61 protein-coding genes (1 of these 61 running past the window's edge) are annotated in these 55065 nt (G+C 61.4%); 43 read left to right on the top strand and 18 right to left on the bottom strand.

Annotated features, from left to right (window positions below; all coding sequences use genetic code 11):
• Window positions 1-304 precede the first annotated feature (304 nt).
• The 3 genes from ABJO61_RS06140 to ABJO61_RS06130 all read left to right on the top strand — a co-directional run bounded on the left by ABJO61_RS06140 (window position 305) and on the right by ABJO61_RS06130 (window position 2892).
• Complete coding sequence (locus tag ABJO61_RS06140; protein ID WP_348326425.1) at window positions 305-1114, top strand: class I SAM-dependent methyltransferase; 810 nt, start codon at window positions 305-307, stop codon at window positions 1112-1114.
• Window positions 1104-1940 (top strand): class I SAM-dependent methyltransferase, encoded by an 837-nt coding sequence (locus ABJO61_RS06135; protein ID WP_348326423.1) that lies wholly within the window; start codon window positions 1104-1106, stop codon window positions 1938-1940. The genes ABJO61_RS06140 and ABJO61_RS06135 overlap by 11 nt, the downstream gene beginning before the upstream one ends.
• Window positions 1941-2181: 241 nt before the next feature.
• Window positions 2182-2892 carry a hypothetical protein gene (locus ABJO61_RS06130; RefSeq protein WP_348326421.1) on the top strand — a complete coding sequence of 237 codons (711 nt, stop codon included), beginning with the start codon at window positions 2182-2184 and terminating at the stop codon, window positions 2890-2892.
• On the opposite strand, the gene ABJO61_RS06125 is transcribed toward ABJO61_RS06130, so the two are convergent.
• Window positions 2889-3761 (bottom strand): alpha/beta hydrolase, encoded by an 873-nt coding sequence (locus ABJO61_RS06125; RefSeq protein WP_348326419.1) that lies wholly within the window; start codon window positions 3759-3761, stop codon window positions 2889-2891. The two genes, ABJO61_RS06130 and ABJO61_RS06125, sit on opposite strands and share 4 nt — an antisense overlap.
• A gap of 76 nt (window positions 3762-3837) precedes the next feature.
• Entirely contained in the window at window positions 3838-6084 is a 2247-nt protein-coding gene (locus ABJO61_RS06120; protein WP_348326417.1) for a lytic transglycosylase domain-containing protein, read from the bottom strand.
• Between the two features lie 312 nt (window positions 6085-6396).
• Here ABJO61_RS06120 and dapA point away from each other — a divergent pair, with 312 nt between their 5' ends.
• Genes dapA through ABJO61_RS06105 form a run of 3 tightly spaced genes read left to right on the top strand, consistent with a single transcriptional unit; the run spans window position 6397 to window position 8489 of the window.
• Complete coding sequence (gene dapA / locus ABJO61_RS06115) at window positions 6397-7272, top strand: 4-hydroxy-tetrahydrodipicolinate synthase (protein WP_348326416.1); 876 nt, start codon at window positions 6397-6399, stop codon at window positions 7270-7272.
• Between the two features lie 39 nt (window positions 7273-7311).
• On the top strand, window positions 7312-7809 hold the full coding sequence (gene smpB / locus ABJO61_RS06110) for an SsrA-binding protein SmpB (RefSeq protein ID WP_348326414.1): 498 nt from the start codon (window positions 7312-7314) through the stop codon (window positions 7807-7809).
• 5 nt (window positions 7810-7814) lie between these two features.
• Entirely contained in the window at window positions 7815-8489 is a 675-nt protein-coding gene (locus ABJO61_RS06105) for a sulfite oxidase-like oxidoreductase (RefSeq protein ID WP_348326413.1), read from the top strand.
• Between the two features lie 6 nt (window positions 8490-8495).
• Here ABJO61_RS06105 and ABJO61_RS06100 read toward each other — a convergent pair whose 3' ends face one another.
• Together ABJO61_RS06100 and ABJO61_RS06095 are read right to left on the bottom strand one after the other, a co-directional pair.
• The gene (locus tag ABJO61_RS06100; RefSeq protein ID WP_348326411.1) at window positions 8496-9194 is read right to left on the bottom strand and encodes a uracil-DNA glycosylase; all 699 of its coding nucleotides are present in this window, start codon (window positions 9192-9194) and stop codon (window positions 8496-8498) included.
• Entirely contained in the window at window positions 9151-9768 is a 618-nt protein-coding gene (locus ABJO61_RS06095; RefSeq protein WP_348326458.1) for an NYN domain-containing protein, read from the bottom strand. Before ABJO61_RS06095 ends, ABJO61_RS06100 begins: the two co-directional genes overlap by 44 nt.
• Window positions 9769-9941: 173 nt before the next feature.
• Between ABJO61_RS06095 and folK the strand changes: the two genes are divergently transcribed.
• The 10 genes from folK (at window position 9942) to era (ending at window position 18251) form a co-directional block, all read left to right on the top strand.
• Window positions 9942-10484: a 2-amino-4-hydroxy-6-hydroxymethyldihydropteridine diphosphokinase gene (gene folK, locus ABJO61_RS06090; protein ID WP_348326409.1), complete on the top strand. Its 543-nt coding sequence runs from the start codon at window positions 9942-9944 to the stop codon at window positions 10482-10484.
• Between the two features lie 102 nt (window positions 10485-10586).
• Complete coding sequence (rpoZ, locus tag ABJO61_RS06085; protein WP_348326407.1) at window positions 10587-11012, top strand: DNA-directed RNA polymerase subunit omega; 426 nt, start codon at window positions 10587-10589, stop codon at window positions 11010-11012.
• A gap of 163 nt (window positions 11013-11175) precedes the next feature.
• Window positions 11176-13320, top strand: a complete 2145-nt coding sequence (locus ABJO61_RS06080; RefSeq protein WP_348326405.1) for a bifunctional (p)ppGpp synthetase/guanosine-3',5'-bis(diphosphate) 3'-pyrophosphohydrolase — start codon at window positions 11176-11178, stop codon at window positions 13318-13320.
• A 44-nt stretch (window positions 13321-13364) separates the two neighbouring features.
• A complete protein-coding gene (pyrE, locus tag ABJO61_RS06075; protein ID WP_348326403.1) occupies window positions 13365-13949 on the top strand; it encodes an orotate phosphoribosyltransferase in 585 nt (194 codons plus the stop codon).
• A gap of 14 nt (window positions 13950-13963) precedes the next feature.
• Window positions 13964-14584 carry a DUF2062 domain-containing protein gene (locus ABJO61_RS06070; RefSeq protein ID WP_348326401.1) on the top strand — a complete coding sequence of 207 codons (621 nt, stop codon included), beginning with the start codon at window positions 13964-13966 and terminating at the stop codon, window positions 14582-14584.
• Window positions 14581-15369 (top strand): pyridoxine 5'-phosphate synthase, encoded by a 789-nt coding sequence (locus tag ABJO61_RS06065; protein WP_348326399.1) that lies wholly within the window; start codon window positions 14581-14583, stop codon window positions 15367-15369. Before ABJO61_RS06070 ends, ABJO61_RS06065 begins: the two co-directional genes overlap by 4 nt.
• Complete coding sequence (acpS, locus tag ABJO61_RS06060) at window positions 15366-15767, top strand: holo-ACP synthase (RefSeq protein ID WP_348326397.1); 402 nt, start codon at window positions 15366-15368, stop codon at window positions 15765-15767. The genes ABJO61_RS06065 and acpS overlap by 4 nt, the downstream gene beginning before the upstream one ends.
• A gap of 84 nt (window positions 15768-15851) precedes the next feature.
• On the top strand, window positions 15852-16610 hold the full coding sequence (gene lepB, locus ABJO61_RS06055) for a signal peptidase I (RefSeq protein WP_348326395.1): 759 nt from the start codon (window positions 15852-15854) through the stop codon (window positions 16608-16610).
• Window positions 16598-17278 (top strand): ribonuclease III, encoded by a 681-nt coding sequence (rnc, locus tag ABJO61_RS06050; protein ID WP_348326393.1) that lies wholly within the window; start codon window positions 16598-16600, stop codon window positions 17276-17278. Before lepB ends, rnc begins: the two co-directional genes overlap by 13 nt.
• 40 nt (window positions 17279-17318) lie before the next feature.
• Window positions 17319-18251, top strand: coding sequence for a GTPase Era (gene era / locus ABJO61_RS06045; RefSeq protein ID WP_348326391.1), 933 nt, complete (start codon window positions 17319-17321; stop codon window positions 18249-18251).
• 129 nt (window positions 18252-18380) lie between these two features.
• On the opposite strand, the gene arsH is transcribed toward era, so the two are convergent.
• On the bottom strand, window positions 18381-19073 hold the full coding sequence (arsH, locus tag ABJO61_RS06040) for an arsenical resistance protein ArsH (protein WP_348326456.1): 693 nt from the start codon (window positions 19071-19073) through the stop codon (window positions 18381-18383).
• Window positions 19074-19215: 142 nt separating this feature from the next.
• Window positions 19216-19512, bottom strand: a complete 297-nt coding sequence (locus ABJO61_RS06035; protein ID WP_348326389.1) for a metalloregulator ArsR/SmtB family transcription factor — start codon at window positions 19510-19512, stop codon at window positions 19216-19218.
• Between the two features lie 151 nt (window positions 19513-19663).
• On the opposite strand from ABJO61_RS06035, the gene ABJO61_RS06030 reads away from it, so the two are divergent.
• From ABJO61_RS06030 to parC, 3 genes are all read left to right on the top strand, one after another.
• On the top strand, window positions 19664-20011 hold the full coding sequence (locus tag ABJO61_RS06030) for a TraR/DksA C4-type zinc finger protein (RefSeq protein ID WP_348326387.1): 348 nt from the start codon (window positions 19664-19666) through the stop codon (window positions 20009-20011).
• 56 nt (window positions 20012-20067) lie between these two features.
• Window positions 20068-20796 carry a DNA repair protein RecO gene (gene recO, locus ABJO61_RS06025; RefSeq protein WP_348326385.1) on the top strand — a complete coding sequence of 243 codons (729 nt, stop codon included), beginning with the start codon at window positions 20068-20070 and terminating at the stop codon, window positions 20794-20796.
• A 149-nt stretch (window positions 20797-20945) separates the two neighbouring features.
• Complete coding sequence (parC, locus tag ABJO61_RS06020; RefSeq protein ID WP_348326383.1) at window positions 20946-23192, top strand: DNA topoisomerase IV subunit A; 2247 nt, start codon at window positions 20946-20948, stop codon at window positions 23190-23192.
• A gap of 9 nt (window positions 23193-23201) precedes the next feature.
• On the opposite strand, the gene ABJO61_RS06015 is transcribed toward parC, so the two are convergent.
• The 9 genes from ABJO61_RS06015 to motA all read right to left on the bottom strand — a co-directional run bounded on the left by ABJO61_RS06015 (window position 23202) and on the right by motA (window position 32121).
• Complete coding sequence (locus ABJO61_RS06015) at window positions 23202-23693, bottom strand: hypothetical protein (protein ID WP_348326381.1); 492 nt, start codon at window positions 23691-23693, stop codon at window positions 23202-23204.
• Entirely contained in the window at window positions 23690-25273 is a 1584-nt protein-coding gene (locus ABJO61_RS06010) for a TRAP transporter large permease subunit (protein ID WP_348326379.1), read from the bottom strand. Before ABJO61_RS06010 ends, ABJO61_RS06015 begins: the two co-directional genes overlap by 4 nt.
• A gap of 16 nt (window positions 25274-25289) precedes the next feature.
• Window positions 25290-25832 carry a TRAP transporter small permease subunit gene (locus ABJO61_RS06005; protein ID WP_348326377.1) on the bottom strand — a complete coding sequence of 181 codons (543 nt, stop codon included), beginning with the start codon at window positions 25830-25832 and terminating at the stop codon, window positions 25290-25292.
• 2 nt (window positions 25833-25834) lie between these two features.
• Window positions 25835-26908 carry a TRAP transporter substrate-binding protein gene (locus tag ABJO61_RS06000; protein ID WP_348326375.1) on the bottom strand — a complete coding sequence of 358 codons (1074 nt, stop codon included), beginning with the start codon at window positions 26906-26908 and terminating at the stop codon, window positions 25835-25837.
• 129 nt (window positions 26909-27037) lie between these two features.
• Complete coding sequence (locus tag ABJO61_RS05995) at window positions 27038-27784, bottom strand: arginyltransferase (RefSeq protein ID WP_348326373.1); 747 nt, start codon at window positions 27782-27784, stop codon at window positions 27038-27040.
• A gap of 30 nt (window positions 27785-27814) precedes the next feature.
• Window positions 27815-29677: an SLC13 family permease gene (locus ABJO61_RS05990; RefSeq protein WP_348326371.1), complete on the bottom strand. Its 1863-nt coding sequence runs from the start codon at window positions 29675-29677 to the stop codon at window positions 27815-27817.
• 88 nt (window positions 29678-29765) lie between these two features.
• Complete coding sequence (locus tag ABJO61_RS05985) at window positions 29766-30248, bottom strand: RDD family protein (protein WP_348326369.1); 483 nt, start codon at window positions 30246-30248, stop codon at window positions 29766-29768.
• 81 nt (window positions 30249-30329) lie between these two features.
• Complete coding sequence (locus tag ABJO61_RS05980) at window positions 30330-31226, bottom strand: flagellar motor protein MotB (RefSeq protein WP_348326367.1); 897 nt, start codon at window positions 31224-31226, stop codon at window positions 30330-30332.
• Window positions 31227-31257: 31 nt separating this feature from the next.
• Window positions 31258-32121: a flagellar motor stator protein MotA gene (motA, locus tag ABJO61_RS05975; RefSeq protein ID WP_348326365.1), complete on the bottom strand. Its 864-nt coding sequence runs from the start codon at window positions 32119-32121 to the stop codon at window positions 31258-31260.
• A 275-nt stretch (window positions 32122-32396) separates the two neighbouring features.
• Here motA and ABJO61_RS05970 point away from each other — a divergent pair, with 275 nt between their 5' ends.
• Window positions 32397-32912, top strand: coding sequence for a flavin reductase family protein (locus tag ABJO61_RS05970; RefSeq protein ID WP_348326363.1), 516 nt, complete (start codon window positions 32397-32399; stop codon window positions 32910-32912).
• Here ABJO61_RS05970 and ABJO61_RS05965 read toward each other — a convergent pair.
• A complete protein-coding gene (locus ABJO61_RS05965; RefSeq protein WP_348326361.1) occupies window positions 32909-33421 on the bottom strand; it encodes a MarR family winged helix-turn-helix transcriptional regulator in 513 nt (170 codons plus the stop codon). The two genes, ABJO61_RS05970 and ABJO61_RS05965, sit on opposite strands and share 4 nt — an antisense overlap.
• Before the next feature lie 272 nt (window positions 33422-33693).
• Between ABJO61_RS05965 and ABJO61_RS05960 the strand changes: the two genes are divergently transcribed.
• The 7 genes from ABJO61_RS05960 to ABJO61_RS05930 all read left to right on the top strand — a co-directional run bounded on the left by ABJO61_RS05960 (window position 33694) and on the right by ABJO61_RS05930 (window position 38932).
• Entirely contained in the window at window positions 33694-34482 is a 789-nt protein-coding gene (locus tag ABJO61_RS05960; protein ID WP_348326359.1) for a MotA/TolQ/ExbB proton channel family protein, read from the top strand.
• A gap of 52 nt (window positions 34483-34534) precedes the next feature.
• On the top strand, window positions 34535-34912 hold the full coding sequence (locus ABJO61_RS05955; RefSeq protein WP_348326357.1) for a biopolymer transporter ExbD: 378 nt from the start codon (window positions 34535-34537) through the stop codon (window positions 34910-34912).
• Window positions 34909-35313 carry a biopolymer transporter ExbD gene (locus tag ABJO61_RS05950; protein ID WP_348326355.1) on the top strand — a complete coding sequence of 135 codons (405 nt, stop codon included), beginning with the start codon at window positions 34909-34911 and terminating at the stop codon, window positions 35311-35313. Before ABJO61_RS05955 ends, ABJO61_RS05950 begins: the two co-directional genes overlap by 4 nt.
• Window positions 35310-36152: a hypothetical protein gene (locus tag ABJO61_RS05945; RefSeq protein WP_348326353.1), complete on the top strand. Its 843-nt coding sequence runs from the start codon at window positions 35310-35312 to the stop codon at window positions 36150-36152. The genes ABJO61_RS05950 and ABJO61_RS05945 overlap by 4 nt, the downstream gene beginning before the upstream one ends.
• A gap of 116 nt (window positions 36153-36268) precedes the next feature.
• Window positions 36269-37138: an NAD(P)-dependent oxidoreductase gene (locus ABJO61_RS05940; RefSeq protein ID WP_348326351.1), complete on the top strand. Its 870-nt coding sequence runs from the start codon at window positions 36269-36271 to the stop codon at window positions 37136-37138.
• Window positions 37135-38283, top strand: coding sequence for a type III PLP-dependent enzyme (locus ABJO61_RS05935; RefSeq protein ID WP_348326349.1), 1149 nt, complete (start codon window positions 37135-37137; stop codon window positions 38281-38283). Before ABJO61_RS05940 ends, ABJO61_RS05935 begins: the two co-directional genes overlap by 4 nt.
• A 202-nt stretch (window positions 38284-38485) precedes the next feature.
• On the top strand, window positions 38486-38932 hold the full coding sequence (locus ABJO61_RS05930) for a helix-turn-helix domain-containing protein (protein ID WP_348326347.1): 447 nt from the start codon (window positions 38486-38488) through the stop codon (window positions 38930-38932).
• A gap of 12 nt (window positions 38933-38944) precedes the next feature.
• On the opposite strand, the gene hemB is transcribed toward ABJO61_RS05930, so the two are convergent.
• Window positions 38945-39952 (bottom strand): porphobilinogen synthase, encoded by a 1008-nt coding sequence (hemB, locus tag ABJO61_RS05925; RefSeq protein ID WP_348326345.1) that lies wholly within the window; start codon window positions 39950-39952, stop codon window positions 38945-38947.
• A 188-nt stretch (window positions 39953-40140) separates the two neighbouring features.
• Between hemB and ABJO61_RS05920 the strand changes: the two genes are divergently transcribed.
• The 8 genes from ABJO61_RS05920 (at window position 40141) to ABJO61_RS05885 (ending at window position 47969) form a co-directional block, all read left to right on the top strand.
• Window positions 40141-41277 (top strand): acyl-CoA dehydrogenase family protein, encoded by a 1137-nt coding sequence (locus ABJO61_RS05920; protein ID WP_348326343.1) that lies wholly within the window; start codon window positions 40141-40143, stop codon window positions 41275-41277.
• 16 nt (window positions 41278-41293) lie between these two features.
• Entirely contained in the window at window positions 41294-42334 is a 1041-nt protein-coding gene (locus ABJO61_RS05915; protein WP_348326341.1) for an enoyl-CoA hydratase/isomerase family protein, read from the top strand.
• Between the two features lie 22 nt (window positions 42335-42356).
• Window positions 42357-43247 carry a 3-hydroxyisobutyrate dehydrogenase gene (mmsB, locus tag ABJO61_RS05910; protein WP_348326339.1) on the top strand — a complete coding sequence of 297 codons (891 nt, stop codon included), beginning with the start codon at window positions 42357-42359 and terminating at the stop codon, window positions 43245-43247.
• 137 nt (window positions 43248-43384) lie between these two features.
• A complete protein-coding gene (locus ABJO61_RS05905; RefSeq protein ID WP_348326337.1) occupies window positions 43385-43897 on the top strand; it encodes a MarR family winged helix-turn-helix transcriptional regulator in 513 nt (170 codons plus the stop codon).
• Window positions 43898-44335: 438 nt separating this feature from the next.
• A complete protein-coding gene (locus tag ABJO61_RS05900; RefSeq protein WP_348330678.1) occupies window positions 44336-45529 on the top strand; it encodes a L,D-transpeptidase family protein in 1194 nt (397 codons plus the stop codon).
• 27 nt (window positions 45530-45556) lie between these two features.
• The gene (locus ABJO61_RS05895; RefSeq protein ID WP_348326333.1) at window positions 45557-46333 is read left to right on the top strand and encodes a glycerophosphodiester phosphodiesterase; all 777 of its coding nucleotides are present in this window, start codon (window positions 45557-45559) and stop codon (window positions 46331-46333) included.
• A gap of 141 nt (window positions 46334-46474) precedes the next feature.
• A complete protein-coding gene (gene hemA, locus ABJO61_RS05890; RefSeq protein ID WP_348326331.1) occupies window positions 46475-47686 on the top strand; it encodes a 5-aminolevulinate synthase in 1212 nt (403 codons plus the stop codon).
• Window positions 47687-47783: 97 nt separating this feature from the next.
• Window positions 47784-47969, top strand: a complete 186-nt coding sequence (locus ABJO61_RS05885; RefSeq protein WP_348326329.1) for a hypothetical protein — start codon at window positions 47784-47786, stop codon at window positions 47967-47969.
• Between the two features lie 2 nt (window positions 47970-47971).
• On the opposite strand, the gene ABJO61_RS05880 is transcribed toward ABJO61_RS05885, so the two are convergent.
• Window positions 47972-48421 (bottom strand): MucR family transcriptional regulator, encoded by a 450-nt coding sequence (locus ABJO61_RS05880; protein ID WP_348326327.1) that lies wholly within the window; start codon window positions 48419-48421, stop codon window positions 47972-47974.
• A 485-nt stretch (window positions 48422-48906) separates the two neighbouring features.
• Between ABJO61_RS05880 and glyA the strand changes: the two genes are divergently transcribed.
• The 8 genes from glyA to thiL form a co-directional block, all read left to right on the top strand.
• Complete coding sequence (gene glyA / locus ABJO61_RS05875) at window positions 48907-50223, top strand: serine hydroxymethyltransferase (RefSeq protein ID WP_348326325.1); 1317 nt, start codon at window positions 48907-48909, stop codon at window positions 50221-50223.
• A 47-nt stretch (window positions 50224-50270) separates the two neighbouring features.
• Window positions 50271-50759, top strand: a complete 489-nt coding sequence (gene nrdR / locus ABJO61_RS05870) for a transcriptional regulator NrdR (protein ID WP_293331891.1) — start codon at window positions 50271-50273, stop codon at window positions 50757-50759.
• A 92-nt stretch (window positions 50760-50851) separates the two neighbouring features.
• Window positions 50852-51943 carry a bifunctional diaminohydroxyphosphoribosylaminopyrimidine deaminase/5-amino-6-(5-phosphoribosylamino)uracil reductase RibD gene (gene ribD, locus ABJO61_RS05865; RefSeq protein WP_348326322.1) on the top strand — a complete coding sequence of 364 codons (1092 nt, stop codon included), beginning with the start codon at window positions 50852-50854 and terminating at the stop codon, window positions 51941-51943.
• A 3-nt stretch (window positions 51944-51946) separates the two neighbouring features.
• Window positions 51947-52573, top strand: a complete 627-nt coding sequence (locus tag ABJO61_RS05860; protein ID WP_348326320.1) for a riboflavin synthase — start codon at window positions 51947-51949, stop codon at window positions 52571-52573.
• Window positions 52574-52578: 5 nt separating this feature from the next.
• Window positions 52579-53718 (top strand): 3,4-dihydroxy-2-butanone-4-phosphate synthase, encoded by a 1140-nt coding sequence (gene ribB, locus ABJO61_RS05855; RefSeq protein WP_348326318.1) that lies wholly within the window; start codon window positions 52579-52581, stop codon window positions 53716-53718.
• Complete coding sequence (ribH, locus tag ABJO61_RS05850; protein ID WP_348326316.1) at window positions 53715-54170, top strand: 6,7-dimethyl-8-ribityllumazine synthase; 456 nt, start codon at window positions 53715-53717, stop codon at window positions 54168-54170. The genes ribB and ribH overlap by 4 nt, the downstream gene beginning before the upstream one ends.
• 25 nt (window positions 54171-54195) lie before the next feature.
• Entirely contained in the window at window positions 54196-54708 is a 513-nt protein-coding gene (nusB, locus tag ABJO61_RS05845; RefSeq protein WP_348326314.1) for a transcription antitermination factor NusB, read from the top strand.
• Window positions 54686-55065, top strand: the beginning of a protein-coding gene (gene thiL, locus ABJO61_RS05840) for a thiamine-phosphate kinase (protein ID WP_348326312.1). The gene runs 628 nt beyond the window's last position; the window shows 380 of its 1008 coding nt (coding positions 1-380); it begins with the start codon at window positions 54686-54688; its stop codon lies beyond the right edge, outside the window. The genes nusB and thiL overlap by 23 nt, the downstream gene beginning before the upstream one ends.

The raw sequence follows: 55065 nt of genomic DNA, 5'->3' as shown, positions 1-55065 counted from the left end.
TTGCGCGGTTGCTACTGAAGGCGGGCTTTGTTAGCTTGCATGCGCTGAGAGGGCATTCACATACGTTGCACCATACGCGTGCGGCGCTGTCCCCAGTCGTATCCCGCAGCTTTGCTGCCTTGCCGCTTTTCTGCCGGCGTTTAGGGATGCGGCCCGTTTTCGTGCATCTGCGCGGCTTACCTTTTGCGGGCTCAGAAAACCGATCTCATAGGCTGCCGGCCGTTTTATGGCTGGTGCCGTTTATGCTTTTGGCGGCTGAGGAATCGCGCGTGCGGTCGCCGTCATATCCCGAAGGAACGTCATCATGGAACAGACCAAGAAAAAGCAGCAGGAATTCGGTGAAGATCCGCTAGCCATGCGTGAAACCGATCACTACCAGCACGAATACACCGAATCCTTTGTTGAAAAATGGGATGACCTGATCGATTGGGACAGCCGCGCGAAAAGTGAAGGGCAGTTTTTCATCGATATTCTCAAGAAGCGCGGGAAGCACAAGATTCTCGATGTCGCGACGGGAACGGGCTTCAATTCCGTGCAGCTTCTGAAGGCGGGGTTCGACGTAACGAGCGTCGACGGTGCTGCGGAAATGCTCTCCAAGGCTTTCGGAAATGCGCGCGATCACGGCTTCGTCATGCAGACGGTTCATGCGGACTGGCGCTGGCTCAACAAGGACGTTCACGGAAAATACGACGCGATTATCTGCCTCGGTAACTCGTTCACGCATCTTTTCGAGGAAAAGGACCGGCGCCGTGCGCTTGCCGAGTTCTATGCCGCGCTCAAGCATGACGGCATTCTTATCCTCGACCAGCGTAACTACGACGCCATTCTCGACCGCGGCTTCAGCACGAAGCACAAGTATTATTACTGCGGCGACCAGGTGACGGCCGAGCCGGAACATGTCGATGATTCACTGGCACGCTTCCGTTACACGTTCCCCGACGACAGTGTCTATCACCTGAACATGTTCCCGTTGCGCAAGGCCTATACGCGGCGGCTGATGCATGAGATCGGTTTCCAGAAGGTCGTCACCTACGGTGATTTCGAAGAAGAGTACAAAGACGAGGATGCCGACTTCTTCATTCACGTTGCGGAGAAAACCTACAATGACGAGTAAATCGAACGCTGTCGCTCAGGCAGAAGCCTATTACGACAGTCCGGATGCGGACTCGTTCTACTTCACTATCTGGGGCGGTGAGGACATCCATATAGGGATGTACAAGGACGATAACGAGCCGATTATCCCCGCGAGCCATCGCAATGACGAGACGCTGGCATCGATGCTCGATGGCATCGATGCGAACACCGTCGTTCTCGACATCGGCGCGGGATATGGTGGCGCCGCGCGACATCTCGCCAAGACCTATGGCTGCAAGGTCATCTGCGTGAACATCAGCGAGAAGCAGAACAGCCTCAATCGCGAGCTGAACAAGAAAGCCGGCCTCGAGGACAAGATCGAGGTTCTTTATGGCGACTTCGAAGCCATTCCGGCCGAGGACAACGCCATCGACGTTGTGTGGTCGCAGGATGCGATACTGCACAGCGGCAACCGCCCGCGTGTACTCGACGAAGTGAAGCGTGTGTTGAAGCCCGGCGGCCAGTTCATCTTCACCGATCCGATGCAGTCGGATGATTGCCCGGATGGTGTGCTTCAGCCGATCCTCGACCGCATTCATCTCGAAACGCTGGGCAGCTTCGGCTTCTACGACAAGGAGCTGACGGCGCGCGGTTTCGAGAAGGCGGACGTCAAGGAGATGACGCACCAGCTTCGCCGCCACTATTGGCGCGTTGGCGAGGAACTCAAGGCAAACTATGAGCGCCTGACAAAGGGCTCGAGCACGACCTATCTCGACAACATGATCAAGGGGCTCGGCCACTGGGTCGATGGCGCGGACAAGGGCTATCTTGCCTGGGGCGTCATGCATTACCGCTTGGCAAAGTAAGCCGGGAGACCTAGATTTCCCGTTGCCGGAGCTTTTTCCGGCACTCAAGGATCGAATGATGACGCAGCCGGCTTACATGCAGGGCAACTGGTGGACCACCCGGAGGGTGGCCCCGTAACGTCGTCTGTTTTCGATCGTACCGGACAAGGCCGCCCCCTCTGGAGGCGGCCTTTTCGTTTGAGACATTTATCGGAAAGCGCTTCCAGCGGTGCGGCCTGGCCGGCAGCCAAGGAGAAGCGAGATGAATGCCTGTGTCAGCGAATCCTCCAGGGAGTTCGAGCTCGACGGTGTCGTGCCCTGGGGCAGGCGGCTTTGGGAGTATCGCGCATTTTTCGGACTTGGCGATCTTGCGTCCTGCGTCCCGGTGCTGGATGCGGGGGGTGGCCCTTCCTCCTTTGCAGCAGAGGCGGCAGGGGCGGGCCTTTCCGTTATCGCCGCCGATCCGGTTTATGCGTTGGAGCCCGGGGATATAAGCCAGCGCTTCGGGGAAACGGCGGACGCCATGCGAGCGGGAATGCGGCGAGCGTCCTATCGCTTCAACTGGAGCCAGTACGGTTCGGAAGCAGCCGTTCACAAGCTTCGGCGGGAGGCGCTGGACCTTTTTCTGGCGGACTTTGAAACGGGGAAAGCGCAAGGGCGCTATGTGCCGGCTTCACTGCCATTTCTTCCATTCAATGATGGCTCTTTCCGTCTCGCGCTCGTCTCGCATCTGCTGTTTCTCTACGGAGACGATCTCGACTTCGGCTTTCATCTCGCCGCGCTCCGCGAGTTGTTGCGCGTTGCAGGAGAAGTGCGGGTTTTCCCGCTGGTCAATCTGGACGGATTACCATCGAGCCATCTGCCGGGCATCGTGAACGAACTAAGGCGGTATGGTGCCGAAGTTGACCTCGTTCCGGTGCCATTTGAATTTCAGAAGGGCGCGACGCGAATGCTCCGTGTGCGCCGTGCCTAGAGCTTTTCGGAGGAGAGGAAGTCATCGATGGCAGCAAGCACTTCCGGCTCGTCGAGGAACGGCGCGTGGCCCCGGTCCTTTGCGACCACGCTCTTCATGGCGGGGTTGGCTTCGGTCATGCGGGTCACGATGCCGGGGGTCAGGATGTCGGAGTTCTCTCCACGTATGGCGAGAAGCGGCATCTGGGAGAGCGACTTGAACTGAGGCCAGAGGGTGGGGATTTCGCCCTTCGACGCCTCCAGTCCCTTGCGCATGGCTGTGCCGATCTTCGGATCGTAATCCATCTTCGGTGCGGCATGTTCTTCCGCGAAGGTGCGGTGCGCGAATGTGCGCCAGGCTTCGGCGGACAGGTTCGGGAATTCACGCTCGTTCATCATGCGAAGCTTCACGGCGGCTTCGTCCCATGTTTTGGGTGTTTCCATGACGCCGACATAGCTGGCGATGCGCGCAATGCCTTTGGGCTCCACCTCGGGGCCGATATCGTTCAGTACTGCGGCCCTGATGACGTTTGGCCGGAAGGCGGCAAGCGCCATGATGATGAGGCCGCCGCGCGATGTGCCGACAAAGACGGCCTGACCGATGCCGGCGGCGCCCATCAGGTCGAGGGTGTCCATCATCTCATGAACTGGCGTGTAGTCCGACCAGTTGTCGCAATAACCGGAGCGGCCGCGGCCGCGCAGGTCCGGGCAGATGACGCGGCGGGCCGCCGACAGATGTTCGGCAAGCGGTTCGAAATCTTTCGAGTTTCGCGTCAGACCGGGAAGGCAGATGACCGGCGTACCGGGCGCCGTGCGCTCGCCGTAGTCTCGTGCGTAGAGCTTCAGTCCGTCCTGACTTGTGTAAAAAATGTCACGATGAGAGGGCGGCATGGAGAGGGCTCCGCGAATATGGGCGTGGATCATGGTGGAGAGGGGCAGCCCCCGCAAGCCCCGAAGATGATGCGCTCTAGTTGTCCCCCGCTTCGACAACGGGCGCCATCGCGCCTTCCGCGGGCGTGGCCATCGGCACAGGCGCATTCGACGCTGGCGTTACGACCGGTGAGGAGAGGGAAGGCGGCGCAAGCGGGACATTCGATGGGCTCGGCGAGGGAGCAGGCGTCGTGATCGGTGTCGCGCCGCCGTAGCGAATGAGGTCCGCTTCTATGCGCACAGGTTCCGGCTGGCCGCTCAAGCGCCCGCGATAGACTTCGAGATTTTCCATCACGCGCTGGACGTAGTTGCGTGTCTCGGAAAAGGGGATGCTCTCGATCCAGTCGATCGGATCGACGGCCGTCGATCGCGGATCGCCATACTCTCTTACCCATTGGCGGACGCGCGATGCGCCAGCGTTATAGGCGGCGATGCTCATGATGTAGGAGCCGGAAAATTCATTTTCCACGAGATCGCCGAGGTGGGCAGCGCCGAGCGTCGCGTTATAAACGGGATCGGTGAGCCTTGCGGAAGAATAGGGCAGGCCGACCTGCCCCGCGACCATGCGCGCCGTGCGCGGCATGAGCTGCATCAAACCGCGCGCACCTGCCGGGCTTAGTGCTTGCGGGTCAAATTCGCTCTCTTGCCGTGACAGGCCGTAGACCAGAGCCGTTTCGACGGGTGGTCCGCGGTGCGCCCATTTCGGCATGGCTTCCGTCGGATAGGCATAGTCGGTGAGCACTATGTTGCGGAGTGCGGCAGACTTTGCGATGCGCAGAGAGAGCTTGCGGTCACCGAAGGAGAGCGCGAGATCGGAAAGGACGGCGATCTCGGCGGGATCGTCGATGATGTCCGCAAGATGCAGCATGAATGTCCAGCGGGTTCTCTCCCGATCAATGTCCTGCAAAATGTGTGCGGCATGGACGAGCTCGCGGCTGTCGAAGCGTTTCTTTACGTCGCCGGTTCGCGCGGGCGTTCCCGGCAGATGGAGCTTGCCGTCGCTGCCGCTGGATGCGAGGGCGGCGGTCGCGAGCTGCCCGTAGAAAGTTGTCGGGTAGGTAGCGGCCTGCCGGTAATAGGTGGCGGCATTTTCCTTGTCGCCCGATGCGGAAGCCGCGCGGCCCGACCAGTATTCCGCGCGCGATTTGCTGATCGGCGTCGAGACGCCGCCACTGAGCTTGCGGAAATGCGCAAGAGCGGTTTCCGGCCTGTTCAGATATTGAAGGCCGATCCAGCCGGCCATGAATTCGGCTTCCGCGAAATCGACACCTTCGGTGAGGCCGTTGCCGGCCGCGATCTTGTAGGCCTGCTCATAGAGCCCCTCAGACATAGCCTTGCGGGCGAGAATCTTGCGTTCCACCCACCAACTGCCGGGCCGCACCATCTTGTGCGGTTCGGTGGGGGCCGTGAGAAGGAGTGGCAGGGCGGTATGCTCATTGCCACGACGGCGCTCATATCGCACCTGATCGTAAAGAAGTCCGGCATCTGTCCGCAGGGATGCGGGCACTTGCGAAAGGGCAGAGGGAGCCTTGCTCGACCCGGCGATGAACTGGATGCGGGCGTCGGCAAGGGCGCGTTCAGCCTGCCCAACCAGCGCAGCTGTGGTGCGGGCGTCGCCAGTGCGCTGTTCCCAGAGAAGGCGGGCAAGGCGCGCTTGCTGTGCTTCGGTATTCAGATAGCGGCCATAGGCGGCCAGGATTTCTCTTTGCCGGGAAGAACTGAAGTCGTTCTCGATCCATGCGCGACGGATCCATTCGGCGCCTTCGTCCTGACGGCCGGCCTCGAGGAGCGTCTTGCCATATCGGATACGGCCCTCGCCCGTCCTTGGCGGATGCTCGACAAACCAGGCGATGATGTCCTCGCCCGACATCGGGTAGGCGAGAAGAGCTTTTTCTGCCCGAATTTCCAGAATGTAGAGCCGCGGCCAGTCGGGATTCTGCTCCATGAAGGCGACGATTTCGGCAAAGGTCGCCGTACTGGAATCGGAGAGAAGCCGGGTCCAGACGATGAGCTTTGCAGCCGTCGGGTCGCTTATCTGGGAGCGGAAACGGCTGGCCGAAACCCAGTTGCCGCGGTCGACCTCGTCGAAGGCGGCGCGTGCGGCCATCATGTCCGCTGCGCTCAGACCGGAGAAGGTGCCCGCTGTGGCGGTCGGTGCCTTTGGAGCCGCAAGGGGCTCCGAGGCGCTTGCCGTCTGGAGCTGGGTGCCTCCGGGACGAGGCAGGGGCAGCGTGGCTGAAGCCTCCGCGGAAACCGCGCAAGCGGAAAAGGCCGCTGCCGCCATGGCAGCCGCGAGGCGAGGAAGTCTGAAGCTGGAATCAGTCCGCAAGGCGCAAACCCGATACAAAGTTTCCGAACCGCTCTCAGGCCAGCCCGGCGGGGGGCCTTGGGTTCGTCAATCGCGCAGTAAATCTGGCGTGAAACGCCGCAACGCTCAGATATTCCACCATTGAGTCTACTCATGTGCTAACACGCGCCGCAATAGGTCATATGCGCCGGAACCGGCGGTTTCTTGCCGGGTTTGTCGCTTATGGTTATCTTGCGCGCCTTCGGGAGCACCCCATCCGCACAAATCGGGGAAACGGAGCCTAAAGCCATGTTCAAGGGATCGTTCGTCGCACTCATTACACCGTTCAAGGGCGGCAAGGTGGATGAGGCTGCGTTCGTCAAACTGGTGGAATGGCAGATCGAGCAGGGCACCCACGGCCTTGTTCCCTGCGGGACGACGGGTGAATCGCCGACGCTTTCCCATGACGAGCACAAGCGCGTTGTGGAACTCTGCATCGAAACGGCGCGGGGCCGCGTGCCCGTGATCGCCGGGGCGGGGTCGAACAACACCGTTGAAGCTATTGAGCTGACGGCCTTTGCCAAGGAGGCGGGCGCGGATGCCGTGCTCAGCGTGACCGGCTATTACAACAAGCCGTCACAGGAAGGCATCTACCAGCATTTCAAGGCGGTGAACGACGCGGTCGATATTCCGATCATCCTCTACAATATCCCCGGGCGAACCATCGTGGATATTTCGCTTGAAACCATGACGCGGCTCTTTGCGTTGAAGAATATCGTGGGTGTGAAGGATGCGACGGCGAACCTTGTGCGGGTGAGCCAGCAACGCCAGATGATGGGAGCGGATTTCTGCCAGCTTTCGGGCGAGGATGCGACCGCGCTCGGGTTCAATGCGCATGGCGGCGTGGGCTGCATTTCCGTCACGGCGAATATAGCGCCAGCGCTTTGTGCGGAATTCCAGCAAGCAACGCTTGCAGGAGACTTTGCCAAGGCGCTTGAAATCCAGGATCGGCTGATGCCGCTTCACACGGCGCTGTTCCTCGATCCGAACCCGGCGCCCGCCAAGTATGCGGCAAAGCTGCTGGGCTTCTGCGAGAACGAGTTGCGGCTGCCGCTGGTGCCGGCCAGTTCCGGGACCGAGGAAAAAGTGCGCAGCGCCATGCAGCATGCTGGCCTGCTTAATTGACGCGCCAGAGATCGGCGGCGAGCTAGAAATCGGGGAGCAATGTCCTCCAAGAGCGGTGGCGCCAAACGGAAGGCCGTGGACGGCCAGAAGATCATTGCGGATAACCGCAAGGCGCGCTTCAACTACAGCATAGGCGAGACTTTCGAGGCTGGCATCGAGCTCAAGGGTAGCGAGGTGAAGTCGTTGCGCGTGGGACAAGGGAGCCTCAACGAGGCTTATGCCCAGGCGACGCGCGACGGCGAGATAATGCTCGTGAACGCCTATATCCCCGTCTATCTGCAGGCCAACCAGTTCAATCACGAGACGCGGCGGCCCCGCAAACTCCTCCTGAACAGGCGCGAGATCGACAAGCTGATTGCAGCCATTCAGCGGCAGGGCATGACCATCGTGCCCTTGCGGATGTATTTTACCGATCGGGGGCTCGTTAAGGTCGAGATCGGGCTCGCGCAGGGCAAGAAGCTCGCCGACAAGCGCGAGACGCTGAAGGAACGGAGCTGGGAGCGCGACAAGGCACGGCTGCTCAGGGAAAAAGGCTGAAAGCCATGAGCGAGGACGGAAGCGGCGAAGGCCCGGTCGGACGGATCAAGGAAAAGCTGATCCGTTCCAAGCAGAAGACGGCGGAGGAAGGCCGGCATCTGACCGGCACGCCAGACAAGGCCCATGTGCGCCGACTGCCGCCCGGACAGAACCTCGTCAAGAAATGGCCGGTGCTCGACCTCGGCATCCAACCCGATATTCCGAAGCAGGAATGGTCGCTTGAGGTCACGGGGCTTGTCGCCAATCCTGCCAACTGGAATTTCGAGGATTTTCTCAAGCTGCCGCAATCGCAATTCACGAGCGACATTCACTGCGTCACGACCTGGAGCCTTTACGACAATCGCTGGGATGGCGTGGCGGCGCGGACGATCCTCGAACTCGTGCAGCCCCATTCCGAGGCGCGTCATGTGATCTTTCACGCTCATGACGGCTACACCACCAATATCAGGCGGGAGGTCTTCGAAGAGCCGGACGTCATCATTGCGCATAGCTGGGAGGGAAAGCCGCTGAGCCGCGAGCATGGCGGGCCTGTGCGCGCCGTGGTGCCGAAGTGGTATTTCTGGAAGAGTGCGAAGTGGCTGCGGGCGATCGAATTCAGCGATGTCGACAAGCCTGGCTTCTGGGAACAGAACGGCTATCACAATGAAGCCGACCCCTGGAAGGAAGAGCGCTACAGCTAGCGTTCTTCAATCGCCGATATGCGCGCGCACCGCGCGGAAAACATCGTGAAACATCTCTGGCGTGAGGCGGCGCGTATTCGTGTTGTAGCGCGAGCAGTGATAGCTGTCGAAAAGACGGAGCCCTGAGCCCAGATCATGCTGCGCGCCATGACCGAAGACGGCGGTGCTTTTCTTCACACCCCGAGCCGAGAGGACCGCATCATGCGCGATGCGGCCAAGCGCGAGGATAACTTCCAGGTTCGGTAGCGCAGCGATACGCGCCTTGAAGAACCCGAGACAGGTTTTTGCTTCGGCGGGTGTTGGCTTGTTCTGGGGCGGCACACAGCGCACGGCGTTGGTGATCATCGTATCGACGAGTTCGAGCCCGTCATCGGGACGCGCATCATAAGTGCCGCGGGCAAAGCCGAATTCGAGAAGTGTTCCGTAAAGCAGATCGCCCGCGAAATCGCCCGTGAAGGGACGGCCCGTACGGTTCGCGCCCTGAACACCCGGCGCCAGACCGACAACCAGCAGGCGCGCCTTCTCGGTGCCGAAAGACGGGACGGGCGCGTTGAACCAATCGGGATGGGCGGCCTGGTTCGCCTCGCGATAGGCGACAAGCCGGGGACAGAGCGGACAGTCGAGCGGTGCTTCGGCTTCGAAAGAAATGAGGGAGGCGCGATCAGGCACGTGCCGGCCGTCCGAGGTCTTCATCCTCGTCGTCATAATAGCCGTCGCCGTCATTGCGGACCGGCGCGGTGGCGGGGCGGTCCGAATGGCTGCGGCCGACAATGTCGCGAAGTGTTTCAAGGTCGATGAACTGATCAGCCTGGCGGCGGAGTTCGTCGGCAATCATGGGCGGTTGGCTGCGCATGGTCGAGACGACTGTCACGCGTTTGCCGCGCCGCTGGACCGCATCCACGAGGCGACGGAAATCTCCATCGCCGGAGAACAGAACCAGATGGTCGAGCTTGTCGGCGATTTCGAGCGCGTCGATGGCGAGCTCTATGTCCATATTTCCCTTGATGCGGCGGCGGCCGTTTGCGTCGGTGAATTCCTTGGCCGGCTTGGTGACGACGGCATAGCCGTTGTAGTCGAGCCAGTCGATCAGGGGCCGCAGCGGCGAATATTCCTGATCCTCAAGAAGCGCGGTGTAGTAAAAGGCGCGGACAAGCGTACCTTTTTCTCGAAAATGGCTGAGGAGACGCCTGTAATCGATATCGAAGCCGAGACCGCGGGCCGCTGAATAAAGGTTTGCACCGTCAATGAACAGAGCGACACGCTCATGCGGATAAAAGATCATTCATTCACTCCCGGACCCAAGGGCCCTTACAACAATAAATACCGGCAACAAAAATACGGGCACAGGTCCGGCAAGCCGAACCGGCGAAAGAGGAATATGACCGAAGCTCATGATTCCGCAAGTTAACGGGCCATCCACGTTGTGCATTCGGGAAACCATGCGAGGCCGTCATGTCTGACCGGATCTTGGTGGCTCTTGGCGGCAACCAACCGAGTGTGCAGGGGCCGCCAGCAGCGACATTGCGCGCCGCGCTGGCGATGATGCCGGGCTTCGGTGTCAAAGTGGTGTCGGTCGCGCCATTTTACCGGACACCGGCGCTGGCAGGTTATATACAGCCTGATTACGTGAATTCGGTGGCTTTGATCGAGGCGGCCGATCCCCCCGACGCGCTGCTCGACAAGCTGCACCGTATAGAGGCCTTGTTCGGGCGTGTTCGCCGGGAGCGGTGGGCACCGCGACCGCTCGATCTCGATCTTCTCGATTTTCGGGGTGAAGTGGTGCTTGCCGAAGGCCCCCGAGGCGCCGATGCCGGGGCAGGGCCACTGCCGCTTGCGCTTCCTCATCCGGGCATCGCGGCGCGTGGCTTCGTTCTGCTTCCGCTTCGCGATGTGGCGCCTGACTGGCGCCACCCGGTAACGGGAAAGAGCGTCGGGGAACTGATTGCCGCGCTGCCCGAAGCCGAAGTACGGGCGATCCGGCCCCATAAAGGCTGAAATCGTCGCAGTTTGGGCCGTAAGAGCCTGTTCCGGCTTGCTTTATGCGGTCTCACCCCCTACATACAGGCCAAATCACTATCCTGCATACCGGAGTTCCAAATGGCCCGCGTGACCGTTGAAGATTGCGTCGACAAGGTGCCCAACCGATTTGAGCTGGTTCTGCTCTCGGCGCACCGCGCGCGCGCCATGTCGGCTGGCGCGGAATTGACCGTTGACCGCGACAACGACAAGAACCCTGTCGTGGCGCTCCGTGAAATAGCGGAAAAGACGGTTACCCCGGAAGATCTCCGCGAAGACCTTATCGGCAGCTTGCAGAGCCGCGTCGAGACGGAAGAGCCGGAAGTCGAGAACATGCAGCTTCTCATGTCCGGTGAGGCGGCGGCCGAGGTGCAGGATACGTTCGGTTCCGCAGAAGACGGTGGCGAGCGGATGAGCGAGGAAGACCTTCTTCGCGCGATCCAGACCCAGATCGACTCACCGCAGCAAAAATCGGCAGATGCGGACGAAATGGACGGGGAAGACTGAGCCAGGGCGAGCAAGGCCGGATTAGACGGCCTCAGGCCCAGACGTCATTCGGTTTAAGCGCCGCCCGGCCGTAAGGTGAGGGGCGGCGTTTTTCGTTTGAGCGAGGCGTTTCCCGTGAGCACGTTAGGAAGTTTGCAAGAGAGGACGACGGAGAATTTCAGGCATGTTGCGTCAGTATGAGCTCGTCGATCGCGTGCTCGGCTACGATCCGAAAGCGGACGAAGCCCTGATCAACCGTGCCTATGTCTATGCCATGAAGCAGCATGGCAGCCAGAAGCGCGCCAGCGGCGACCCCTATTTTTCCCATCCCATCGAAGTGGCCGGTATTCTGACCGACCTCAAGCTCGACACCGCGACTATTGTGACAGCGCTGCTGCACGATACGATCGAGGATACGGGCTCGACGATGGACGAACTGACGAAGCTTTTCGGCTCACAGGTCGCAGGGCTGGTCGATGGGGTGACCAAGCTCACCCGGATCGAGCTCACCTCGGAACGCTCCAAGCAAGCGGAGAACTTCCGCAAGTTCCTGCTCGCGATGTCGAACGATATCCGCGTATTGCTCGTGAAGCTTGCCGACCGGCTTCACAACATGCGGACGCTGCATTTCATTTCCTCGGCGGAAAAACGTCAGCGCATTGCGCTTGAGACGATGGAAATCTATGCGCCGCTGGCCGGCCGCATGGGTATCCAGGAAATTCGCGAAGAGCTGGAAGATCTGGCCTTCAAGGAGCTTAACCCCGAAGCGCGCGAAGCCCTGATAAAGCGGCTCAACGAGTTTCGTGAGGCAAGCGGCGACTCGGTCAAGAAAATCGCGAAGGAAATCCAGACGAAACTCGAAGAAGGCGGGCTTTCCTGCGAGGTGCTGGGTCGTGAGAAGCGACCCTATTCGATGTGGCGCAAGATGGAGCGGCGCGCCATTTCGCTTGAACAGCTTTCCGATATTTTCGGCTTCCGCGTGATCGTGGACGAGGTGCCCGACTGCTACACCGCTGTCGGTGTTCTTCATACCAACTGGCGAATGGTGCCGGGCCGTTTCAAGGACTACATCTCGACGCCGAAGGCGAACGGCTATCGCTCGATCCACACGACGATGATCGGACCACAGAAGAAGCGCGCCGAAGTGCAGGTTCGCACGCGCAAGATGCACGAGATTGCCGAATACGGTATTGCCGCGCACTGGATCTATAAGGAAGGCCCGGGCGCGGATGCATCGGGCGAATTCGCTGCCACGTTCCACTGGTTGCGCCAGCTGATCGAGATGCTGGAACATGGTGCTTCGCCGGAAGAGTTTCTGGAGCATACGAAGCTCCAGATGTATTCCGATCAGGTTTTCTGTTTCTCGCCGAAGGGTCTTCTGATCACGCTGCCACGGGGCGCAACACCTATCGATTTTGCCTATGCGGTGCATACCGACATTGGGGATACCTGCGTCGGCTGCAAGATCAACGGACGCCACATGCCGCTGCGCACGAAGCTCGAAAATGGCGATGAGGTCGAGATCATCCGCTCGCAAGCCCAACGGCCTTCACCCGCCTGGGAAGCCTTCGTGGCGACGGGCAAGGCGCGTTCCGCGATCCGCCGCTCGATCCGCGCGACCAAGCAGGCAGAGTTCAGCCGCCTCGGCAGGCAGATCGTGAAGAGCGCCTTCGAAGCCGCGGGCAAGGACGGAAGCGACACGATCCTGGAACGTGCATTGGGCCCGCTTCGCAAGCCCGACCTTGACGAACTGATGGCTGCCGTGGGCGATGGAACGCTGAGCGCACATCAGGTGTTGCAGACGGTTTATCCTGCAGAGCAGCCGAAAAACGGGCGCAAGAGGCCGATCAAAGGCAACGGCAAGGATGACAATGATAGTGCGGTGCGCGTAACGGGCCGCGCGGCGGGGCTTGCCATCGGCTTTGCCCCCGAGATGTTCCCGCTGCCAGGGGAGCGCATTGTGGGCATCATGATGCCGGGAGAGGGGATCACGATCTATCCAATCGACGCGCCTGCACTCGAAGAGTTCGATGGCGAAACGATGCGCTGGATCGATGCAACCTGGGATGTCGACCCCGAGCATCCGCAGACCTTTCCGGCGCGTCTACGTGTGACTACGAAAAACGAGGTGGGTTCCCTCGGACATATCGCCACGTTGATCGCCGACTATGGCAGCAACATCTCAAATCTTTCGCTCGCGCAGCGCGACATGGATTTTTACGACATCCAGATCGATCTCGATGTGAGAGACCTCAAGCATCTGACGCGCATCATGTCCGCGCTGAATGGACTTTCCTGCGTCAACACAGTCATCCGTCCGCGGCGTTAAGAGGACGGCTCCTTTCCATATTTGAAGCCGGTGAAGATAAAGACATGGATCAAGAAAAGGTTCTGAAGGAGTTCGAGAAGGCGGGGGCTCTCCTCCGCGGGCATTTCATTCTTTCCTCCGGGCTTCACAGTCCGGTTTTTCTGCAGAAGGCCCTCGTTTTCATGAACCCGGCGCGGACGTCCAGGCTGTGCAAGGCGCTTGCGAAAAGAATTACGGAAGAGGTCGATGGCCCTGTCGATGCCATTGTTTCGCCCGCAGTTGGGGGCATTATCCCCGGTTATGAAACGGCGAGGCACATGAAAGTGCCCGCCATGTATGTGGAACGGGAGAACGGCGAGTTCGCGCTCCGGCGTGGTTTCGAGCTCAAGAAGGGCATGCGCGTTGTGATGGTCGAGGACATCGTGACGACGGGACTTTCGTCGCGCGAATGCATTGCATCGATCCGCAAGACGGGTGCCAGAGTAGTGGCGGCAGCCTGCCTGATCGACCGCTCGGGCGGGAAGGCGAAGGTGGGCGTGAAGCTCATCTCGCTGGCCAAGATTGCCATTCCGGCCTATCCGGCGGACAAGTTGCCGAAAGAGCTCGCCGCCATGCCGGCCGTGAAGCCGGGAAGCCGTCATCTGGCCTAAAGGAGCGTTACTCGTTGTTTCGCCGCCGCGTAGAGCTGCATCCGATTCAGAAACTGAGGGAAATCTTCTGGCCCCGTTCGGGCTGGAAGCGCACCCTTCAGTACGGGTGGCGCCGTGTCTGGCGGCTTTCGGGTACGCCGCATGCGATTGCTCTCGGGGTCGCCGCGGGTGCCTTTTCGTCCTGCACTCCCTTGTTCGGCTTCCACATTCTGCTTGCGATGCTGATCGCCTGGGTGTTGCGCGGAAACCTGATCGCGAGCGCCATCGGCACCTTTATCGGCAATCCTCTGACTTTCCCGGCGATCTGGTTCGTCGTCTACGAGACGGGCCGCTACATACTGGGGACGCCGGTGGCGGCAAATCCGGACGTTGCCGAAACGCTGCAACGCGCTCATGCCTTTGACATGGTTCTGCCGCTTCTCGTGCCGCTCACGGTCGGCGCAATCCCGGTCGGAATCGTTCTCGGATGCGTTTCCTATGTCCTTGCACGAAGCGGGGTCGAGGCCTATCAGGCGCAAAGGCGCAAGTTGCTTGCGGAGCGCGTACTCTTGCGCAGCAGCACGACCGAGCAAGCCCGGCCGGAACAGGCCGGTCAGCCGGGACCGGCTGAAACAAGGCGAGGAGACATGATATGAGCGGGAATGAGCCTGGATATCTGCGGCTCGGCGTCAATATCGATCATGTGGCGACGATCCGTAACGCGCGCGGCGGCGAACACCCGGACCCTGTGCGGGCGGCGAAACTTTCAGCCGCAGCAGGCGCGGACGGCATAACGGCACATTTGCGTGAGGACCGCCGGCATATCCGGGACGGCGATATTGCGCGGCTCAAGGACGATGTGGGGCTGCCGCTCAACCTCGAAATGGCCGCAACGCCGGAAATGCTGAGCATCGCGCTTCGGCACCAGCCCCATGCCTGCTGTATCGTGCCGGAACGGCGTGAGGAAGTGACGACCGAAGGCGGGCTCGACGCGGCGGGGCTTCACAACCATCTGAAGCCCATCGTGGACCGGCTCCGCGAGGCAGATATCCGCGTTTCGCTCTTCATCAATGCCGACAGGAGACAGCTCGAAGCAGCTGTATCGCTGGGCGCGCCAGTGGTGGAGCTGCATACCGGCGCCTATTGCGAAGCTGCTTTTGCCCGTGAAAACGCGAAGCGGGATGCAGAGCTGGCGCGGCTTGCCAAGGCGGCGCGCGACGGCGTGGCTCTCGGTCTGGAGGTCCATGCGGGCCATGGCCTGACCTTCGATACGGTCGACCCCGTTGCCGCGATGCCCGAACTGGCCGAACTCAATATCGGCCACTTCCTGATAGGAGAGGCGATCTTCATCGGCCTTGAAGCGAGCATCCGAAAGATGCGCACCGCGATGGACGAGGCCCGTGGCGGCGCGCGCGCCGTGAAAACGAAAGACCAGGCATGATCATCGGTATCGGCAACGATCTCGTCGACATCAGGCGGGTCGAGAAAACCCTGGAGCGTTTTGGCGACCGCTTCGTCGAGCGCATTTTCACGGATATCGAGAGGCGGAAATCAGAGGCGCGGCGGATGCGGGCAGCCTCCTATGCAAAGCGTTTCGCGGCCAAGGAAGCCTGTTCCAAGGCGCTCGGAACGGGCTTCAGGCGGGGCGTTTTCTGGCGGGATATGGGGGTTGTGAACCTTCGCGGCGGGCAACCGACCATGGCGCTCACCGGCGGCGCGCTGATCCGGCTCGCCGAGATCACGCCCGAAGGCATGGAGCCCGTCATCCATCTCACGATTACCGACGACCACCCGCTGGCGCAGGCTTTTGTGATCATTTCGGCCGTTCCGAGAGGCTGATCGGCAGGGGGAGACGGCGCGACGGATTGTGGTAAGGTCCGCCGTTTTTCGGGGGAGCCGAGGGCGATGAGCAGGAGTTGGAAGATGGCGATGAGCGAAAACGCTAAAAAGCTGCGGGGCAGCTCCTGGGCTGAAAATGCCCGGACGATTGCCTATGCGCTGCTGATTGCGCTGTTCATCCGGGCCTTCTTCTTCCAGCCCTTCTATATCCCGTCCAGCTCCATGGAATCCACGCTGCTGATCGGCGACTACCTCTTCGTTGCGAAGTACAGCTATGGCTATTCCAAGCACTCGCTGCCCTTCTCGCCGCCGCTCTTCAGCGGGCGCATTGCGGGCGACGATCCCGAGCGCGGCGACATCGTGGTGTTCAAGCAGCCGACCGACAATCACACCGATTTTATCAAGCGTGTCATAGGCTTGCCGGGCGACACCGTTCAGATGAAGGAGGGTGTGCTCTACCTGAACGACAAGGCCGTGCCGCGCGCGCGTGTCGATGATTTCATCTATCGCGACCCGGCGGGCAATGTGCGCCGAATTCCGCAATACCGCGAAACGCTGCCGAATGGCGTCTCCTACATCACGCTCGACATGATGAGGGACAGCGTATGGGACAATACGGGCCTCTATATCGTGCCGCAGGGTCACTATTTCATGATGGGCGACAATCGCGACAATTCCAGCGACAGCCGCGTGCCCGACGTGGTTGGCTATGTGCCTTTCGAGAACCTCGTGGGGAAGGCCGAGATCATCTTCTTCTCCGCGAATGGAAGCGCGTCGTTCTGGGAAGTCTGGAAATGGCCGTGGGCTATCCGCTGGGACCGGATCGGCAAATGGGTGGAGTGAGCGCCAAACTCGAAAAGAGATTGGGCCATGAATTCAATGAGTTGGGCCTCCTTTCTCAGGCTCTGACACATCCGAGCGCAGAGGGCGCGAACTACCAGCGCTTTGAATTTCTCGGCGACCGGGTGCTGGGGCTCGTGATCGCGGACTGGCTGATGCGCGATTTTGCGGATGCCGACGAAGGCGAATTGGCCATCAGATTCAATGCGTTGGTACGCAAGGAAGCCTGCGCGGAGGTGGCCGGACGGCTCGATCTCGGCACCCATATCGTCATGGGCGCGGGAGAAGAAAAAGCCGGGGGAAGGCGGAAAGCCGCTATTCTCGGTGACGTATGCGAGGCCGTGATCGCAGCGCTCTACCTCGATGGAGGGATCGAGCCGGCGCGCCGGATGATCGAGAAGGAATGGGCCTATCTTCTTGAAAAATCAGGGAAAATCCGGCAAGACGCAAAGACGGCCTTGCAGGAATGGGCGCAGGCGCGCGGACATCCGCTGCCAAACTACGAACTGATCGCCCGGACGGGCCCGGACCATGCCCCGGAATTCACCGTCGAAGTCCGGGCAGGGAGCGCCAAGCCATTGCAGGCACGCGGAAATTCGAAACGGCAGGCAGAGCAGACAGCCGCACAGGCGATGCTCGAAGAGCTTGGTGTCTGGCCGGAACGGGGATAAGCCACCCCTCACTGTCATTGAAATGTCATTGAAACGTCACATGAACCACGAGTCAGAAACGAACACGGAAAAAGCGGGGACAACCCGGTGCGGCTTTGTCGCCATCATCGGTGCGCCCAATGCGGGGAAATCCACGCTGCTGAACCAGCTCGTCGGATCGAAGGTGGCGATCGTCACGCACAAGGTGCAGACGACGCGCGCGCGCATCCGCGGCATCGCCATGGAAGGCGATACGCAGATCGTCTTCGTGGATACCCCCGGTATCTTCAAGCCGAAGCGCCGCCTCGACAGGGCGATGGTGGAGGCCGCCTGGGGCGGGGCGGGAGACGCCGACCTGATCGTGCTGATGGTCGATGTGGAGCGGGAGCGCGAGGAAGACCTCGAACAGATCATGGCGGGGCTTTCCACGCAGGGCCGGAAGGCGATCCTTGTACTGAACAAGATCGATGCGGTGAGCCACGATAAACTGCTGAAGATGGCGGCGCGGCTGAACGAAAGCGACATTTTCAGCCAGACCTTCATGATTTCGGCGCTATCGGGGAACGGGGTGGGCGACCTGCGCCGCTATATCGCGGAGCGGATGCCCGAGGGGCCGTGGCACTACCCCGAAGACCAGGCGGCGGATGTGCCGCTCCGCTCGCTCGCGGCGGAGGTGACGCGCGAGAAGCTGTTCCTCCGGCTGCATGACGAGCTGCCCTATTCGCTGACCGTCGAAACGGAAAGCTGGGAAACGAAAAAGGACGGCTCGATCCGCATCGCGCAGGTCATCTTCGTCGAGCGCGACAGCCAGAAGAAGATCGCGCTCGGCAAGGGCGGGCAGACGATCAAGACCGTCGGCCAGCTTGCGCGCGAGGAGCTGGAGCAGATGCTGGAAACGAAGGTGCATCTCTTTTTGTTCGTGAAGGTCCGCGAGAACTGGTCCGACGACCGCGAACGCTACCGCGAGATGGGGCTCGATTTCCCGAAGGAGTGAGGGCCCTCCGACGCAAGCTGTCAGGCCGCTTACCCCTCCCCGAAATTTGCTTCACTGACGTTCGCAATTTTCGACCCTCCCGCAGGGGGAGGGTGATCGCGCGACAGGGACTATCGCCGCTGCGCTCTCTCAGATCGACTTCTGGTTGACGCGGCGCGACAGCTCCTCCGCGCTTTCCTTGCGCTCGCTGTAACGGTCGACCAGATAGTCCGAGCGGTCGCGCAGGAGCAGCGTGAACTTCATCAATTCTTCCATGACGTCGACGATGCGGTCGTAATAGGCGGAAGGCTTCATGCGGCCTTCCTCGTCGAACTCCAGAAAGGCCTTCGGCACGGAGGACTGGTTCGGGATCGTGACGAGGCGCATCCAGCGGCCGAGCACGCGAAGCTGGTTGATGGCGTTGAAGGACTGCGAACCGCCGCTGACCTGCATGACGGCGAGCGTCTTGCCCTGGGTCGGGCGGACGGCGCCGAGCGACAGCGGTATCCAGTCGATCATCGCCTTCATGATGCCCGTCATGGCGCCGTGGCGCTCGGGCGAGCACCAGACCATGCCTTCCGACCAGGTGACGAGATCGCGCAACTCGACGACCTTGGGATGATCCTCGTCCGCATCGTCCGGCAGAGGAAGGCCGGAGGGATTGAAGGTGCGGGTCTCGGCGCCGAGACGGCGGAGAATGCGCGCGGCTTCTTCCGTCGCGAAGCGGCTGTAGGAACGCTCACGCACGGACCCGTAGAGCAGGAGAATGCGCGGCTTGTGCGTCGCGCGCTGCGCGGTGAAGAGGCGCTCCTCATCGACCGGGTTCAAGAGGGCTTCGTCGATATTGGGCAAAGTGCCGACGGGTTCAGACAATGCGCTTTCCTTCCTTGCCGATGATCACTTCACCGTCTTCCTTGACGAAAGGCGTGTTGCGGGAGATGCCGCAGGCAGGGCCGTGATAGATGATGGACAAGGCTTTCTCCTGTCAGGCGGCGCGGCGGCGCGGCTTTTCGAGGGCGGCGAGGGCGGCATCGACGATACGGATGACGGTCTGAGGCGCATCGGGATTGCGGCGGTAGCGCACCCATTGGGCATCGCGCCTGTCGATCACGAGGCCGGCCGATTTCAGGACGCCCATGTGCCGGGACATGCGCGACTGGGTCGCACCGAGCGCGCACATGAGATCGCAGACGCAATGTTCTCCGCCGCGCCAGACGATCTGCATGGCGCGGAGCCGGGTGGGCTCGGCAAGAGCAGCGAGGATTTGCGGGACATCGGACATTCGGCTTATGTTCCTTTGCGCTTATGCGTTAATCCGCATTTAGTTGGCGAGGCCGGCGAAGTCAAGGTCTTCAGGGATGGAGTGCGCCGATACGGGCATCGGGCTAGAATGTTCGCGGCATGAGAAGGACCGTCCTGAAAGGAAACCGGGCATGACCAGGGAGGGGATGGCGGCGAAGTTCAAGCCGCTGCTTGAACAGGAAGCGGGCGAGCTGAGAGCGCAATCGGAGACGAGTGCCTCCTCGCGCGCGACGGTGACGCTTGACCAACAGAGCGTGGGACGGCTTTCGCGGATGGATGCGATGCAGGCGCAGGCCATGGCGCAGGCGACCGAGCGGCGGCGGCACCTGCGGATACAGCAAGTGGAAGCCGCGCTGAAACGGATCGCGGAAGACGAATACGGCTATTGCCTGAGCTGCGGCGAAGAGATCGAGGAGAGGCGGCTTGTGAGCGATGCGGCCGCGCCGCTCTGCATCGGCTGTTCGCGAGGAGAAAATTGATCTAGTTTCCCTTGCTTACCCCTCCCCGGCGAAGAGCATGGAGTGAACGGCCCCACATGGATTGGCGTGACGAAGGGATCGTGCTGTCGGCACGCGCGCATGGCGAGACCGGCGCGATTCTCGAACTGTTCACGCGCGAGCAGGGGCGGCATCTTGGCCTTGTGCATGGTGGTGCGGGGCGGCGGATGCGCAGCGTGCTCCAGCCGGGCAACAAGCTCGCGGCGCATTGGCGGGCGCGGCTTTCCGAACATCTCGGCACCTATCAGGTGGAGCTCGTGCGGCCGCTTGCCGGCCTGCTGATGGACGATCCGCTGGCACTGCTGGGCCTGAGCGCGGCGAGCGCCGTTTGCGGCATCGTGCCGGAACGGGAGGGGCATCCGGCTCTTTTCGACGGCTATGAGGTGCTGCTTGAAACCATGCAGGACGAGGATGTGTGGCCGGCAATCTTCGTGCGCTGGGAGCTGGGGTTGTTGCAGGAACTCGGCTTCGGGCTCGACCTCACGCAATGCGCGGCGACGGGCGTGCGCGAAGACCTGATCTATGTCTCGCCCAAAAGCGGGGGCGCGGTGAGCCGCGAGGCGGGCGAGCCCTACAAGGACCGGCTGTTCCGGCTGCCGCCCTTCCTCATCGGTGCGCAAGCGGGCATGGCGACGAATGAGGATGTGGCAGAGGGCCTGAGGCTTACGGGACATTTTCTGGAGCGGCATCTCTTCGCGGCGCATGAGCGTCATCTGCCGGACGCGCGGATCAGGCTGATGGAGAAGATGGCGGCGAGGGCGGGGTGAGGGGCGAATCGCTGGTATATTGAGCCAGGCGTGTACGGGTGCCTGTTCGCTGGAGCCCCGCCCCGAAATTCGTTCGCTTGCGCTCTCAAATTTCGACCCTCCCCGAGGGGAGGGTGGGAAGCAAGACCAATTACCGAGAAGACCGACACATGACCAAGGCCGTTACGCCGCCCGAGCCCGAACACGAGATCAATCTGCGCGAGGCGCTGGAAGAGCGATATCTCGCCTATGCGCTTTCGACGATCATGCACCGGGCGCTGCCCGACGTGCGCGACGGGCTGAAGCCGGTGCATCGGCGCGTGCTGTTCGCGATGCGGCAGTTGAAGCTGGAGCCGGGACAGGGCTTCAAGAAATCCGCGCGCGTGGTCGGCGACGTGATCGGCCGCTATCACCCTCATGGCGACCAGTCGGTTTATGACGCGCTGGTACGCCTTGCGCAGGATTTTTCCGTGCGCTATCCGCTGGTCGACGGGCAGGGCAATTTCGGCAATGTGGACGGCGATAACGCGGCGGCCATGCGCTACACGGAAGCGCGGCTGACGGCGGTGGCGGCACTGCTGCTGGACGGGCTCGACGAAGACACGGTCGATTTCCGCGAGACCTATGACGGTGAGGACCGGGAGCCCATCGTGCTGCCGGGAGCCTTTCCGCAGTTGCTCGCGAATGGCGCATCGGGCATCGCGGTCGGCATGGCGACCAGCATTCCGCCGCATAATGCGGCCGAGCTTTGCGACGCGGCGCTGCACCTCATCAAATATCCGAATGCGCGGACGGAAAAGCTCGTCAGCTTCGTGCAGGGACCGGATTTCCCGACGGGCGGCATTATCGTGGAGCCGCGCGCGTCGATCATCGATGCCTATGAGACGGGTCGCGGCGGCTTCCGCGTGCGCGCGAAATGGGAAATGGAGGAACTGCCGCGCGGGCTCTGGCAGATCGTCATCACGGAAATTCCCTATCAGGTGCAGAAGTCCAAACTGGTGGAGAAGATTGCCGAACTCCTGCAGGCGCGAAAGCTGCCGCTGCTGGACGATGTGCGCGACGAGAGCGCGGAGGAAATCCGCCTCGTGCTTGTGCCCAAGGCGAAGACGGTCGAACCGGCCCATCTGATGGAATCCATGTTCCGGGCAACGGAACTCGAAAGCCGCTTCCCGCTGAACCTCAATGTGCTTTCCGCCGGACAGGTGCCGGGCGTGATGAGCTTGCGCGAGGTGCTTCGCTCCTGGCTCGAACATCGCAAGGAAGTGCTGGTGCGGCGCTCGCGCTTCCGCCTCGACAAGATCGAGAAGCGGCTGGAGGTACTCGAAGGATATCTCAAGGCCTATCTCAACCTCGACGAAGTGATCCGTATCATTCGCGAGGAAGACGAGCCGAAGCCCGCGCTGATGAAGCGCTTCAAGCTGACCGACAATCAGGCCGAAGCCATTCTCAACATGCGCCTGCGGAGCTTGCGCAAGCTTGAGGAAATGGAAATCCGTGGCGAACACAAGAAGCTCACCGCGGAGCAAAAGGAACTGAAGGCGCTGGTGCGCTCGGACAACAAGCTCTGGGAGCGCGTGTCCGAGGAGGTCAAGCAGGTCAAGGCGACTTTCGGCCCGAAGACGAAACTGGGCGCGCGGCGCACGCATTTCTCGGATGCGCCGGTGATCGAATATGTGCCCGTGGAGGCGATGATCGAGAAGGAGCCGGTGACGGTCGTCTGCTCGAAGAAGGGCTGGATCCGCACCATGAAGGGGCATGTGGGGCCGGACACGGAGATCAAGTTCAAGGAAGGTGACGGCGCGCGCTTCACGCTTCATGCGGAGACGACGGACAAGGTGCTGCTGTTTGCGACGGATGGGCGCTTCTACACGCTCGATGTCAGCAAGCTGCCGGGCGGGCGCGGACATGGCGAGCCGGTGCGCCTGATGATCGACCTCGACGAGAGCCGCGAGATCGTGGAGCTATTCGTGCACCAGCCGGGGCGGAAGCTCATTGTTGCGTCGCATGAGGGCAATGGCTTCATCGTGCCGGAGGATGATGTTGTGGCGATGCGGCGCGCGGGCAAGCAGGTTCTGAATGTAACGGGTACGGACGAAGCTGTGGTCTGCGAAGTGGTGCAGGGCGACCATGTGGCCGTGATCGGCGAGAACCGGAAGCTGCTGATCTTCCCGCTCAAGGAAGTAAACGAGATGACGCGCGGCAAGGGCGTGCGCCTGCAACGCTACAAGGATGGCGGGCTTGGCGACATCAAGACCTTCACGCTGAAACAGGGGCTCATCGCCTATGACCGCTCGGACCGGGCGCGGACCTTCGACACGCTGAAGGAATGGCTGGGGACGCGGGCGCAGGCCGGACGGCTGCCACCCAAGGGCTTCCCGGTGGGGCATAGCTTCGGCGGCGGGTTCGGCTCCGCGTGAGGGCGACGCTCAGTCGATGGTGACGGGTTCGCGGAGCTCGTATCCCCAATAGCGAAGGAAGAGAATGTAGTCGCCGGGCTTCACGCGGGCGGGATCGAGCGTGAGGGTGAATTCGCCGGAGATCGAGGTCTTGGCGTCGAGGTTGCCTTTCATCGGCACGTCGAGACAGGGCTCGTCATTGCGCTGCGACTGGACGAGGTTGTGATCTTCGTCCGCCACAAACCAGCGGAAAATATCGCATTGCGAGGGGAGCGAGAGCGGCATCGCCTCGTCCGTATTGTTCGCGAGCGTGACGGCGACATTGAGTGTCAGCGGGGCGTTTGCGGTCCAGGTTGCCGGCTGGGCGATGCGGGCGGTGACCTCCACCGGGTCGTTGAGCTCAACGCGGCCTGTCAGGACATAGAAGGCGATGACGCCGCTCATGGCCACGGCGACGAGGCCGAGGCGCATCATGTTGCTGCTTGCCTTTTCGGCAGCGCTTTCCGGACCGTTCCTGCTCATCCGAAACTACTACCGCCGAAGAAGACCCGGGGCAACCATGTTGCGAGGGAAGGGAAGCTCGCGATGACGGCGAGCGCGAGAAGCTGGAGCAGCACAAAGGGGATGGCGCCCTTGTAGATCTGCATGGTGGTAACGCTTTCGGGGGCGACACCGCGCAAATAGAAGAGGGCAAAGCCGAAGGGCGGCGTGAGGAAGGAGGTCTGGAGATTGACCGCCATCATGACGCCGAGCCAGACGGGGTTCACATCCATCATCAGCAGGATCGGCGCGACAATCGGCACGACGACAAAAATGATCTCGATGAAGTCGAGGAAGAAGCCGAGCACGAACATGATCAGCATGACGGTGAGAACCGCGCCGAAGGTGCCGCCGGGCATGGAGGTAAGGAACTCATGCACGGTGTCGTCGCCGCCGAGACCGCGGAAGACGAGGCTGAACAGCGCGGCGCCGATGAGGATCACGAAGACCATCGAGGTGATGCGCGCGGTCGATTGAGAGACCTCGGCGAGGACGCCGCTCTGCCAGAGACGGTAGACGGACGCCGCGAGGCCGATGACGATGCCGGCGATCAGGGCCCATGCGACCCAGATGCCCGCCATGTCGGTGGCGGAGATTTCGCTGCGGGCGGTGCGCAGATCCATGAAGGAGGTAAGGACGAGGAGTGCAATGAGGCAGAGGGCGGCAAGGCGCACGGCGCGCTTCATGCCGCCTGCGCGTTCGCCTGCAAGAAGGATCGAGCCGACGGCGCCGAGCGCGGCGGCTTCCGTGGGCGTCGCGATGCCGCCAAGGATCGAGCCCATGACGGCGACGATGAGCGCGATCGGCGGGATCAGGGCCCGCAGCGTCGCGCGGTATAGCTCGGCGGTGGAGATGGTGTCATCGACCGGCATGGCGGGCGAGGATTTCGGATCGAGAGCAGCGCGGAAGACCTGATAGAGGATGTAGAAGCCGACAAGCATGAGACCCGGCAGGAGCGCACCCGCGAAGAGGTCGCCGACGGAAAGGGTTTCGGGCGAGAAGATGCCCTGTTCGAGCTGCGCCTTCTGGTAGGAGTTGGCGAGCGTATCGCCGAGCAGCACGAGGACGATGGAAGGCGGGATGATCTGGCCGAGCGTACCGGCCGCCGCGATGGAGCCCGCAGCGAGCGAGGGATCGTAGCCGCGCCGCAGCATGGTGGGGAGCGCGAGCAGGCCCATCGTCACGACCGTCGCGCCGACAATGCCGGTGGAGGCGGCGAGCAGGGCACCGACGATCGATACGGAAAAGCCGAGGCCGCCGCGCAAGCGCCCGAAAAGGCGTCCCATATTCTCAAGCAGTTCCTCGGCGACCTTTGAGCGCTCCAGCATGGTGCCCATGAAGACGAAGAGCGGCACGGCGATGAGCACGTCGTTCGTCATGTTGCCGTAGATGCGCTGCGGAAGCGCGGCCATGAAGCCGAAATCGAAGACGCCGAAGGCCATGCCGATGAGGCCGAAGGCAAGCGCGATACCTGCCAGCGTGAAAGCGACGGGGAAGCCCGTGAGCAGCACCGCGCAGGCGGCAACGAACATCAGGACATCGAGGGATTCGCGAAGATCCATTTGGGCGGGCGCGCTTTCAGAGGATGGGCGAGGCTTCTTCCGCGGGCTGTTCGGCCCCGGAAAGAATGCGCAGCGCGTGAATGACGGTCGAAAGGCCCTGAAGGGCGAGAAGGACGGCGAAGACGAGGATCACGCTTTTCAGGAGATAGACGCCCTGAATGCCGCTCGTCTCGCGGCTGCCTTCGCGCACTGCCCATGAGGCTTCGACATAGGGGAAGGAGACGTAGAAGATGAGAAAGCAGACAGGCCAGAGCAGAAAGAGCGTGCCGAGGAGATCGATCCATCCTTTCGTTGCGGGCGGCATGGTGCGGTAGAAAACGTCGACGCGAACATGGGCGTTATGGAGAAGCGTGTAGCCCGCGACGACCATGAACATGACGCCGTGCATGTAGACGATCGACTCCTGCGCCCAGATGGAGCCGACGCCGAAGACATAACGCTGGAGCACGACGACGAACTGGACGAGCACCATTGCAAGTGCGAGCCAGGAAAAGATGCGGCCCGTGCGCTCGTTCAAGGCGTCGATGAGGCGGGCGATGCGGGTGAGTGCGATCATCATGGTCAGTCGCGGCGGGCCTGCACGAAGCCCTCGTCGCCGATGCGCGTCCACTCGCTTGTCGTGTCGAGGAAGGAGCGGAAGCTGTCATAGACTTTTGCGGTGACGGCATCTTCCTTCGCGGCGTCCTCAAGCACTTCCTGCGAGGTTTTCTTCAGCGCGGCGACAACATCGTCCGGGAAGCGGCGGACCTGGACGCCATGCTTCTCGACAAGGGTTTTCAGGGCGGCGCCGTTATGGGCGTTGTATTCGGCGAGCGTGTAGTCGTTTTCGGCGGCGCAGGCGGCGCGAACCACAGCCTGCTGCTGCGGGGTGAACGATTCCCAGACTTGCAGGTTGAAGCCTGCGGCCAGCGACGAGCCCGGCTCGTGGAAGCCCGGCCAGTAGTAATATTTCGCGAGGCGGTAGAAGCCGAAGGCCATGTCGTTCCACGGTCCGACCCATTCGGCGGCGTCGATGGTGCCGTTTTGGAGGGCGGGGAAAATATCCGGGCCTGCAAGCGTGAGGGCGGCGGCGCCGAGACGGCGCATGACTTCGCCGCCGAGGCCGGGCATGCGAATCGACAGACCTTTCAGGTCTTCGAGCGAATTGATTTCCTTGCGGTACCAGCCGGGAAGCTGGACGCCTGTGTTGGCGGCCATGAAGGGTTTGATGTTGAAGCCCCGGGAAAGGTCGTCCCAGAGTTCCTGTCCGCCGCCATGATAGATCCAGGCGTTGATTTCGGCGGCCGTCATGCCGAAGGGCACAGCGGTGAAGAAGTTGAAGGCCTTGGACTTGCCCTGCCAGTAATATTCCGCGCCATGATAGATGTCGGCGGCGCCGGAAGAGACTGTATCGAAACATTCCAGGGCGGGAACGAACTCGTTTGCGGCGAAGACCTTGATCTCGATCTGGCCGTCCGTCATCTCGCCGATGCGGGTGGCGAGGCGTTCGGCGGAGACGCCGAGGCCCGGATAGTTCTTCGGCCAGGTGGTGACCATCTTGAGCTGGCGCTTGCCTTGCGCGATGGCGGGCGCGGGCATGGTGGCGGCGGCAATGCCGGCAAGGCCGGCGCCAGCCAGAAACGAGCGGCGCTTCATCGAAGACTCCCCGATATACTTCCCCAAGACGGCCGCTGACGGCCGTCTCTCCCCCGATTGCAGGGGTACAATTCGCGGCCAGTATAGGCGCGCGTGCGCGAGGTGCAACGGCGGCGGGAAAGGGCGGATTCAGAGGGGGGACGTCATGCGGCGCCAGCCCTCATGCATGAGGGCTTCGAGGGGCTGGAAGCGGGTCTTGTAGGCCATCTTGCGGGAGCCATCGACCCAATAACCCAGATAGACGTAAGGCAGACCGAGACGCCTTGCGCGTTCGATATGGTCCAGCACCATGAACGTGCCGAGGCTACGAGCTTCGTCATAGGGCTCATAAAAGCTGTAGACCATCGAGAGGCCGTCTTCGAGCGTGTCGGTCAGCGCGGCGGCGAGGAGAGGGCCTGTCTCGCCCGGTTCGGCGGCAGGCTGGCGGTATTCAATGATGCTTGTCTGGATCGTCGTGTCCTCGACCATCGCCACATAGTCGTGTTCCGTCATGTCGGCCATGCCGCCATCGGCATGACGCGCATCGAGATAGCGGCGCAGCAGCCCATATTGTTCGCCGGTGGCGACAGCCGTGCGCGAATGGCCCCGGAGGTCTTCATTGCGGTTGGCGATGCGACGGAAGGTGCGGCCGGGCCGGAACTCGTTCACCAGAACACGCACCGAGACGCAGGCCTGACAGTCCTCGCAGGCCGGGCGATAGGCGATGTTCTGGCTGCGGCGGAAGCCGGCCTGGGTGAGCGTGTTGTTGAGGGAGACGGGCTCATCGCCGAGGAGGTGGGTAAACACCTTCTTCTCGTAGCGGCCTTCCAGATAAGGACAGGGCTGCGGCGAGGTAATGTAGAACTGTGGAAACCTTATGCGGGACTGGTCCGTCACTGCCTTCTCGCGCTGGTTTTCTTCGCGTCCTCAGAGACCATAGTACCAAGGCGCAAAGAAAGAATAGGCCAACCAGAGCAGAATGACGAGGGGGGCGCCCGCGCGCACGAAATCCCTGAATTCATAATGGCCGGGGCCCATGACCAGCAGGTTTGTCTGATAGCCCATCGGCGTTGCGAAGGAGCAGTTTGACGCAAAGATGACGGCATAGACGAAGATCATGGGATCGACGCCGAGCTGTGTTGCGGTGCTGATGGCAATGGGGGTGAAGAGCACGGCGGTCGCGTTGTTGGTCAGCACATTGGTGGTGACGGCGATTGCGAAAAAGAAGGCCGACAGGATGACCGGAACGCCATAGCCATCGAACATGACAACGGAGGCATTGGCGATGGCATGTGCGCCGCCTGTGACCTCCAGCGCGGTGGCGACGCCAAGCATGGCACCGACCATGAGGAAGATGCGGCGGTCGATCGCGCGAGCGGCCTGACGGACATTGAGGACGCCGAAGGCGATGATGGCGAGGGCGCCGCCGATGGACGCGATCTCGATGGGGAGGATGCCGGTGAGGACGCTCGCGACCATGACGCCGAAGATGGCGAGCGCACGATGGGCGAGTTTCGGATCGGGGAGTTCGGTTGCCGACCATTCGAGGAGCAACACGTCGCGATTGTGGCGCAGATCCTGAATCTTCGGAGCATTGCCGAGAACGAGAAGCACGTCGCCCGCCTCAAGGCGAATATCGTTCAGCAGGGTGCGGATCATGCGGCTGCGGCGCTGCACGCCAAGGACGATGCAGCCGGTCTGGTGACGGAAAGCAATCTGCTCGATGGTCTGGCCGATCATGCGCGAACCGGGCGCAACCACGGTTTCGGCGAGGACGAGTTCGCCCCCGGGCTTTGCCGGGCCGCCATTGGTTTCGGCGCCTTCGGCAAAACGCTCTTCCAGCATGCCTTCAAAGAAACGGGAGCCGGATTTCAGCGCCTCGGTGAGCGTCTGGCGCGTGGCGGCGACGATGATGACGTCGCCCGTGCTGAGCGTGACGTCTTCGAAGGGCGGCAGAATCGGGTGTTCGCCGCGCTGGATCATGCGCACTGTCATGTCGCGGAGCGGCGGAAAGAGCCCGGCGGTGGAACTCACACCGAGAAGCGGGTGGCCGGGAGTGATTTCAAGCTGGGCGATATATTGCTTGCCGCCGCCTGCGTCGTTTCCCTGAAGCTCGATAGTGGGCCCGCCGCGATCCGGCAGGAGGTGCGGCACGGCGAGCGTCGAATAGAGAAAGCCGATGCCTGCGAGAAAAAGCCCCGGCACGACGAAATCGAAAATGCCGATTGGCGGCAGATGCGAGGTGAGGACAACACCCGCGGCGAGAAGGTTTGTCGAGGAGCCGATCAGCGTCGTCATGCCGCCGAGGATCGAGACATAACTCAATGTCATCATGACCTTCGGCGCGCGCTGGCCGAAGCGCCCGGCGAGCGTGGCCAGCACCGGAATGAACATGACGGCGACGGGCGTATTGTTCAGGAAGGCGCTGATGGCGGCGACGAGCAGGAAGGTGAAAAAGATGGTGAGGCCTGGCCGGGTCGAGCCGAGGTCGGCGACATAGCGCGCCGGGCCATCCAGCGCGCCTGTCTGGAACATGCCGTGCCCTATGACAAGGAGAGCGAGGACGGCGATGAGGGCTGGATTGGCGAAGCCCGCAAGCAGCGATGTCGGTCCGAGCAGGTTGCGCCCGTCATCGCCGGGCACGGGGAAGAAATAAAAGAAGACCAGAAGCGCGCTGAGGATCGCGAGCGCAGAAACCTCAAGCGTGACCCGTTCCATGCTGAACAGAACGACGGCGGCCAGAATAAAGCCGTAGGTCACCCACATCTGCCAGACGAAGTCTATCTCCATGCGCGCATCTCTTTAGTCGGCACAAAACCGTTACTGGCTGTCATGCCTCGAATGGAACTTCCATATATCTAGCGAAGGTGGCCCCGGTTCAGAGCGAGCTGCTACGGACGAAGACAGTACCGCAAAGATAGTCATGGAGACAGCGGCGGCGCTTGTTGAAGAAGGGCACGAGAAGCACGAAAAACGTGCCGACGGTGACCGTCACATAGAAGAGAACCGTCTGGAGCGCGGCCTGAAGATAGCCGGGGCGGTGGCCGTTCCATGCGCGCAGTTCGATCCCCTGCCAGCGCATGCCGGGCGTGGCCGAATGGCGGCCACCGAGGGTCAGCGTGAAATAGGCAAGCGCGACGAGGGGCGAAAGGAGCGCGCCCGGCCAGAGCAGGCCGAATGTGAGGACGCCGAGGACGCCGAAAAGGGCAGACGCCAGAACGATCAGGACGCAGACAACGAAAAAATCGGCGATGAAGGCCAGGGAGCGGGCCATGATAACGCCGTCAAAGGCGCTGGCGGGCCAGTCGAAGCTTTCCGAAGCGGAAAGGCCCGGAGGCGCTACGTTATTGCTTTCGCTCATCTTTTCCCTGTCGCTCAGAAAACGGCCCTATTCACATAAGGGCAGGAAAAGAGGAAAGCAAGCACGGCAGGAAGGCAGGCGTCAGGGGCTGAAACCGGGCGGCGTGACCGGGGCTTCGCGCAGAAGGACCACGGAAAGGCGCCGGTTCGAGGCCATATAGGGGTCTTCCGGGAAGAGAGGCTCGGAATCGGCCTTCCCCACGACCTGATAGATGCGGTCGTTCGCAAGTCCGGCATTCTCGAAAATGCGGCGGGTCGCGTTGGCGCGGTCAGAGGTGAGTTCCCAATTGGAATAGCCGGGGCGGCCGGTAACCGGGTTTGCGTCCGTATGGCCGGAAATGCTGATGCGGTTGGGTAGGCGCACGAGAATCTTCGCGACCTTTTCGATCAGGTGGCGCGTACGCTCATAGGGTTCGACGTTGCCCGGCGGGAACATGGAGCGGCCGTCCTGATCGACGATCTGGATGCGCAGGCCTTCCGGCGTTTCGTCGATGATGACGTTTTTCGAGAGTTCGGCGAGGTCCGGGTTGTCGCGCATCGACTGGCGGATGCTTTCGGCGGCGCTCTGGAAATTGCGATGGTCGCGCGCCGACATCTGCTTCATCAGCTCGTTCATCTCGGCGGTGCGCTCGGCTTCCTTCTTCGCGGTCTCGGGACTTTTGGGCTGTGCCGGCGTCGAGATCGTCATGACGACCTGGGGCTTGGTGCCGGGCATGCGCGCGCCGGTTTCGTCGAAGGCGGTGCCGCCCATGATGCCGCCCGCGCCGCTGGTGGAGCGGCTGACATTGGAGGGGGCGAAATAGTCGGCGAGGCCCTGCTTCTGTTCCGGCGTCGTCATGCTGATGAGCCACATCAGCAGGAAGAAGGCCATCATGGCGGTCACGAAGTCGGCATAGGCGATCTTCCACGCGCCGCCGTGATGGCCGTGGACGACCTTCTTGACCTTCTTGATGATGATGGGCTGTTCGTTCGACGCCATTTGCGGCTACACGCTTTTCAAATTGCCGGGATCAGCCGGCGGGTTGCAGGGCGGCGGTCGACTGTTCCACTTCGATGAAGGTGGGACGGACATCCGACATCAATGCCTTGCGGGCGAATTCGATGGAGACGGCAGGCGCATAACCGGCCATGTGGGCGAGGAGGCCGGCCTTCATCGACAGGTAATATTTGGATTCGGCTTCGTAGATGTTGCGGAGCGACTGAGCCATCGGTGCGAAGAAGCCATAGGCCACGAACACACCGAGGAAGGTGCCGACGAGGGCGCCGCCGATGAGATGGCCGAGCACTTCCGGCGGCTGGTCGATGGAGCCCATCGTCTTGATGACGCCGAGCACGGCGGCGACGATGCCGAGAGCGGGCGTGCCGTCTGCCAGGGCCTGCACGGCGCCGACGATACGTTCGCGCTCCTGATGGTGCGTTTCGAGTTCCTCGTCCATCAGCGCTTCGAGTTCGTGCGCATTTTCAGTGCCCAGCGTGATCATGCGCAGGTAGTCGCACATGAACTCCACGGAGTGATGGTCGGAGGAGAACTTCGGAAACTGGGAGAAGATCGTGCTGTCGGACGGGTTCTCGACATGGGCTTCGAGGGCGAGGTTGCCCTTGCTCTTGGCGAGCTTGAAGAGGGTGTATTGCAGGCCGAGGAGTTCGAGATAGGCCGTCTTGTCGTAGCGGGGACCGCGAAAGAGGGTGCCGAACAGGCTGCCGATGCTTTTCAGGACCGCCGGCGGATTGGCGATGATGAAGGCGCCCATGGCGGCACCGAGAATGATGACCCCCTCGAAAGGCTGCCAAAGAACCTCCAGATGAGCACCCATAGCGGCATAGCCGCCGAACACACTCACCAGAACCAACAGGATGCCAACGACCAGCCGCATATGCCCAAGCACTTTCTTGCAGGTTATCCGCGGTTGCCGACAATCAGCGAGCCCGCCCCATCTCTTGCCGCATTGTTGCGGGCGGCGTCTTAACAGCCGGTTTAACCAATACGTTTTGCGTGAAAGACAGCGGCTTTGCGCGGGATGGTGTTGCGCGGCCGCTTGCGGGTGGCTTACACCCAAAGGCTGAATAAAATTAAGAGTTTGTTGACTTGGCGGAAAGCCGCAGGCGCGATTTCGCCGAAACGGGGCGAATGCAGGGAGTTCAGCACCAGATGACGGCCGAAACGATGGTGAAAGAAGGTGGCGCGCATGACGTGCGGAAGTTCCGCAATGCGCTCGGCTGCTTCACGACGGGCGTTGCCGTGGTGACGACGCGTGAGGCGGGGAAAGACCCGATCGGCATTACGGTCAATTCTTTTTCCTCCGTCTCGCTCGATCCGCCGCTGGTTCTGTGGTGCCTCGACAAGAAATCCGACACGCTGGACGTCTTCGTGAAGGCGACGCATTTCACGGTGAACGTGCTTCGCGAGGAACATACGGAAGTGTCGTCGCGTCTTGCGATGAAGGGCGATCACAGCCTGGAAGGCATCGAAGTCCTTGAGGGCAGCAGCGGCATTCCCGCGCTCAAGGAAGCACTGGCGCATTTCGAATGCGAGATCGACGCGCGGCACGACGCGGGCGACCATGTGATCATGGTGGGGCGTGTGCTGAAATTCGATTATGTCGATGGCGGCCGGCCGCTGCTTTATCACCGCGGCGGCTATAACTGCCTGCCGCCGGCCGGCTAGTCCGTTTTCGCGCCGGCTTTTTCGGCCGCTTTTTCGGAAGCGTCGAGTTCGACGAGATTATCGCGCATCCGTTCCATTGCCTTCAGCATGGTGAGGTAATCCTCGCGGCCGATGCCGTCGATCGCGGCGGCATGGATGCGCTGATAGTGATCCTGGCCGATATGCTTGTTTGCATGCAGCAGCGGCGTCAGATAGATGCACTTTGCGCGCCCGTCGGTGGGATGGTTGCGGCGCTCCGCCAGCCCCATTTGCTCCAGTTCGCTGACATAGATGCCGACGGAAACCTTGTGGATCAAAAGCGCGTTGGCGAGCTCGGTCTGGGTCTGCCCGTCGCGTTCCAGAAGCTCGACGACGATTCGCGTCTGGTTGCGGGTGAGGCCGGTGCGGCGGTCATAGACCGTCGCAAGCATGGTGCCGACATCCGTGATCGCACGGAGAAAATGCTCCGGTGAGAAGACATCGGGTGTTTCGGCTTCCGGCTTTACCGCTTTCGCGGCATTCTTTTTCACGGTCGTGCCCCTCAGTCCCGCTGCGTCACGAAAAAGGACGCAAAGTGACAGTATCAAGACGGAGCCGTTGCGCAATTTGGCCAACGACAAAAAATGATGTGCTGTTTTTTGTCGAAGCGCTTGATTTTCCCGCGCAGCGGTGATTTCGTAAACAAAATTTACTAAAAAATCCGCCGGTCGTCACCCGTTAATACCGGGGAGGAGGCTTCCGGGCAAACGGGCAGTAAACACGGGTTGGGGGTTGGGGATGCGTCCCCGGGAGGAGCAAATATATGCCTGAAGAAGCAACAAGCGTGGATGCCGCCAATGGCGCGGCTGAGGGAACCTCTGCTGCCGCCGATGGCGCGGCCAGCGCCACGACGGGCGGCGCGGCCGACATCATCGCGCAGGGAGGAAGCGGCGACGTCTGGTACTCGATCGGTTCGCTGATCGACAAGGGCGGTCCCATTGTTGCGATCCTGCTGGTGCTTTCCGTGATTTCCGCGGCGATCATCCTGCTCAAAATCGTCCAGTTCTGGACATCGGGGCTGTCCCGGCGCGGCTTTGTCGATCCGGCTGTCGACAAGATCGAGCGAGGAGATCTGGGCGGGTCGCTCGAAATCCTGAAGAAGCACAAGACGCCGCTTGCGCGCGCGATGGCATCGGGCGTTCGCGCGAAGATGCGCGGCGATCTGCGCGACGAGGACGTGGCGGCGGAAATCCAGCGCGTGGGCACGATGGAGCTCGGCTCGTTGCAACGCTATCTGCGCTGGCTTGAGGTGATCGGCAATATCTCGCCGCTACTCGGTCTGCTTGGCACGGTTATCGGCATGATCAACGCTTTCCAGAGCCTTGAGGCGGCGGGCACGCAAGTCGACCCGGCGCTGCTTTCGGGCGGCATCTGGGTGGCGCTGCTGACGACTGCCGTCGGCCTTATCGTGGCGCTGCCTGCGATCACTGCGCTCAATCTTCTCGAAGGCAAGGTCGATCAGGTGCGGCTCTCGATGCGGGATGGTTCATCGCGTGTGATCGCGGCGCTGCATGCAAGGCCGGGGTCTTCCCAGTCCCGGGCGGCACAATAACGGCCTGACGGGAGTTCCGAGCATGTTCGAGGCCCCAACCCGGAAGCGAGGGATGGCCAGCCTGACGCCGCTGATCGATGTGGTGTTCCTGCTGCTCATCTTCTTCATGCTGACGACATCGTTTCTGCAGACGCAGTCGCTGTCGGTGGTAACGCCTGCGCCCAGCGCGGACGATCTGCCGAAGGATGCGCGTGTGGTGGAAATCTGGCTGAACGGCGATGGCACCATCGCCATCGACGGAACGCCGATTGAACGCAGGGCATTGCCCGAAGGGCTGAAGACGGCCATCGGAGAGCGCAAGGACATTACCGTCACTATTCTCGCCGAGAAGGGATCGCGCACACAGGCGCTCGTCGCCGCGGTGGAAGCAGCGCGAGAGTCGGGTGCGAAGAATGTCGGTACGGCACGCGTGGAGAAGATCACAAAATGATCGATTTCGACGAAGAGCCGCCGCGCAGGCAATTCGAGACGCTGGTGCCGCTGATCAACGTGGTGTTCCTGCTGCTCATCTTCTTCCTGCTCGCAGGCACGATGCAGCCATCCGAGAATATCGCGGTGTCGCTGCCGGAAGGGGCGCTGAATGACCGCGAGAAGGATGTGCCGACGACACTGATTGTGGAAGCGGACGGGTTCATCTGGCTCGGCGACCGGGTGATGGATGCGAAGCTTTCGGGCGTGATGATGGAAAAGCACCTGAAGGATAGCAATACGAAGCGAGTCGCGATCAAGGCGGATGCGAATGCACCGGCGGACGCGGTACTCGAACTGATGGAAGGATTGCGCGAGGCGGGCGTCGAGCAAGTGACGATCATGACGGAGCGAGGCTCATGAGCGTCGCAACCATCAACCCGGACGATATGGAGCCGCGCGAGTTTCGACTGCGGAACTTCCTGATCGCGTCCGTCGTTCTGCACGGGCTTTTGTTCCTCTCGTTCCTGCTCACTTTTGGCGGTATTTTCGGCGGGCCGGGACCGGGCGGAGGCGAGTCTGTCACGTTTCAGCTCGCGGCGGGATCGGCGAATGAACGCTATGCAGCACCGCCCAAGCCCATCGAGGAGCCGAAGCCGGAGGTGAAACCGGAACCGCCCAAGCCGGAGCCCAAGAAGGAAACCGTGGTGCGGAAATCGGCGAAGCCGATGCCGCCACCGGAGGAAATTCCCGAACCGACGCCGAAACCCGTCGAGCAGGCGGCAAGTGCTGGCGGCGGTACGGAAGGCGGCACCGCGGGAGGCGCGGGCGGCGACGCGGAGGAGACGATCCTCAACAAGAAGGGCGACTCGCTGACCGCCGGACAGATCCGCGCGCAAATGACGGGCAAGACCTTCGTGCTGGAGATGGGCCGCATCGATGTGCAAGGCAGCAGCCGCTATGTCGAGACGACGATAGACCTGCATCCCGACGGGACGACGGATGTCGACCTCAAGCATTATTTCTTCCAGACCTATCATCGCGGCACGTCTTCGACGCGCAGCGAATCCGGTGACGGGAAGTGGTGGATCGAAGGCAATCGCTGGTGCCACGCCGCGAAGGTCATCCAGTACGGCACGACGGACTGCTATGACATGACCCGCGAGGGTGACATCGTGCGGCTTTATTATGCGAAATGCACATGGCGGTCGTCGCAGCTCTGCCGGACGGGACACATCGCGGCGGAAGGCCGGATACAGTAGGTTTTTGCAGTTTGGTGAAAAGGCCTCCGCGTGCCGCGCGGGGGCTTTTTTGCGCTTGAGGGGGCTGGCCTGTTAGATAGGCGGAAGAGAACAAAAGCGAAGCGAGGAGGCCGCTGGTGAGCAAGGTCGCATTTATCGGGCTGGGCGTGATGGGATATCCGATGGCCGGGCATCTCAAAAAGGCCGGGCACGAGGTCATCGTCTACAACCGCACCGGCGCGAAGGCCGAAGCATGGGTGAAAGCTCATGGCGGTGCTTCGGCGGCGACACCGAAGGCAGCGGCGGCGGGAGCGGAGATCGTTTTTGCCTGTGTTGGCAATGATGACGACCTGCGCGAGGTGACAACCGGACCGGACGGCGCATTCAACGGGATGGGCAAGGGGACGATCTTCGTCGATCACACGACGGCATCGGCCGCCGTCGCGCGCGAACTCTACGGAGAAGCCAGGGGGCGCGAAATTGCCTTCATCGATGCGCCGGTTTCGGGCGGCCAGGCAGGCGCGGAGAACGGTGTGCTGACGGTGATGGCAGGCGGAGACGAAGACGCCTTCGCGACGGCCAGGCCGGTTATCGACGCCTTTGCACGTATGGCGAAGCTCATTGGCCCTTCGGGCGCCGGGCAGTTGACCAAGATGGTGAACCAGATCTGCATCGCAGGGCTGGTGGAGGGACTGGCGGAAGGACTCCATTTCGCCGAACAGGCGGGTCTCGACGCGGAGGCCGTGATCGAAACGATTTCCAAGGGCGCGGCGCAGAGCTGGCAGATGGAAAACCGTTACAAGACGATGATAGAGGGCAAGTTCGATTTCGGCTTTGCTGTGGACTGGATGCGGAAGGATCTTTCCATCTGCCTCGACGAAGCCAGGCGGAACGGTTCACATCTGCCAGTGACGGCGCTGGTCGACCAGTTTTATTCGGAGGTGCAGGCGATGGGCGGCAAACGGTGGGACACTTCGAGCCTGATTGCCAGATTGAACAAGGCATGAGTTCTCCTTTTCGCCAGCCCAGCTTTCCCTCGGTTGCGGAGGTCATCCGCCGGCTCAATCCGTCCTATCCGGTTTTCTGCGTCTTTCCGGATATTCTGCGGGACCGCGCGCGGACCTTTGTCGAAGGATTTCCCGGTACGGTCCTTTATGCGACGAAGTGCAATCCGCATCCTTATGTGTTGAAGGCGCTGCATGAGGGCGGGATCGAGCATTTCGACACGGCGTCGATCTCCGAGATCGCGAAGGTGACGGAGCAGCTTCCCGACGCGCATTGCTATTTCAACCACCCGGTGAAGGGGCGCGGTGCTCTCGAAGCGGCGGCGGATGTTTACGGCATTACCGATTATGTGGTCGACCATCCAGACGAGCTGGACAAGCTTGTCTCGATTGCGGGCAGGGACATCACCGTGGAAGTCCGGATTGCAACGCCGAAGGGAAAAGCGGTCTACGATCTCTCGGCGAAGTTCGGTGCGGCGCCGGACGCTGCCGTGGCGTTGCTGAAAAAGGCGAAGGATTACGGCTGCCGGACGGCGATTGCCTTTCATGTCGGCAGTCAGTGTCTTGACCCGGAAGCCTTCCGCGTTGCGATGGAGATGGCGAAGAAGGTTGCGGAGAAGGCGGGTGTTCCGCTTGAATATCTCGATGTGGGAGGCGGTTTTCCCGCGAGCTACAAGCAGGATGTGCCGCCGCTTCAGACCTATTTCGATGTGATCGCCGATGCGAAGCAGAAGCTCGGGATCGACGTGCCGCTCTATGGCGAGCCGGGACGGGCGCTTGTCGCGGAAGGATGCTCGGTGCTGACGCAGGTGCACCTGCGCAAGGGCGATGACCTCTATATCAATGACGGCATCTATGGATGCCTTTCCGAAATTCGCGATGGCGATCTCGACCCGCCGGTACGCGCGGTGCGCAAGGACGGGCCGGTGGACGGAGCGCTCAGGCCGTTCCGTCTGTTTGGGCCGACCTGCGACAGCCTCGATGTGCTGAAGCTGCCTTTCTATCTCCCGGAAAATATCGGTGAAGGGGACTGGATCGAGTTCGGGCTGATGGGTGCCTATTCGATCGGGATGCAGACAGGCTTTAACGGGTTTGTGACCGATACGATCGTGCGCATCGACGGAATGCACGAAGAGTTCACCGCCTGAGATTTCTTCTTCCGTAAACTCTCGCCGGTTTCTTCGAGGGGCATCTTTCGGGCGTTTTTCTACTCGTTTCTGGAGCAAAACGATATCCTCCGTTCACGGAGCGTTCTCATATTAAGGTTGACGTATATGTTAACATCGATAACATGTAAATTATCGAGACAAAGCGGGAACGTGTGAGGGGCGGCGGATCATGCGCGCACGAATGCGAGGACAGAAAACGAGCTACCATCATGGCGACCTGAAGCAAGGGCTGATGGAGGCGGCGGCAACGCTGATCGATATTCGCGGGCGGCATGCGCTGACCATGCGGGAGGCCGCGCGGCGCGCCGGGGTTTCCGAAGCCGCGCCCTACCGGCATTTTTCAAATCTCGATGAGCTTTTGGGTGCGGTGGCGCTGGAAGGGTTCGACATGCTGATCGACGATGTCGAAGCGGTATCGAGCGCGCGGGCGATCAGAGAAGCCTATCTCGCCTTCGCGGCGGATTATCCCGGCCGCTACGAGTTGATGTTCGGCAAGCTCGGCAACAGGAAGGCGGCAACCCGCCGGAAACATCTCGTGGCGGACCTTGGCGAGCTTGCGGAAAAAGCGGGCGGGCTCGCCGCGCTTCACGGCGAGGCTTCGCTCCGGCTGGCGGGGCTCGACGCCTGACCGGCAGAACTTTCAGGCGGTTTTCAGAAGCTTTGCGACTTCGAGTGCGAAATAGGTGAGCACGCCGTCGGCGCCCGCGCGCTTGAAGGCCACAAGGCTTTCGAGGATGACGCGGTCGCGGTCAAACCAGCCGCGCTCGATGGCGCCGGCGATCATCGAGTATTCGCCGGAGACCTGGTAGGCGAAGGTCGGCATGCCGAACTCGGCCTTCACGCGGGTGACGATGTCGAGATAGGGCAGGCCCGGCTTTACCATGACCATGTCCGCGCCTTCCGCGATGTCGAGGGCGACTTCGCGCATGGCCTCGTCGCCATTCGCGGGGTCCATCTGGTAGGTGCGTTTGTCACCCTTCAGCGCGCCGGTCGAACCGATGGCGTCGCGGAAGGGACCATAAAAGGCGGAGGCGTATTTCGCGGCATAGGACATGATCTGCGTGTCGGTGTGTCCGGCCGCTTCGAGGCCCGCGCGGATCGCGCCGATGCGGCCATCCATCATGTCGGAGGGGGCGATGATATCGCAGCCGGCTTCGACCTGGACGAGCGCCTGTTTCACCAGCGCCTCGACCGTCTCGTCGTTGAGGATCACGTCGCCGGACATGAGGCCGTCATGGCCGTGGCTCGTATAGGGATCGAGCGCGACGTCGCAGAGGACACCGATATCCGGCACGGCCTGCTTGATGGCGCGGGTGGCACGGCAGACGAGATTGTCCGGGTCGTACGCCAGGCTTCCCTGCGGGTCGCGGTTTTCAGCCGAGGTGTAGGGAAAGAGGGCGATGACGGGGATGCCGTAGCTTGCGGCTTCCTGCGCCGCGGCGACGGCTTCATCCACGCTGAGACGCTCGACGCCCGGCATGGTGGGCACGGTTTCGCGCTTTCCCTCACCCTCGATCAGAAAGAGCGGCCAAAGCAGGTCGTTCACCGAGAGGGCGTTTTCCGAAACGAGGCGGCGGGACCAGTCGCTTTTGCGGTTGCGGCGCATGCGCGTGGCCGGGAAGGCGGGGGCGGTGTGCTTTTCCATCATGCAGAACTCATAGCGCCAAAGGGGACATGCGCGCAATCCGGGGCAAAAGCGGGTGGCCGCCGCGCATTGCCGCAGCGTTAGCCGCCATGCGGCGCGATGCTTCAGGGCCGTTTCGTTGACAGGGTCATGGGTGGCCAGTATCACCGCTGAAAAGGCCTGGTATCAAGGCGCGCATGGGAGGCGGAGAAATGCGGTTCGAGCTTACGGAAGAACAGCAGGCGTTTCAGGACGTGGCGCGGAACTTTGCGGCGGCTGAACTTGCGCCTCATGCGGCGGACTGGGACCGGGATTCCTTCTTCCCTGTGGACAAGCTGCGCAAGGCGGCGGAGCTCGGCTTTGCGGGCATCTATGTGCGCGAGGATGTGGGCGGGTCGGCGCTAAGCCGGATCGACGCGGCGCTGATCTTCGAGGCGCTGTCGGAAGGCTGCACATCGACGGCGGCGTTTCTCTCGATCCACAATATGGCGTCGTGGATGATCGACCGCTACGGGACGGAAGAGCAGCGGCAGAAATGGCTGCCGAAGCTGACGCCGATGGAACTGATCGCGAGCTATTGCCTGACGGAGCCTTCGAGCGGGTCGGATGCGGCGTCGCTGAAGACGAAGGCGGTGAAGGATGGCGGCCACTATGTATTGAATGGCAACAAGGCCTTCATCTCGGGCGCGGGCACATCTGACATATATGTCTGCATGGTGCGCACGGGCGAGGCGGGGCCGAAGGGCGTTTCCTGCCTCGTGATCGAGAAGGGGACGCCGGGGCTTTCCTTCGGTGTGCCTGAACGGAAGATGGGCTGGAACAGCCAGCCGACGGCGCAGGTCATCTTCGAGGATTGCCGCGTACCTGTCGACAACCTGATCGGTGCGGAGGGCGAGGGCTTCAAGATCGCGATGTCCGGCCTTGACGGGGGCCGCATCAATATCGGCGCGTGCTCGCTCGGGACGGCGGAGGCGGCGCTTAAGCGCGCGAAGTCCTATCTCGGGGAGCGCGAACAATTCGGCCGCAAGCTCGCCGATTTCCAGGCGCTGCAATTCAAGCTCGCGGACATGGCGACCGAACTCGAAGCGGCGCGGCTGATGATCTACAACGCGGCGACGAAGGTGGATGCGAAGGCGCCCGACGCGACGATGAAGGCAGCGATGGCGAAACGCTTCGCGACCGATGCGGGCTTCCGCGTCATCAACGAGGCGCTGCAAATCCACGGCGGTTATGGATACCTCAAGGATTTTCCGCTGGAGCGGCACCTGCGCGATGCACGTGTGCACCAGATCCTTGAGGGAACGAACGAGATCATGCGCGTGATCATCGCGCGCGAACTGCTGAAATAGTGAGTGCGGGAGTGCGATGAGCGAGGAAGCTGAAGTTCTGTTCGAGAGGCGCGGCTCGGCGGGCGTGATTACGCTGAACCGCCCGAAGGCGCTGAACGCGCTGACGCTCGGCATGGTGCGGCTCATTCATCCGCAACTGCGGGAATGGGTGGCGGACGAGCGCGTCCAGTGTATTGTGATTGAGGGGGCGGGCGAGAAGGCGTTCTGTGCGGGTGGCGATATTCGTGCGCTGCATGACTGGGGGCGCGCGGGCGATCCTTCCGCGCTCGCCTTCTGGCGCGAGGAGTATCAGCTCAATACCTGCATCAAGCATTATCCCAAGCCCTTCATCGCGCTGATGGACGGGATCAACATGGGCGGCGGCGTCGGTTTGTCAGTCCACGGATCGTATCGGGTGGCGAGCGAGAGGCTCACCTTTGCGATGCCGGAAACGGGGATAGGCCTGTTCCCCGATGTGGGGGGCACTTACTTTTTGCCACGTGCGCCGGGAGAGACGGGTCTTTATCTCGCGCTTACAGGCGCGCGGCTCAAGGCGGCCGACGCGATCTATGCAGGGATCGCGGATGCCTATGTACCATCCGAACGGCTGGAGACGCTGAAAGACCGGATTGCGGGCGGGGTGCCGCTCACCGAAGCGTTGAAAGAAGTGGCGGAAGAAGAGGGCCCGGCGCCGCTCGCCGCGATCCAGGAGGATATCTGCCGGCATTTCTCGAAGGGGTCAGTGGCCGAAATCATTGCCTCGCTTCGCGCCGATGGCGGCGAATGGGCGGCGAAGACGGCGGAAATCATCGAAGCCAAATCACCGACTTCGACGCTGGTTGCCTTCCGGCAAGTGCGCGAAGGCGCGAAGCTCGAATTCGAGGAATGCATGAAGCTCGAATTCCGTCTCATCAATGGCTTCATCAAGGGACATGATTTCTACGAGGGCGTGCGCGCCGTGGTGATCGACAAGGATCAGGCACCGAAGTGGAAGCCCGCAACGCTGGCCGACATGACGGCGGGCGACGTGGACAGTTATTTTGTACCGCTCGGCGACAATGAACTGACGTTCGACTGAGCGGATGGCGAGGGAGCAAAGCATGGCGGCGATCGGATTTATCGGGCTTGGCAATATGGGCGGGCCGATGGCGCGGAACCTCGTTAAGGACGGACACAAGCTCAAGGTGTTCGATCTCGCGGCGGGGGCTGTTTCTGCGCTCGTCGAGGCGGGTGCGGAGAAGGCGGAGAGTGCGAGCGATGCGGCACGCGACGTCGATTTCGTCGTAACCATGTTGCCGGCTGGCGAACATGTGCGTGCTGTCTATATGGGCGAGGGCGGGCTGATCTCATCGGCGCGCAAGGGCACCGTCTTCATCGACAGCTCGACCATCGATATTCCTTCGGCGCGCGAGACCATCGCGGCGGCGGAGCAGGCGGGCATGACGATGATCGATGCACCCGTTTCCGGCGGTGTCGGCGGCGCGGAAGCGGGTACGCTCACCTTCATGGCCGGCGGGACGGAAGAAGCCTTCGCGAAGGCGAAACCCATTCTCGAAAAGATGGGCAAGAACATTTTCCATGCGGGGGCCGCGGGAAACGGGCAGGTCGCCAAGGTCTGCAACAATATGATCCTCGGCATCACGATGATCGGTGTATCGGAAGCCTTCGTCCTCGGCGAGAAGCTGGGGCTCGATGCGCAAACGCTGTTCGATATCTCGTCGACGGCATCCGGCCAATGCTGGTCGATGACATCCTACTGCCCGGCGCCGGGGCCGGTGCCCGCATCACCCGCGAACCGGAACTACCAGCCGGGCTTTTCGGCGGCGATGATGCTGAAGGATCTCCGGCTCGCGCAAGATGCATCCAAGACGTCACGCACCCCCATTCCGCTCGGGGCGCAGGCGGCGCAGCTCTATGCGCTGATGGAGGCCGCGGGTGAGGAGGGTCTCGATTTCTCGGGCATCATCAAGCTCATCCGCGGTGAAATATAGCCTTAATCATAATGAGTTCGCTTCGGCATTCGTGCTGGATCGCTTAAGGCCTCGTTAGGGGCTCACGCATAATGTAGCGCAGTGCGGCACAGAAAGTGCCGTCATTGAGTTTTTGCGTGAGGTTTTGGGGGCACCCAATGGGTATGACCAATCTTAAGAGCGAACCGGCCGTTGGGGATCAGAAGGATCCCGACCGCAAGATCGCTTATCTTGAAACGCTGACCTATGTGGAACGTCTCCACAGGCGGCTGCTCGACGTGATCAAGGACGAGCTCGATCGCATCCGCTGTTCAGAGATCAACAGTGTGCAGGCGCTTCTTCTTTTCAACATTGGCGATTCCGAAATGACCGCCGGCGAGCTCCGGACGCGCGGCCACTATCTCGGCTCCAACGTGTCCTACAATCTGAAGAAGCTTGTCGAGGCCGGTTATATCCATCATCAGCGTTCGCGCTCGGACCGCCGTTCGGTTCGCGTCCGGCTGACGGAGAAGGGCCGCGCGATCTGTGCGGCGATCGACGAGGTTTACAACAAGCATTGCGCGATGCTGAACGAGGTGGGCGACATTTCGAGCGAAGAGCTGCGGCAGGCGAATGCCACGCTCTACAAGCTCGAGCGCTTCTGGACCGACCAGATTCGCTTCCGTCTCTAGGCGCCGTTACCTCACGCGAGGGCCATGCCTGCGTCTTCAAGGGCGCGGGCTTTTGGTGTTTTCGATTTGTGCTTCCCTCTCTATTTCCCGGCTTTCCGGGCGGGGTGAGGCAGCACGATAGTTGCATTTCCATCACGCAAGACGGGAAGTCCGGCCTTTTCCGGGCCAGAATTCCGAATCCTGACCCTGAATGCGACATGTTTCATGACAATCTGCATGAATAGCGTTGGTGAGATGCGCCCGGTGTCCCGAAATGGTAAACCGGGGGCCTGTGTTCGTGCCGGAGGGGCTTCCGGCGGATTGCTGCGGGGCTGTGTGAAAAAGGCGTTTTCCAATTTTGCCGGGCGAGGTTTCGCCGTATTTGCCTTGCTGTTGGTTCTGCCGTTTGCATCGCTTTTGGTGGGGCCGGCATTCGCCGAGGGGACAACCTCCTATGGCGTGCAGGAAACGAACTGGGTCGATCCGTGGGCGACGAATACGGCACCCGAGTCAGATCCGGTTCCCGACAGTTTCGAGGAGACAGCGCCGCTTCAACGGACATTGACGCCGACCCTCAGCGAACAATCCATCGCCGCCATGACGGCGGCAATCGAGCGCTACCGGAATATTGCCGCATCGGGCGGATGGCCACGAGTGTCCGCAGGCGAGAGGCTCGAACTCGGTGTGCGCGATGCGCGCGTCGCGCAGGTGCGGGAGCGACTTGTTGCGACGGGCGATATGATTACGACGCCCGGCGATGCCTATGTCTATGACGATGCCGTGGTGGAAGGGGTAAAACGCTACCAGACCCGCAACGGGCTCGAGCCCGATGGCATCGTGGGACGGCGGACGGTTGCGGCGATGGCGGTTGGCGTTCACACGCGCATCCGGCAGCTCGAAATCAATATCCGCCGGCTCTCTGCGCTGATGCCGAAGATTGAGCGGCGCTATGTCTTCGTGAATATCGCGGGACAGGAAGTCGAGGCGGTGAACAACGGCACGGTCGAGTTCAACGAGCGGGTGATTGTCGGCAAACAGACGCGGCAGACGCCGGAAATCACGAGCCAGGTGACGTCGATCACATTCAATCCATACTGGTATGTGCCGAAGTCCATCGCGATGGCGGACATGTTGTCCAAGATTCGCGCCAATCCGGGTTATCTGAAGCGCCAGGGCATTCGCGTGATGCAGGGCTGGGGCGACAACATCCGCGAACTCGACCCGGCGAAAATCGACTGGTCCAACCCGCGCGTGAACGAGGCCTATTATCTCCGGCAAGATCCCGGGCCCGGGAACTCGCTTGGCTCGCTCAAGATCAACTTCCCGAACAATGATGCGATCTTCCTGCACGATACCCCCACCAAGACGCTGTTTGGACGGCAGGAGCGAAACTTCAGTTCGGGCTGTGTGCGAGTGCGCAATGTGCGCGGGCTCGTCACATGGCTTGTGGCGGGTGACGACGCCAGCTGGGATGAGCAGCGTGTGGAAGGAATGGTCGATGCAGGGCACTACCGAAACGTGTCGCTTGGCAAGCCGGTGCCGATCTATCTCGTCTATCTCACGGCATGGGCGGCGCCGGGCGGGGTCGTGAATTTCCGGGACGACGTGTATGATCGTGACGGTGGCGTGAATACGAGCGCGCTCAACGACTGACAATCAGAGCGGCAGGCGAAACGAAACATGCGCCCGGCGAAATTCCCCTATCTCGAATTTGACGGATTGCTGGCCTTTGCCCATCGCGGCGGGGCAGGTGCATGGCCGGAAAACACGATGCCCGCCTTTCAGGGCGCGGTCGATTTGGGCTACCGCTATATCGAGACCGACGTGCATGCGACACGCGATGGCGTTCTGCTCGCCTTCCATGACGACAAACTCGATCGCGTGACCGATATGCAAGGTGTGATCGCGGAGATGGACTATGCCGAGGTTCGCAAGGCGCGGATCGCGGGGACAGAGCCTATTCCGCTGATGGCAGAGCTTCTGGCGGCCTGGCCGGATATCAGGATCAACATCGACCCGAAGCGTGACAATGCCGCGAGACCGCTTGTCCAGCTTCTGAAGGAAGCGAAAGCGGTCGAGCGCGTGTGCGTCAATTCATTCTCGGGACGGCGGACGGCGGGCATCCGCGATGCGCTGGGGCCAAATCTCTGCACCGGCATGGGGCCGCTCTCGACGGCACGGTTGCGCTTTTCTAGCTGGGCAGGGCCGATGGGGTTTGTCTTTGGCGGGTTCGCAGAGGGCTGCGCCCAGATTCCCGTAGAGCAATATGGAATTCCGCTTGTCGACCGCAAGCTGGTGGAGCGGGCGCATGAACTCGGGCTGCAGGTGCATGTCTGGACAATCGACGATCCCGACGAAATGCGGCGGCTGATCGATGCCGGTGTGGACGGGCTGATGACGGATGAGCCCGCCTTGATGAAAACGGTTCTCATTGAACGGGGTCTCTGGCCCTCGTAAGGTGCTTCACGTTTTGCACCGCGCCTCCAACCCCATGTCTTTATGCGACAATTCGCTTGTGACCTTGCTGCGGTCCGGGGGTATTGTGTGATAAATAATGTGGGTATCCCCGCTGGAGCCGGGGGGAGGACAGGAAACGTCATGGATTATGAGCGCAAACTTTCAGAAGCGCTGAGCGCGGTGAAGGACGAAGGGCGTTACCGCGTCTTCGCCGATATCGTGCGCCATCGCGGCTCATTCCCGCGCGCGACTTTCCACACTCCGCAAGGCACGAGAGACATCGTGGTCTGGTGCTCGAACGACTATCTCGGCATGGGCCAGCACCCCGCCGTCATCGAGGCGATGCATCGCGCGATCGATGAAGTAGGCGCCGGGTCCGGCGGTACGCGCAATATTTCGGGGACAACGCATTATCACGTCGAACTGGAGCATGAGATTGCCGACCTTCATCAGAAGGAATCGGCGCTGCTCTTCACCTCGGGTTATGCTGCAAACGACGCGACGCTTTCGACTCTGGCGCGTATTCTTGGCGATTGCGTGATCATCTCGGATGAGATGAACCATGCGTCGATGATCGAAGGCATCAAGCGCGGCGGCGGCCCGAAGAGGCTGTGGCGGCACAATGATCTTGCGCATCTCGAAGAACTGCTGAGCGCGCTCGACCCGGAGCAGCCGAAGATCGTCGCTTTCGAGTCTGTCTATTCGATGGACGGCGATATTGCGCCGATTGGCGCGATTTGCGACCTAGCGCGCAAATACGGTGCGCTGACCTATCTCGATGAAGTTCATGCGGTGGGCCTCTATGGGCGGCGTGGCGGCGGCATTGCGGAGCGCGACGGCGTTCTCGACAAGGTCGATATCATCGAAGGGACGCTTGCCAAGGGATTCGGGGTGATGGGTGGCTATATCGCTGCCTCGTCCGATGTCGTCGATGTCGTGCGCTCGTATGCACCAGGCTTCATCTTCTCGACCTCGCTTGCACCGGTTCTCGTTGCTGGTGTTCTTGCGGCCGTGCGTCACCTCAAGGCGAGCAATGCCGAACGTGAGACGCACCAGGAACGCGCGCAGACGCTACGCCAGATGATGGCCGATGCAGGGCTGCCGGTGATGTGGTGCGAAAGCCATATCGTACCGGTGATGGTTGGCGATCCGGTTGTCTGCAAGCAGGTGAGCGACGATCTGCTGAAGGATTTCAACATCTATGTTCAGCCGATCAACTACCCCACCGTGCCGCGAGGAACCGAGCGGTTGCGTTTCACACCATGCCCGGTTCATACGGACGACATGATGCGCGAGCTTGTGTCGGCGCTTGACCAGGTGTGGACACGCCACAAGATTCGGCGTGCCGCCTGACCGGAACGGCGATAGCCCTTCAGATGGAGGGCAAGGCGCGGACGGCGAAAGCCGTGAGGTTATTTTTGAATACATACCGATCGGAAGCAGCGTCAAGGTGACGGCTGTCGACGTATCGACGGGCCTGGAAGTGTCGGTGGTCGGACCTTCCGTCGCTGCGCGGAGCGAGCTTGAGCGCGTGGCTATCCGAAAGCTGCGCTATATGCTGGACAAGCAAAAAGGCGCCGGACGCGGACCGGAGGGAGGCGAGCCGGGTCCGTCGGGAGGCGGGATCGTCGTCTAGCCTTATTTTTTCCGGCGAGATTTCGAGGGTTGCTCCGTGCTGACACGTCCAAGGCCGATCTGCTTGGCGAGTTTCGAACGCTGTGCGGCATAGTTCGGGGCGACCATCGGATAGTCGTGGGGCAGGTTCCAGCGCGCCCTGTACTCTTCAGGTGTGAAACCGTATTGCGAGCGCAGATAGCGCTTCAACATCTTCAGTTTCTTGCCATCTTCAAGACAGATGATGTAGTCCGCTGTCACGGATTTCTTGACCGGAACGGCGGGGGTCAGGTCGGACTCCTGCGCCGACGCTGCGTGATCGAGATTGGCGAGCGTCGTGTGGACAATCCGGATCATCCCGGGAAGATCGTTGGCAGACATTGCGTTGTTGCTTACATACGCTGCCACGATTTCAGTCGCCAGCCGCAGAATTTCAGTTGTGTCCGCAGCTGCGGAAGTTTTTGTCTCATTCATTACGACAATTTGCCTTGCCGGGGGTTATTCCGCCGCCTTCGCGGATACAAAAGCGCCTTTTTCTAGCGCGGTATAGCGGTTTTAAGCAAGGACATCAAGATTATCACCTTGGTTCAGGCGTGTCTTAACCTGAAGAAAACAAGGTTAATCAGCGGTCTACAATATCCGTTAATGGAGATGCAGCTTAGTTTTTCAAGTAAACTTATCATTTCTATTCTCGAATAAAATATACTCACACAAGGTTGCTTGACCGACCAGAATGCGTAGCCGCGACTTCTCAAGGGAGGCCGAGAGACGGGAGAAACCTGCCGCAAGACTGTTTCTGCAAATATTTGTGGCCAATTGGCGATGGCCGACGAGATGTGGTATCACGCGCGGATCGAAACCGGGCGGTCGTGGATCACGGCCATGGCGCATGCATCAGCCTTGCGACTTGCCGGTTCGCGGCCCCGGAAGCTTTCGAACCGAAACGAAAAGGTAGATTTATGTCTTTGAGCGATGCCCCCATCGGGCGAGGCACCTTCGCCGGCTTCTTCACGGACGGGCTTGCGGAGAGCGATCCCGATATTCTGGATGCCATTCAGCGCGAACTCGACCGGCAGCAGAACCAGATCGAACTGATTGCGTCCGAGAATATTGTCTCCCGCGCCGTGCTTGAGGCGCAGGGGTCGATCATGACCAACAAGTATGCCGAGGGTTATCCGGGCAGGCGCTATTATGGCGGCTGCGAATTCGTCGATATCGCGGAGAACCTGGCGATCGAACGAGCAAAGAAGCTCTTCGACTGTGCCTATGTAAACGTGCAGCCGAATTCCGGTTCGCAGGCCAACCAAGGTGTGATGATGGCCTTGCTGAAGCCCGGCGACACCATCATGGGCATGAGCCTTGCCGCAGGCGGGCATCTGACCCACGGGGCGGCGCCCAACCAGTCCGGCAAATGGTTCAATGCGGTTCAATATGGTGTACGCCAGCAGGACCATCTGATCGATATGGACGAGGTGGCGAGCCTCGCCAAAGAGCACAAGCCGAAGATGATCATCGCGGGAGGTTCCGCCTATCCGCGTGTGATCGACTTCAAGGCTTTCCGCGAGATCGCAGACAGCGTCGGCGCGCTGCTGATGGTGGATATGGCGCATTTCGCAGGCCTCGTCGCCGGCGGCGCGCATCCCAGCCCGCTTCCTTACGCGGATATCGTGACGACGACCACGCACAAGACGTTGCGGGGCCCGCGTGGCGGCATGATCCTCTCGAATAACGAGGATATCGGGAAGAAGATCAATTCGGCGATCTTCCCCGGCATCCAGGGCGGACCGCTGATGCATGTCATCGCGGGCAAGGCCGTTGCCTTCGGCGAAGCGCTGCGTCCGGACTTCAAAACCTATGCGAAGTCCATTGTGGACAATGCGCGCGCGCTTGCCTCTACGCTGGCAGATGGCGGGCTTGCCATCGTTTCGGGCGGCACCGACACGCATCTGATGCTGGTTGACCTGCGCCCGAAGAGCCTGACCGGCAAGGTGGCGGAAGCCGCGCTCGAACGTGCGAACGTCACCTGCAACAAGAACGGTATTCCTTTCGACCCGGAAAAGCCGATGGTTACCTCCGGCGTACGTCTCGGCACGCCAGCAGGCACGACGCGCGGCTTCGGTGTTGCGGAGTTCGCCCAGATCGGCAAGCTCATCACGGAAGTGCTGGACGGGCTGGCCAAGAACGGCGATGAAAAGAATGTCGATGTGGAAGCGGCCGTTCGCGATCGCGTGATCGAACTGTGTACACGCTTTCCGATTTATGGCGGGCCGAAGTAATCCATCCCGCGGCGGGACCGGTTACATAGCGAGGGGGCTGACAGCGCATGCGTTGTCCATATTGCGGTAACGAAGACACGCAGGTGAAGGACTCGCGTCCCACCGAAGACAACACGGCCATTCGCAGGCGGCGCTTCTGCACCGCCTGTGGTGGCCGGTTCACCACCTTTGAGCGCGTGCAGCTCCGCGAGCTGACGATCATCAAGACAAACGGACGCAGGGTGCCCTTTGACCGGGATAAACTCATGCGTTCCGTGCAAGTCGCCATGCGCAAACGCCCGGTTGAGCAGGAGCGTGTGGAGCGTATGGTGAGTGGCATTGTGCGGCGGCTCGAGAGCATGGGCGAGAGCGAGATTCCCTCGTCCATGATCGGCAAACTGGTCATGGAAGGCCTGAGTTCCCTCGACGCTGTTGCCTATGTGCGCTTTGCCTCGGTCTACCGGAATTTCCGCGAGGCAAAGGATTTCGAGGAGTTTCTGGGCGAACTCAGCGGGCCGTTTGACGGTTCAATGCGTGAGGAAGACGACGACCGCTGATCCTTCGGGCCGCAAGCTGCGCGGATCCTCAAGGACCGCGGGCTAGCCCGCCGGCAGGGATGAAAATGGTTCGGCCCCACGATATCGGTTTCATGAAAACGGCATTGACGCTCGCCGAGCGAGGGCTGGGCCGTGTTGCGCCCAACCCTGCGGTCGGCTGCGTGATCGTGCGGGAGGAGGAGGCCGGTTTCCGGATCGTCGGGCGGGGCTGGACGCAGCCCGGCGGACGGCCGCATGCCGAGACGGAGGCACTTCGCCATGCCGGGGCGCTTGCAAAGGGGGCGACGGCTTATGTGAGCCTGGAGCCCTGTTCGCATCAAGGGAAGACGGGCCCCTGCGCCGGTGCGCTGATCGAGACGGGGATTGCGCGCGTCGTTGGCACCATTGCCGACCCCAACCCCGAAGTCGCGGGGCGCGGCTTTGCGATGCTGCAGGCCAAAGGCGTCGATGTGACGGAAAATGTCTGCGCTGCCGACGCCTATTATCTCAATGAAGGCTTCTTTCTCACCATGTCGGAGCGACGGCCGATGGTGACGTTGAAGATCGCGAGTTCGCTCGACGGACGGACGGCAACGCATGAGGGGCATAGCCAGTGGATCACCGGCGATGCGGCGCGCAGTCGAGGGCATCTGCTTCGGGCAACACATGATGCGATCATGGTCGGCAGTGCGACCGCCATCGTCGACGACCCGGAACTCACCTGCCGTTTGCCGGGGCTTGAGGCGCGTTCGCCCGTTCGTATCGTGGCGGATGGGCGCTTGCGTCTGCCGCTTACCTCGCGGCTCGTGCGCGACGCCAAAAAGACGCCGGTCTGGATATTGACGTTGCCGGGTGGTGATGCACGTCGCCGCGAAGCCTTCGAGGGATGTGGGGTGACGCTGATCGATGTTGAGCCGGGCGAGGACGGCGTGATGAACATGCGCGCGGCAATGGAAGCCATTGCGGCGCGCGGTGTGACGCGGGTGCTGGTTGAGGGGGGCGCGCGGCTCGCAGCCTCGCTGATCCGGGAAGTTCTCGTCGACCGTATCGAATGGTTCCAGGCGCCGAAGGTGATTGGCGGGGATGGCTATCCGGCGGTAGCAGCGCTTGGCATCAAGAAGGCTGGTGACGCGCCGGCTTTCATGCTGCGCGGAACAGCGGTTGCCGGTGGCGACACGATCGCCAGTTTCGTGCGCGGGAGCTGAACGATGTTTACCGGGATCATCACCGATATCGGGCGCATCCGCGCCATTGAGAAGAGGGGCGATACGCGCTTCACCATCGAGACGGCTTACGATCCGCAGACCATCGATCTTGGCGCTTCGATTGCCTGTGCGGGCTGCTGCCTGACGGTGGTGGACAAGGGTAGCGATTCCAGGGGCAACTGGTTCGCCGTCGACGTATCGCAGGAATCTCTCGATTGCACGATTCTTGGCATGTGGAGCGAGGGTACGAAGATCAACCTGGAGCGTGCGCTCAAGGCCGGCGACGAACTCGGGGGCCATATAGTAAGCGGGCATGTGGACGGCGTTGGACGGATTGCCGATATCAGGCAAGAGGGCGACTCGCTGCGCTTCACCTTCGAGGCCCCGGACGACCTAGCTCGCTTCATCGCGTCCAAAGGCTCGGTGACGCTGAATGGCACATCGTTGACCGTGAACGAGGTGGAAGATCCGAAACCCGGCGGCAATGCCGCGGCTACGCGTTTCGGCGTCAACATTATCCCCCACACCCAGCAGGTCACGACCTGGGGGCTGGCGAAGACGGGTGATCCCGTTAATCTTGAAATCGATATGCTGGCCCGCTATGTCGCGCGGCTGGTTCAGAAGGATTGAGATCCGTGTACAAGGAATACCTTTCCCCAATCGAGGACGTCATCGAAGACGCGCGTAACGGCAAGATGTTCATTCTTGTCGATGCGGAAGAGCGTGAGAACGAAGGCGACCTCGTCATTCCGGCCCAGATGTGCACGCCGGAAGCCGTCAACTTCATGGCCAAGTATGGCCGAGGGCTGATCTGTCTTTCGCTGACGGGCGAGCGCTCCAAGCAGCTCGACCTTCAGCTCATGTCCTCGACCAACCAGTCGCGCCACCAGACGGCCTTTACGGTTTCCATAGAGGCGCGGGAGGGGATTTCGACCGGTATCTCCGCGCATGATCGCGCGCATACGGTTTCTGTCGCCATCGATCCAACGAAGGGCGCGACGGATATCGTGTCGCCGGGGCATGTGTTTCCGCTTGTCGCGCGTGACGGCGGTGTGCTTGTTCGCGCGGGCCATACGGAAGCGGCGGTGGATATTGCACGGCTTGCGGGCCTTTATCCCGCGGGCGTCATCTGCGAGATCATGAACGATGACGGCACGATGGCGCGCCTGCCCGACCTTGTGCAGTTTGCCCAGCTCCACGGCCTCAAGATCGCGACCATTGCGGACCTCATTGCCTATCGGCGCCGTTACGACAACTTCATTCACCGTGCCATCGAGACTGAACTCGACAGCGCCTATGGCGGCGAGTTCAAACTGATGGTCTATCTGAATACGGTCGAATATGCCGAGCATATTGCGCTTGTGAAAGGCGACATCTCGGGCCCGGATCCCGTTCTTGTGCGTGTGCACGCGATCAATGTCTTCGACGATATTCTGGGAGCGGCCGGACCGCGCTCGGATATTCTGAAGGAGTCGATGAAGATCATCGCCGAAGAGGGGCGCGGCGTGATCGTGCTCATTCGCGACACCACAGCGACGGTTGTTTCCGACATGCTTCTCCGCAAAGGCGAGGGGGGCGAGCAGGGGATGCCGCGACGGCTTCGCGAATATGGTGTCGGTGCGCAGATTTTGCTGGATCTTGGTGTCCATGACATGGTTCTGCTCTCCGACACGGACCGGAGCATCGTCGGGCTTGAAGGCTATGGGCTCAAGGTGGCCGGGCAGCGCTCGCTCACGCCGGGCTCCAAAGCCCGGGCAAAGGAGACAATATCGTGACAGTCGACGCACATATCCTGATCGTCGAAGCACGCTTCTACGAGGAACTTGCGGACGAACTCGCGCGGGGCGCGATTGCAGCGCTGGAGGCGCGCGGTGCGACCTGGCAGCGTGTGCAGGTGCCGGGCGTTCTCGAAATTCCCACGGCGGTGAAATATGCGCTCGATGCGATGGGGCATGGCGGGTTTACGAAGAAAATCGATGGCTTTGTGACGCTTGGTTGTGTAATTCGCGGTGAGACGACCCATTACGACATCGTGTCGAACGAATCCGCCCGGGCGCTGATGGATATTTCTGTTGGCCGTTCTCTCGCGCTGGGCAACGGTATCCAGACCGTGGAGAACGAAGCTCAGGCCTGGGCACGTGCCAAAGTGGGTGAAAAGAACAAGGGCGGCGGGGCGGCGAATGCCTGCCTGGACATGATCGCCCTTAAACGCAGTTTCGGCGCCTGACGCCGTTCGAGGTTGATCGAAGAAGATGGCAGTTCCAGCGAAGCCCGCTTCTGGCGGCAACCTCGATCCAAAGGCCCGGTCGGCCGCACGGCTCGGCGCCGTACAGGCGCTCTATCAGATGGATGTGGCGGCCACGCCGCTTGACGATGTCGTTGAGGAGTTCATCGAGCATCGCCTAGGCAAGGATATTGAAGGTGTCGATGTCGGGGAGGCCGATGCGGCGCATTTCGAAGATGTTGTGCGTGGCGTCGTGCGCGAACAGCGCGAGCTTGACCGGCAGGTCAATAATGCTCTCGCCAAAGGATGGTCGCTTGCGAGGATCGACTCCACGCTTCGGGCGATCCTTCGATGTGGTACCTACGAACTGCGCCGATGCAAGGATGTACCGCTCAAGGTGGTCATCAACGAATATGTCGATATTGCACATGCCTTCTTCGAGGGAGACGAGTCTGGCGTTGTGAACGCGGTACTCGACAGACTGGGACGCGACATCAGGAGCGCGTCGGGAGCGGAACATGGCTCCGGCGGACAAGGCTGAGGGCGCGCGCCCAGGCGAATTCAGGCTAATCGAGGAAGTCTTCGCGCCTCTGGCGTCCGGTGCCGCCGGCGCCTTTGCGCTGAAGGATGATGCTGCCCTTTATCGTGCAAGCGCAGGATGGGAGACCGTTCTGACGGTCGATGCGATTGTTGCCGGTGTGCATTTTCTGCCAGACGACCCGCCGGAAAGTGTCGCGCGCAAGCTCTTGCGGGTAAATCTCTCGGACATTGCGGCAAAAGGGGCTGTGCCGAAAGGCTATCTCCTCGTTACCGCATGGGCAGACGACACGAGTTTCGACTGGATCAAACGGTTTGCCTCGGGGCTTGCGGAAGATCAGGAGCGCTATGGCATTTCGCT

Source organism: Parvibaculum sp., assembly GCF_039973015.1.
Lineage (GTDB): Bacteria > Pseudomonadota > Alphaproteobacteria > Parvibaculales > Parvibaculaceae > Parvibaculum.
This window is presented reverse-complemented; position numbering and strand designations above follow the sequence as displayed.

Bases quoted from the DNA above. Each gene is read 5' to 3' on its own strand.
- recO (WP_348326385.1), top strand. From the start codon at position 20,068: ATGGATTGGCGTGACGAAGGGATCGTGCTGTCGGCACGCGCGCATGGC.
- ABJO61_RS05990 (WP_348326371.1), bottom strand. From the start codon at position 29,677: ATGGAGATAGACTTCGTCTGGCAGATGTGGGTGACCTACGGCTTTATT.
- ABJO61_RS06065 (WP_348326399.1), top strand. From the start codon at position 14,581: ATGAGCGGGAATGAGCCTGGATATCTGCGGCTCGGCGTCAATATCGAT.
- ABJO61_RS06130 (WP_348326421.1), top strand. From the start codon at position 2,182: ATGAATGCCTGTGTCAGCGAATCCTCCAGGGAGTTCGAGCTCGACGGT.
- pyrE (WP_348326403.1), top strand. From the start codon at position 13,365: ATGGATCAAGAAAAGGTTCTGAAGGAGTTCGAGAAGGCGGGGGCTCTC.
- rnc (WP_348326393.1), top strand. From the start codon at position 16,598: ATGGGTGGAGTGAGCGCCAAACTCGAAAAGAGATTGGGCCATGAATTC.
- ABJO61_RS05860 (WP_348326320.1), top strand. From the start codon at position 51,947: ATGTTTACCGGGATCATCACCGATATCGGGCGCATCCGCGCCATTGAG.
- rpoZ (WP_348326407.1), top strand. From the start codon at position 10,587: ATGGCCCGCGTGACCGTTGAAGATTGCGTCGACAAGGTGCCCAACCGA.
- ABJO61_RS06005 (WP_348326377.1), bottom strand. From the start codon at position 25,832: ATGATGATCGCACTCACCCGCATCGCCCGCCTCATCGACGCCTTGAAC.
- ABJO61_RS05955 (WP_348326357.1), top strand. From the start codon at position 34,535: ATGGCCAGCCTGACGCCGCTGATCGATGTGGTGTTCCTGCTGCTCATC.
- ABJO61_RS05960 (WP_348326359.1), top strand. From the start codon at position 33,694: ATGCCTGAAGAAGCAACAAGCGTGGATGCCGCCAATGGCGCGGCTGAG.
- lepB (WP_348326395.1), top strand. From the start codon at position 15,852: ATGGCGATGAGCGAAAACGCTAAAAAGCTGCGGGGCAGCTCCTGGGCT.
- ABJO61_RS05980 (WP_348326367.1), bottom strand. From the start codon at position 31,226: ATGGCGTCGAACGAACAGCCCATCATCATCAAGAAGGTCAAGAAGGTC.
- folK (WP_348326409.1), top strand. From the start codon at position 9,942: ATGTCTGACCGGATCTTGGTGGCTCTTGGCGGCAACCAACCGAGTGTG.
- ABJO61_RS05895 (WP_348326333.1), top strand. From the start codon at position 45,557: ATGCGCCCGGCGAAATTCCCCTATCTCGAATTTGACGGATTGCTGGCC.
- ABJO61_RS05930 (WP_348326347.1), top strand. From the start codon at position 38,486: ATGCGAGGACAGAAAACGAGCTACCATCATGGCGACCTGAAGCAAGGG.
- ABJO61_RS06035 (WP_348326389.1), bottom strand. From the start codon at position 19,512: ATGTCCGATGTCCCGCAAATCCTCGCTGCTCTTGCCGAGCCCACCCGG.
- ABJO61_RS06010 (WP_348326379.1), bottom strand. From the start codon at position 25,273: ATGGATCTTCGCGAATCCCTCGATGTCCTGATGTTCGTTGCCGCCTGC.
- ABJO61_RS06135 (WP_348326423.1), top strand. From the start codon at position 1,104: ATGACGAGTAAATCGAACGCTGTCGCTCAGGCAGAAGCCTATTACGAC.
- ABJO61_RS06030 (WP_348326387.1), top strand. From the start codon at position 19,664: ATGACCAGGGAGGGGATGGCGGCGAAGTTCAAGCCGCTGCTTGAACAG.
- motA (WP_348326365.1), bottom strand. From the start codon at position 32,121: ATGCGGCTGGTCGTTGGCATCCTGTTGGTTCTGGTGAGTGTGTTCGGC.
- ABJO61_RS06000 (WP_348326375.1), bottom strand. From the start codon at position 26,908: ATGAAGCGCCGCTCGTTTCTGGCTGGCGCCGGCCTTGCCGGCATTGCC.
- ABJO61_RS05945 (WP_348326353.1), top strand. From the start codon at position 35,310: ATGAGCGTCGCAACCATCAACCCGGACGATATGGAGCCGCGCGAGTTT.
- ABJO61_RS05950 (WP_348326355.1), top strand. From the start codon at position 34,909: ATGATCGATTTCGACGAAGAGCCGCCGCGCAGGCAATTCGAGACGCTG.
- ABJO61_RS05920 (WP_348326343.1), top strand. From the start codon at position 40,141: ATGCGGTTCGAGCTTACGGAAGAACAGCAGGCGTTTCAGGACGTGGCG.
- ABJO61_RS06140 (WP_348326425.1), top strand. From the start codon at position 305: ATGGAACAGACCAAGAAAAAGCAGCAGGAATTCGGTGAAGATCCGCTA.
- era (WP_348326391.1), top strand. From the start codon at position 17,319: ATGAACCACGAGTCAGAAACGAACACGGAAAAAGCGGGGACAACCCGG.
- ABJO61_RS06080 (WP_348326405.1), top strand. From the start codon at position 11,176: ATGTTGCGTCAGTATGAGCTCGTCGATCGCGTGCTCGGCTACGATCCG.
- ABJO61_RS05880 (WP_348326327.1), bottom strand. From the start codon at position 48,421: ATGAATGAGACAAAAACTTCCGCAGCTGCGGACACAACTGAAATTCTG.
- ABJO61_RS05905 (WP_348326337.1), top strand. From the start codon at position 43,385: ATGGGTATGACCAATCTTAAGAGCGAACCGGCCGTTGGGGATCAGAAG.
- hemA (WP_348326331.1), top strand. From the start codon at position 46,475: ATGGATTATGAGCGCAAACTTTCAGAAGCGCTGAGCGCGGTGAAGGAC.
- dapA (WP_348326416.1), top strand. From the start codon at position 6,397: ATGTTCAAGGGATCGTTCGTCGCACTCATTACACCGTTCAAGGGCGGC.
- ABJO61_RS05985 (WP_348326369.1), bottom strand. From the start codon at position 30,248: ATGAGCGAAAGCAATAACGTAGCGCCTCCGGGCCTTTCCGCTTCGGAA.
- acpS (WP_348326397.1), top strand. From the start codon at position 15,366: ATGATCATCGGTATCGGCAACGATCTCGTCGACATCAGGCGGGTCGAG.
- glyA (WP_348326325.1), top strand. From the start codon at position 48,907: ATGTCTTTGAGCGATGCCCCCATCGGGCGAGGCACCTTCGCCGGCTTC.
- mmsB (WP_348326339.1), top strand. From the start codon at position 42,357: ATGGCGGCGATCGGATTTATCGGGCTTGGCAATATGGGCGGGCCGATG.
- ABJO61_RS05970 (WP_348326363.1), top strand. From the start codon at position 32,397: ATGACGGCCGAAACGATGGTGAAAGAAGGTGGCGCGCATGACGTGCGG.
- ABJO61_RS05935 (WP_348326349.1), top strand. From the start codon at position 37,135: ATGAGTTCTCCTTTTCGCCAGCCCAGCTTTCCCTCGGTTGCGGAGGTC.
- ABJO61_RS06100 (WP_348326411.1), bottom strand. From the start codon at position 9,194: ATGACGACGAGGATGAAGACCTCGGACGGCCGGCACGTGCCTGATCGC.
- ABJO61_RS06125 (WP_348326419.1), bottom strand. From the start codon at position 3,761: ATGCCGCCCTCTCATCGTGACATTTTTTACACAAGTCAGGACGGACTG.
- smpB (WP_348326414.1), top strand. From the start codon at position 7,312: ATGTCCTCCAAGAGCGGTGGCGCCAAACGGAAGGCCGTGGACGGCCAG.
- hemB (WP_348326345.1), bottom strand. From the start codon at position 39,952: ATGATGGAAAAGCACACCGCCCCCGCCTTCCCGGCCACGCGCATGCGC.
- parC (WP_348326383.1), top strand. From the start codon at position 20,946: ATGACCAAGGCCGTTACGCCGCCCGAGCCCGAACACGAGATCAATCTG.
- ABJO61_RS06015 (WP_348326381.1), bottom strand. From the start codon at position 23,693: ATGAGCAGGAACGGTCCGGAAAGCGCTGCCGAAAAGGCAAGCAGCAAC.
- ABJO61_RS05915 (WP_348326341.1), top strand. From the start codon at position 41,294: ATGAGCGAGGAAGCTGAAGTTCTGTTCGAGAGGCGCGGCTCGGCGGGC.
- ABJO61_RS06120 (WP_348326417.1), bottom strand. From the start codon at position 6,084: ATGGCGGCAGCGGCCTTTTCCGCTTGCGCGGTTTCCGCGGAGGCTTCA.
- ABJO61_RS06105 (WP_348326413.1), top strand. From the start codon at position 7,815: ATGAGCGAGGACGGAAGCGGCGAAGGCCCGGTCGGACGGATCAAGGAA.
- nusB (WP_348326314.1), top strand. From the start codon at position 54,196: ATGGCAGTTCCAGCGAAGCCCGCTTCTGGCGGCAACCTCGATCCAAAG.
- ribD (WP_348326322.1), top strand. From the start codon at position 50,852: ATGAAAACGGCATTGACGCTCGCCGAGCGAGGGCTGGGCCGTGTTGCG.
- nrdR (WP_293331891.1), top strand. From the start codon at position 50,271: ATGCGTTGTCCATATTGCGGTAACGAAGACACGCAGGTGAAGGACTCG.